Genomic DNA, 57,671 nt, shown 5'->3' with positions numbered 1-57,671 from the left:
GACGGATGCGTGGGTGGAGAAGCGCCAGGAGCGTGGCCACCAGGACGAGCGCCCCCGCGATGACGAGCAGCGCCGCGCTGCCTCTCCCGGTGCCCACGCCAATCCAGGCGCCCAGGCTCGTGCTCCAACCTCCGTCCGGCGCCATGCGTGGTTCGAAGACACGGTCGACCAGCGGCCCCGCTACTGCGTAGGCCAGCGGCGTCGGGCTTGTCGCGAGCAGGAGCCGGATGGCGAAGACGCGTCCCTGCACGGCGGGCTCGACCTTGGCCTGCCAGAGCGCCTGGCTGGAGGCGTTCGCCACCGCCGCCCAGAACATGAACGAGAAGGCGGCGAGCTGGATGAAGACGAGCGACGGCCGCGCTCCCGCGAAAACGAGACTCACACCGAGCATCGCTCCAGAACCCAGCACCACGTGCATCCGGCCACGTCGCGGGCCGCCCCAGACACTCATCAGGAGGCTTCCACCCAGCATTCCGGACCCGGCGATGGTCAACGTGACTCCCAGCGCCGCGGGCGAGGCCAGACTCAACACGATGGGCTGGGCCAACACCTCCGTGAAGGCGGCGCACAGGTTGATGAGCGCGAAATAAACCAGCATCCCCATCAGTCCCGGGCGCGCCGCGACGTAGTGCCAGCCCTCGAACGCGTCTCGCCACAGGGAGCCTCGCGCGGCGGAGGTGCTCGGCATGCGACCCGGTGGCGGAATCCTCGCGCTCAACAGCGTGACCAGCGCGATGAGGAAGGTCGCGAAGTCCACCAACATCACGCCCTCGACACCCACGGCCACGAGCAACAGCCCCGCTACGGGGGGCGCAGCGAGCCTCCCGAGCGACTGAGAGAGCTGGACCATGCCGCTGGCGCGTCCCAGTTGCTCCCTTGGCACCAACTGCGTCGTGGCCGCCGTATACGCGGGCACCTGGAAGGTGCTGGCGATGGAACCCACCATGACGGAGACGTGGATGTGCCAGATCTCCAGCCTGCCCGCGAACATCAGCAGCGCGAGGCACGCGGTGGCCGCCGCGGCCAGCGTGTCGCTCAGAAGCATCACCCGACGCCGGTCCACCCGATCCGCCAGCACTCCCGCCAGCGGCGAGAGCACGAGCGAGGGCAGCGCCGTGTAGAGGGATATCAACGCGAACTGCGTCACCGACCCCGTGCGCTGGTAGACCCAGACCCCCAACGCGAACGCCGTCAGCCTGGAGCCGAGGATCGAGACGAGCTGCCCTGCCCAGATGCGCAGGAAGACGGCGAAGGCCGGGGCAGGGGGCTCCTCGGGCTGGACCACGAAGCCTCCTGCCACTGGCGTTCCAGCGGCCAGGGCAGGTCCCTCCGGTTGCTCCTGTCGAGAAGCCATCGGGCGGCGCTCCTCGACGTCACTGTTGCTGCTGGCTCAGCTTCCGACACAGGTCCGCGACGATCCGAAGTGAATCGCGTTGCGTCTGCCCCAGGCTCTGCGCGTCGGTGAACTGTCCACACACGTTCGGTCCCATGGCGTACATGGCCGTCCGGCTCGACCCACTGGACTCCAGCTCGTACGTGCCTCGCGGGATGACCTCTCCGGTCTTCGGGTTCACGTAAATTCCCCCGGTGACGAGGTAGGCCTGTTCTCCTCGGGTGATGACCGACCGCTTCTTGTCCGGAGGCACCGAGAGCCCCTCCGTCGAGCGGAAGGCCCGGAGCCCGGGTTGAATGAGCCCGTTGCCCAGCATGAACTGAATCAGCGGCGACGGATGCGCCTCGATGCTCGAGTACTGGCCCGTGGCGTCGACCACGTCGGTGAACCGCCGTGTCTGCGAGCGCCCCAGCGCATCGCCATGCGTGACGCTCACTCGCCAGACCGGGTCCGTCACGGGATGGAGCTCATAACCGCGTCCCAGCGCGATGACCTCCAGATGACCCGAGCGCATCATGGCTTCAATCTGGAGCGCGTTCCCCAGCGTCATGGGCAACATCGTGTTGAAGAACGTCGTCCGGAGCTCGCGGTCGAAGTACAGGTGGTCCTCCGCGGAGAACCACGGGGAGTTCTCACTCCACAACTGGATGGCTGCGTCGATGCACGTCTGCCACTCCACCACTCGCATGTGCTCGTAGCCGCCAAACGGCTTCCCCGTGGTGAGCACGGCGGCGATGTCCCGACGCAGCGTCTCGGCCTTGTCTGTGCGCGACAGGCGCCGCTGCCAGGCTCGGATGCGACGGCGCACGGGGGCTCCATGTCGACGGGCGCGCTGACGCCCAGCCGCCTCCGCCAACTCGTCACCCAGCATCTCCAGGGTGGTGTCGATAGAGAGGAGTCGGCCGCTCCCTCTTGTCTGGAAGGTCTCCTGCAACCGCTCCGCCGTGAACCACCGTGGTTGATAGGGCGAGGACGCCTCACGCCCCCAGACCTTCGGTAGCTGCCCGGTTCGTGAGCCCAGGGTGACCTTGAAGCCTTCAGGTGCCTCGTACCGCAGGCGACCGTCCGCATCCGCTACGAACCATCCCACTTTGACCGCGAGCGACAGGGCCGCGTCGATCCCGTTCAAATACGAGCCGAGAATCAGGACATGCTTGGGATGATTCGTGGAGAGCGCCTCTCCGCCATCCAGCACTGCGTCCTGGAGCCTCTTGGCGGGCCACGGTGAGCCGTGAACTCCGGGACGACCATCGAGCAGGGACTCCGGCAGCGCCCGGCTCCTCCAGGCGCGCTGGCCATAGCCCGTCGCGAGGATGACGTAATCGGCGCTGACCGAAGGCGCCGAGGCGAGGCCAATCTCCAGGTGGTCTCCTCGCTGTTCGAGCGTCAGGGCTTCCTGGCCCGTGAGCAGCTCGACCGAGAGCCCCAGCTCGCGCAGCAGCCCCAGGGTGCGTTGGAACTGCACCTGCTGCCGCTCACCGAAGCTCCACCGGCTCATCCTCGCTGGCAGGCTGGCGAGGTGCTCCTCGAGTGCGTTGCGACGGCTCCACGCGAGGCCCGTCCCCACCTCCGTCTGCGCTTCGATGATGGTGAGACGACAGCCTTGCAGCGCTCGCTCTCCTCGCGCGAGTCGCTCCGTCAGCGCGAAGAGGAACCACCGTGCGGACTGTCCGCCTCCCACGACGGCGATGTGGGGCGTTCGCTTCATGGCGCTTCCCATGCCGTCGTGCGCGTCTCGGCGGGCCGTGCGATTCGATGGACGTTCATGTGTTTCCCCGTTCAGCCATTCATCGAGCGCCGCGCGGGCTGCTCCAGGAGAGAGGTGAGGACACGTGCGAGCGCCTCGACCTGCGGTGGATGCAGCAGGGAATAGTGGTCGCCCGGGAGCTCGATGAGCTCGGTGGACTGGGGCGCCAACGCCGACCAACCCCGTGCGGGCTGAGGCGTCTCTTCGGCATCGGTGGTGTTCTCGCCGAGTACGACCGTGAGCCGCCCTGGATACGGATGCAGTGAGTGCTGATGAAGCGCTCGCGCGTTGGACGTGAAGACCTTCATCAGCGGACGAAGCGGACCCATGCCGGTGTCGGTCTGCACCAGAGCGGCTCGCTGAGCCTCAGCCTGCATCGCTTCGGGGGGCTCGGAGCCCTCGACAGGAACACCCGCCGTTCGCGCCAGGTCCGTGGCGAAGGCGGCCCACGGGGCGTCGTCTCCTGTCGGCGCTCCTCTCGCATAGGACGTGGGGCTGGGCTCGATGAGCACGAGCACCTCCACGGTCTCTCCTTGTTGCTTCAGCTGCTGTGCCATCTCGTACGCGATGATGGCCCCGAGAGACCAGCCTCCGAGACGATAGGGGCCCCGTGGCTGCACGGTACGGACATGCTGGATGTAGAGGGCCGCCATCTCCGGAACGGACTCGAGGGGCGGGAGGCTGCCATCAATCCCTTGCGCCTGGAGTCCGTAGCACGGCTGTTTCGGACCCATGCGTCGGGCCAGTTCCGCGTAGCAGAGGACATTGCCCCCAACGGGGTGGACGCAGAAGAAGGGCGGACGGGTTCCCTGCGGCTGGATGGGGACGAGGGGAGACCAGGGGGCCTCATCACCTCGGAGCTTGGTGGCGAGCTGTTCGACGGTGGAGGCCTGGAACAGCGCGGAGACGGGGATTGTCCTGCCCGTGCGCTGCTGGAGATGAGCCACCAGTCGAACGGCCAGAAGCGAATGACCGCCAAGCTCGAAGAAGTCACCCTGGATTCCAACGGGCCGTACTCCGAGCAGTTCCTCGAAGAGGCTCGCCAGGACGCGCTCGGGTTCATTCCTCGGAGGAACGTACTCACGACGACTCACGTGCGATGCGTCCGGGACGGGCAGGGCCTTCTTGTCCACCTTGCCATTCCCGGTGAGCGGGAGCGTCTCCAACGGAATGAAGACCGCCGGCACCATGTACTCGGGGAGCCGCTCCCTGAGGAACCCACGGAGCGAATCCACCTCCAGGTCCTGTCCGGGGGCGAGCACGCAATACGCGACCAGGCGCTTGTCTCCAAGCGTGTCCTCACATGCGAGCACCACGGCGGCGCGCACGGCGGGATGTTGGAGCAGTGTGGACTCGATCTCCCCCAGTTCGATTCGGAAACCACGCAGCTTCACCTGCGTGTCGATGCGTCCGATGAAGTCCAGGTTGCCATTCGGTAGATAGCGGACCAGGTCTCCGGTCCGATACATGCGCGCTCCCGCCACTGGATTGAAGGGGTCCGGCAGGAAGCGATCCGCAGTCAGCTCGGGGCGTCCCAGGTAACCTCTCGCCACTCCGACGCCTCCGAGGAACAGCTCTCCCTTCACTCCCACCGGCACCGGCTGCAACGCCGCGCCGAGCACGTACGCGCGGACATTGGCGAGCGGGCGGCCGATGGGCGGTGTTCCCCCATGGGTCTCGCACTCGGCGAAGGTCGCCAGCACGGTGGCCTCGGTGGGACCGTAGGAGTTGAGGAACCGGCGCCCAGGCGCCCAACGCGCGACGAGCTCAGGACCGCAGGCCTCGCCCCCTGAGATGACTGTCCGCAGTGCTGGAAGTCCCTCGGAGGGCGTGAGTGCCAGCGTGGCGGGCGTGACGCTGAGGGTCGTGATGGCCGCGTCCTGTAGGAGTTGGTGCAAGGCTGGCCCCGGCATCGCCTTCTCCACCGGCGCGAGCCACAGCGTGGCTCCCGCGCACAGCGTGGTGAGGATCTCCTCGACAGACAGGTCGAAGCCCAGGTTCGCGAGCTGGAGCAGCCGGCCGCCCGGCCCGAGTCTGAAGACCTCCGCCTCCTGCACCACCAGATTGCACACACTCTGGTGTTCGACGAGCGTCCCCTTGGGCCGTCCCGTGGAGCCCGAGGTGTAGATGACGTACGCCAACGAGCGGCTCGGCAATGCGAGTCCGAGGTCTCCTCCTTGTTCACTCGAACGAGTCTCTTCCAGGTGCACCACGTGTTCGAAGGCCCCCGGGACTCGTTCACGCAAGGCCTTCTGCGTGAGCAGCACACTCGCTCCACTGTCCTGCACCATGAAGGCAAGGCGCTCACGTGGCAGCGTCGGGTCGAGCGGTAGCCATGCCCCTCCTGACTTCAGGATGCCCAGCAGACCCACAACCATGGCTGGGGAACGCTCGACGCACAGGCCCACCAGCACCTCGGGCCCCACTCCGAGTCCACGCAGGTGTCGTGCGAGCCGATTGGCGCGCTCGTTCAGCTCCCGATAGGTCAGCCTCTCGTCCTCGAAGCCCAATGCGAGGGCTTCGGGGGCTCGACGGACCTGGGCTTCGAACAGGTGGTGGATGCACGCGTCCGACGGATACTCAGCCCGCGTGTCGTTCCACTCGACGAGCAGCTGTTGCTGCTCCCGCGCCGTCAACAGTGGCAGCGCGTACAGGGCCGTCTCAGGACGAGCGACCGCTCCCTCCAGCAGGACGCGAAGGTGCTCCGCCATGCGCGCCACGGTGGCCGGGTCGAACAGGTCGACGCTGTACTCCAGCTCTCCCTCGAAGCCTGCTGGGGTCTCGAGGAAGCTCAAGGTGAGGTCGAACTTCGCCGTGTCGAGCGGGGCGGGCAGGGGCTCGAACGTGAGGCCCGGCAGCCGCAGGGGCTCCAGGGGAGCGTTCTGGAGCGCGAAGAACACCTGGAACAACGGACTGCGGCTGAGGTCCCGGGCGGGCTGAATCGCTTCAACCAGCTTCTCGAAGGGAACCTCCTGATGCTGGAAGGCCGCGAGAGTGGAGGTCCGTACCTTGGACAACAACTCCCGGAACGACGCGTGTCGCCTCAGTTGGGTGCGCAACACCAGCGTGTTGACGAAGAAGCCGATCAACCCCTCGGTCTCCGCGCGCGTACGCCCCGCGATGGGCGAGCCGACGGAGATGTCCTCCTGACCGGAGTAGCGCGCGAGCAGGACCTGGAACGCGGCCAGCAACGTCATGAAGGGCGTGGTCCCTTCGCGCTGCGCGAGAGCGAGGACGCCATCGGAGACCTCGCGGGACAGGTGAACTGGGACGACCGCACCGCGCGCCGAGAGGACCGCGGGGCGAGGCCTGTCGGTCGGAAGTTCGAGAACCGCGGCTCCCTCAAGGTGTTGCTTCCACCACGCGAGCTGACCCTCCAGCACCTCTCCTTGCAACCAGTCCCGCTGCCACAGCGCGAAGTCCGCGTACTGCACCGGCAGCGCTGGCAACGTGACCCCGTGGCCCGACGCGAAGCCCTCGTACAGGGCTCCCAGCTCCCGCACCAATACCCCCATGGACCAGCCGTCCGAGACGATGTGATGCATCGTCAGCAGGAGCACGTGCTCCTGTTCGCCCAATTGGAGCAGGGTGGTCCGCAACAACGGACCCTTGGCGAGGTCGAACGGACGCAGGGCTTCCTCGCGCGCGAGTCGGGTCGCCTCTGCCTCCCGCGTGGGCAGGGCCCGCAGGTCGACGGCGCTCAAGGGGAGGGTGACCTGGGACGCGATGAGCTGGAGGGGCTGGCCTTGTTCCGTCAGGAAGGTCGTTCGCAGGGACTCGTGCCGAGCCACGAGTGCCTCGAAGGTGCGCCGGAGGACTTCCACAGCCAGCGGGCCTCTCAGCCTCACCGCGACGGGGATGTTGTACGTCGCGCTCCCGGGCTCCAGCTGGTCGATGAACCAGAGGCGCTGCTGTGCGAATGAGAGAGGCACGGGCCCTGTTCGCGGTCGAGGCACGAGCGGCGGTGCTTCGACACGGGGCGCGGACTCCATGCGCTCGGCGAACGACGCCAGGGTCGGTGCCTCGAAGAGGGCCCGTAGCGGCAGCTCCACCCCGAGTCGCGCGCGGATGCGCGAGATGAGCTGCGTCGCCAACAGGGAGTGCCCACCGAGCGCGAAGAAGTCATCCCACACTCCGACACGCGGGACGCGGAGGACCTCGGCCCAGAGGTCGGCCAGGCGCTCTTCAGTGGGGTTCCGGGGGGCGACATACGCCGTGCTCGGAGGCAGTCCCTCCGGCGCCGGGAGCGCCTTGCGGTCCACCTTGCCATTGGCCGTGAGCGGGAAGGACTCCAGCGTGATGAGCGCCGAGGGCACCATGTACTCGGGCAGGTGCTCTCGCAGCGACTCTCGCGTGGGTGGTGTCCCGTGGGGATGCACCGTGACGTAGGCCACCAGCCGCTTGTCTCCGGGACCGTGCTCCCGGACCAGGACCAGCGCATCACGGACGCCCGGGTGACGACGCAGAACGGATTCGATTTCGCCTGGCTCGATGCGGAAGCCGCGCAACTTCACCTGGAAGTCGATGCGGCCCAGGAACTCGAGCGTCCCATCCGCGCGCCAGCGGACCCTGTCGCCCGTGCGATACACGCGACCAGGACCCCAACGGTTCTCCACGAACCTCGTCGCCGTCAGCTCGGGTTGATTCCAGTAGCCGCGTCCCACGCCCTCGCCGCCGATCCACAGTTCACCCGCGACGCCCACCGGGACGAGCTCGCCTCGCGTGTCCACGACATAGGCCGTCGTGTTGGAGATGGGACGGCCGATGGGCACGGACTCGGCTACCTGCTCGGGATGCTCCACCGCGTGACAACACGCGAACGTCGTCGTCTCCGTTGGCCCGTAGCCGTTGATGAGGCGGCGTCCTCCGACCTCCAGGAAGCGCCGGACGTGTCCCGGTGAGAGCGCATCTCCACCCGCGAGGACCTGTCGGACCTGCGCAAGGCTCCGCGCGTCCTCGTCCACGAACTGGTGGAACAGGCCCGCGGTCAGCCACAGCGTCGTCACTCCGCGCTGCTTCACCAGCGTCGCGAGCTGGCTCAGCGTCGGGTCATGCGGCGGATGAACCACGAGCCTTCCGCCATTCAGCAGGCTGCCCCAGAGCTCGAAGGTCGACGCGTCGAAGGCGAGCGGCGCGAGCTGGAGGAACACCTCCTCCGGTCCGAAGTCGGCGTAGCTGGCGCCGCGTACGAGGCGAACCACGTTCCGGTGCTCAATCGCGACGCCCTTGGGCTCGCCCGTCGAACCGGAGGTGTACATCACGTACAGCAGGTTGCTGGCGGTGGCGCCACTCCGGGGATTCTCGACCACGTGAGAAGAGGACTCCACCCACGTCCCGAGCTCCAGCACTTCACCCAGCTTCTCCGCCACGTCACGGTGTGCTCGCGACGCCACGACAAGCTGCAGCCCCACGTCCCGGGCCATGAAGGCGAGTCGCTCCAGTGGATGGCGCGGGTCCAGCGGCACATAGGCACCGCCCGCCTTCAAGATGCCCAGCACCGCGGCCACCATCCCGGAGGAACGCTCGACACACAGCCCCACGCGCGTCTCGGGCCTCACTCCACGCTCGCTCAGGGCGTGGGCCACCCGGTTCGCTCGGGCGTTCAGCTCCCGGTAGGTGAGGCGCTCCTCCTCGAACTCCACCGCGATGGCGTCGGGACGTCGCGCGACCTGGTCCTCGAACAGCTCGTGGACACAGCGATCGCGTGGAAGCCCGGTGGTCGTCGCGTTCCACTCCTCCACGATGCGGCGTCGCGACTCCTCGTCCAGCAGGCTCAACGTCGAGCAGCGTGCCTCGGTGGGCGCGGCACACAGGCGCTCCAGGAGCGTCGTGTACTGGCGTCCGATGCGCTCGATGGTCGCCGCATCGAACAGATCGACGTTGTACGTGAACGCCGCCTCCAGGGTCCCGTGCTTCTCTCCCATCTGGAGCGTGAGGTCGAACTTCGACCTGCCGTTGTAGACCTCCATGGGCGTCGCCGTCAGACCCTCGAGTCGCAAGGTCCTTGCCCAGGAGTTCTGGAAGGTGAACAGCACCTGGATGAGGGGAGGGCGTCCCGGCTCTCGCGGCGGCGCGAGCTTCTCCACCAGCATCTCGAAGGGCACGTCCTGGTTCGCGAAGGCCCCGAGTGTCGTCTCCATCACCCGACCGATGAGCTGCTCCACCGTCGGGTCGCCGCTCAGGTCCGCGCGCAGGACCAGCGTGTTCACGAAGAATCCGAGCAATCCCTCCAGCTCACGGTGAGTCCGGCCCGCGATGAGCGCGCCCACCACCAAGTCGTCCTGCCCCGACAGCCGGGACATCAACACCTGGAACCCGGCGAGCAACACCATGAACGGAGTCGCGCCCTCGCGCATCGCGAAGGACTTCACCGCCTCCGCGACCTTCGGAGGCAGCCTGACCACGACCTCTGCCCCCCGGTCCGTCGCCACCACGGGCCTCGGACGGTCCGTGGGAAGTCTCAGCGAAGAGGGCACGTCGGCGAGCTGCTTGCTCCAGTACGCGAGCTGCTTCTCCAGCGTCCCGCCCGTGAAGCGCTCCCGCTGCCAGGCCGCGTAGTCGCCGTACTGCACCGGCAGCTCGGGCAGTGACGCCGTGCGCCCCTGTCGCAGCGCCTCGTACTGCGCCGCGAACTCCCGCATCATCAGCCCCGTCGACCACCCGTCGCTGATGATGTGGTGCATGTTCACGAGCAACACGTGTTCGGCTGCTTCGAGCTTCAGGAGCGTGGTCCGGAAGAGCGGCCCTTGCTCCAGGTCGAACGGTCGCCGTGCCTCCTCGTCCGCCAGTCTCCGCGCGTCCGCGGTGCGTGTCTCGGCAACGCTCCCGGACAGGTCGACCACCGGCATGGGCCACGAGGAGGGCGGATGGACGCGGAGGAATGCCTCGCCCCCTCGCTCCTCGAAGGTGGTGCGCAGGATTTCGTGCCGGTGCGTGAGCAGCTCGAACGCCCGACGCAGCGCCTCCACGTCCAACGGGCCCGCGAGGTGCAACGTGAAGGGCATGTTGTACGTCGGGCTGTTCGGCGCGAGCCGGTCCAGGAACCACAGGCGCCGCTGGGCGTAGGACACCGGCGTCGGTCCGTCTCCCTGACGGCGCGGGATGGTCTGGGCTCGCGCCTCCGGTTTCATGGCGCCGTCCTCTCGCGCACCAGCTCGGTGGTCACGAGCGCCGGGTCCGCGAGGATGTCCTCCTGCTCGAAGAGGACGGGGCGGAGCTGCTTCCGCGAGAAGAGCCGGGTCTGATCGGCGAAGAAGGGCGAGGCCGGGTCCGTGGCCCCGGAGTAGGCCAGCACCGCGCTCGCGCGGGGGCCCTCCCGGGTGAACTCCATCACCATCAGGAAGGAGGCGCCGTGATTGACCACGTAGCCCTCCGACGTGAGGCCCGTGGTCTCCGACAGCACCTGCTTCCGCTCGGTGCGCGGCAACAGCGTCGAGTTCGCCAGCGAGAAGCCCGCGATGTTCGCCGCGCCCTCGATTCCATCCACGCCTCCGTGAATCGGAATCACCTGCGACCCCTTCCGGGCGAACTGCACGTCACCCAGTCGGGCATCGAGTGGAAGGCCCGCCTCGCGCAGCACCCAGACGGCCTCGCCCAGCTTCTGGAGGATGGGGTCCGGGCCCGACGCCGGGGCTGGCGCCAGTCCCGAGGGCGTCTGCACCGGCCGGCTCGGGTCGAACGGCTCCGCGAAGAGCGGTCCCCGGTCATTCAGCTCCGGGCGCGTGAACCGCCCCAGGAACTCTCGCCAGACCAAGGCTCCCTTGCGGTCGAGCTCCAATCGCCCATCCCATTCCGCGAGCAGTCGACAGGCCTCGCGCAAGTCGACCTGCGCCTCCTTGACCGACACCGTCGTCGCGCCCTGGCAGCGCTGCGCGACGGGGGCCCGGAGTTGCTCCGCGAGCCAGTTGCGGTTGTTCAGGATGGCCTGCTCGAGCTCTTCACGCGTGAAGGCTCCATCCGGTCCCGAGGCCGAGTCCGGCCCCTTCTCCGACAGGATGGCGAGGTTCGTCCGCGAGCGGTTGGAGAGCCGGCCTCCCGGGCTCGCGTAGTTCTCGTAAGGGAAGGGGACCGAGGCGAGCAGCTCCGCGGGGTTCGTGTACCGCGCCGAGTCGTTCGCGTTCATCACGAAGTCCATGCGCGTGAGGCGAGGCGCCTGGTCGACGGGGAACAGTCCTCTGCCCGGACCCGACAGGTCGACCCACTCGTCACGCGACGTGCTGCCATCGAGGAGGATGACGCGCAGGCTCGCGAACCCCTTCACGTCCGGGACCGTCTCCCGAGCGGTGCGATACGCGGCGATGGCCTCGTCGCTCAACCGGGGCACCCGCGAGGCGTCCACGTAGCGGGTGTCTCCCCGCGCGCTCGTCATGATGGTGTTGACCCAGGGGATGCCGCGCACGGTGCGGTCCACCTCGGCGAGGTCGTCGAGGCTCTCCGCCCGGTTCATCCGGAGCCACTGCTCCGCGAACTGGTGGTTGTCCTCGTTCGCGTCTCGCAGCGTGTAGGCCACCGTGTCCGTCCAGGGGACCAGGCCGGGCCGCTCGACCATGGGCCCGTAATGCGAGCGCCAGAACGTGCGCGTCACCTGGCTCACCCGCCCGTCCGCCTCGAGCACGTCCACCGTGTGCTCCTCGTGCGTCATCCGACGGACCTGCCCGTCGTACAGGTACGCCGTGGGATCTCCAGGGACCAGGCGGAGCCGGTACGCAGTGAAGTGGCTCGACGCCGTCACCGTATGGGTCCACGCCACATGGCGGTTGAAGCCGATGTTGATGACCGGGATGCCCACCAGCGAGGCGCCGTACACATCCAGCCGTCCCGGGATGGTGAGGTGGCTCTCGTAGAAGCGCAGCGCCCCTTCCCACGGGAAGTGGGGATTGGCGACGAGCATTCCTCCAGCACTCCGCGAGCGCTCACGCCCGACCGCCCAGCCATTGCTCCCCAGGCTCGACTCACGAACTCCCGGAGGCCACCCGAAGGGCAACGAGGCTTCCCTCGTCGACGCGCTCCCCATGCCAGGAGGCTGCGCGTTGCCGACATCCCCGAGGAGCGGCTGCAACGTGTCCAACAGCGAGACGTCCAGGTGGTACGCGAGCAGGTCCACGCTGGTGATGGGCTTCACCCAGCTCGCGCTCGTGCACGGCGCTGGAAGTCGCTCCGGTGGAGTCTGCGCCAGGTAGTGGTTGTAGCCCTGCGCGAAGCCCTCCATCAGGTCGCGGACCTCCTGGGACTGACGCCCATACGCGGCCTGGGCCCGGGGCCGCAGCGCGAGGCCCCGATAGACGAGGTCGCTCTCGACGTGGGCGTCCTTCTCGCCTCGACCGAAGTAGCGCGCCCGCTCACCCCGGACCTTCAGGAACTGGTCCGCGAGGATGCAGACCAGGTCCTGCGCCTGCGCGTAGCCGTAGCCCGCGCCGAGGCCCCGGTAGTCCGAGGCCGTGATGTGCGGAACCCCATGGGCGGTCCGATGAATCGTGGCCTTCAGCGGCGCGGGCGGCGGCTCCGCCCTCCCGCACTTGGAGAAGGCGGCCATCCCGAGGACGAGCAGGTAGAGGCGCATGGCGGAGTCGGTCGAGTGGGTGGGCGCGACGGCTACGGCTCGATGAACGCGGAGAGGGCGCGGATGGTCGGGTGCTTGAAGAGGTGGGTGATGGACAGCTCCTTGTCCACGGACTCCCTCAGCCGGTTGAACACGCGCACCACGGAGAGCGAGTCCCCACCAATCTGGAAGAAGTTGTCGTCCAGGCTCACCGACTCCACGTTGATGGCCTCCTTCCACAGCGCGGCGATGGTCCGCTGGAGCTCGGTCCACTGCGCCTGTGAAGGGGTCTGCGTCACCACGCGCAGCGTCTCCGGCGCGGGCAGGGACCTCCGGTCGACCTTGCCGTTCGGCAGCCGCGGCAGGCTGTCTACCTGGACGAACTCGGACGGGACGGCATGGCTTGGGAGCTGCTGGAGCGCCGTCTCCCTCAGCGCGGTGAGTGACACCCCCGCGTCCGCGACCACGTAGCCCACGAGCCGCTTGTTCTCGCGCTCATCGTCACGAACGGCGACCACGGCCTCACGGACCGAGGGCAGGCGACTCAGCACGGCCTCCACCTCGCCCAGCTCCACGCGGAAGCCGCGGACCTTGACCTGGTCATCGACGCGCCCCAGGAACTCGAGACTCCCATCCGGCAGGTACCGCGCCAGGTCTCCCGTCTTGTAGAGCCGGGCCTCGGTGTCCTGATTCGAAGGGTCTCGGATGAACCGCGCCGCCGTCAGCTCGGGGTGGTTGAGGTACCCGCGAGTCACCCCTGGGCCTCCGACGTGCAACTCACCGGGGACACCGATGGGGACGGGGTGCAGGTGCGCATCGAGCAGGTAGATGCGCGTGTCCGGGATGGGGCGACCGATGGGAACACTCGCGCGCCGCGGGGCCTCTTCGAGCTTGTGCACCGTGCACCAGACCGTCGCCTCGGTGGGGCCGTACTCGTTGTAGAGGGCCGCGCTCGGGATGACCCCGCGATGCTGCTCGAAGAGCCGGGGCGGGCAGGTCTCTCCCGCGACCATGACGGTCTTTAGGGACGCGAGGTCCTCGGGACGGGCCTGCTCCAACAGGAGCGAGTACACCGACGGGATGCACAGCAGGTGCGACACCCGATGCGCGGAGATCAACCCGCCGAGCACGCCGAGGTCGGGCAGGCCCTCGCCCTCGGGGAGCACGAGCGTGCCTCCCTGGCTCAGCGTCCAGAAGATGCCGGCCACGGAGCTGTCGAACGCGTAGGACGACAGCAGCAGGAAGCTGCTCACGGGCTCGCGGTAGTACGTCCACCTCGCGATGGTGGAGTGCACCACGTTCCGGTGCGTCACCTGCACGCCCTTGGGCATGCCCGTGGAGCCGGACGTGTAGATGACGTACGCCAGGTCGTTCTCGCCGGTCAGCGGCGTGGGTCGTTCCTTGCCCTGTCTCGCGAGGTCGCTCCCGTCCACGCAGACCACTTGCGCTCCGTGCGTGGCGAACCGCGTGCGCAGCGAGTCCTGGGTCACCAGGACCGCGGCCTTCGAGTCCTCGAGCATGAAGCCCAGGCGCAGCGGGGGATATGACGGGTCCAACGGCACGTAGGCGCCGCCCGCCTTCAGCACACCGAGCAGCGCCACGAGCAGCTCCGGAGCGCGCTGCAGGCAGACGCCGACGAGCTTCCCCGGTCCGACGCCCAAGCCACGCAGGTGGTGCGCGAGCTGGTTGGCCCGCTCATCCAGCTCGAGGTAGCTCAGGCGTTGACCGGCATGGGCCACGGCGACGGCCTCGGGTGTCCGGGTGGCCTGGTCCTCGAAGAGCCGGTGCAGTGAAGGCGACAGGGGGAACGCGGCGGGCTGGGTCTGGTTCCACTCGATGAGCAGCCGCCGCTCCTCGGCCTCGGGCAGCAGGGGCAGCTCAGCGAGGGGCCGCGTCGCATTCTCGACCACCGCGCGCAGCAGCACCTCCAGGTGCCCGCTCATGCGCCGGATGGTGTCCGCGTCGAACAGGTCGCTGTTGTACTCCCAGTGTCCGTGCAGCCCGAGGGGCGTCTCGTCCATCACCAGCGTCAGGTCGTACTTCGCGGTGACGCTCCCAATCTCCAGGGGCGAGAGCGTCAGCCCCGGCAGCGTCAGGTCCGACGCCGGCATGTTCTGCAGGATGAACATGACCTGGAACAACGGGTTGTAGCCGAGGGAGCGCTCGGGCTTGAGCGCGTCCACCAGCTTCTCGAAGGGCAGCGACTGGTGCTCGAACGCGGCGAGCGCCGTGGCGCGCGTGCGCTCCACCAGCTCCTCGAAGCGAGGGTTGCCACCCAGGTCCCCGCGCAGGACGAGGGTGTTCACGAAGAAGCCGATGAGCTGCTCCAGCTCCGGCTGCTCGCGGTTGGCCACCACCGTGCCCACGGGGATGTCCGTCTGACCCGTGTACCGGTGCAACAGCGTCTGGAAGGTCGCGAGCAACGTCATGAAGAGGCTCGCGTTCAGGCGGCGGCTCAGCGCGGACAGGCCCTTGCTGACCTGCGCATCCAGCGTGAAGTACTCCCGCGCGCCCGCGAAGCGCTCCGTCTCCGGGCGTGGATTCGCGAAGGGCAGCGTCAGCAAAGGCGGCGCGTCCTTCAGCTGCCGCGTCCAGTACTCGAGCTGCCGCTGGAGCACGTCGTCCTTCATCCACTGGCGCTGCCACACCGCGTAGTCCGCGTACTGGATGGGCAGCTCGCGCAGCGGAGACGGCCGGCCCGCGCTCAGCTCCCGGTACAGCTCCGCGAGCTCTCGCTGGAAGACGCCGATGGACCAGCCGTCGAGGACGATGTGGTGCACCACTGTGAGCAGCACGCTCTTGCGCGCTCCCAACTGGAACAGCGTGGTCCGCAGCAGCGCGCCCTTCGTGAGGTCGAAGGGACGGCGGGACTCGGCGTCGATCAACCGTTGGAGCTCTCGGGACTGCTCCGCCTCCGCGAGCCCACCCACGTCGACGACGTGCAGCCGCGTCGCCACCGTGGGCGTGATGAGCTGGACGGGGCCCTCGGCGCCCTCGGCGAAGGAGGTGCGCAGGACCTCGTGGCGGCGGACGATCTCCTGGAGGCTCTGCTCGAGGACCGCGACGTCGAGCGTCCCTTCGAGGCGCAGCGCGGACACCTCGTTGTAGGCGTGGCCACCGGGGCGGAGCTGCTCGAACAACCACAGCCGGTTCTGCGCGAGCGAGACGGGGACCGGCGCATGCGGGTCCGCGCGCCGGGTGATGCGCGGCGACTGTGTCTGAAGTGCCTCCTGCTTCAGGGACTTGAGAACCTGCGCTCGCTTCTCCGGCGAAAGGCTGTTGAGCAGCTCGAGGGTGTCCTTGGTCGCGGTCATGGGAAGGTTCGCTTCGTGAGGGTGTGAGGGGCGAGCTACGACCGGTCCTTCTTCCGGCGGTTCAGGTCGAGCGCTCGCTTCTGCTTCCGGATGCGGTCCTGGATGCGCTGCAGGTCGGTGTTGTCTTTGGCGCTCTCGTCGCCTCGGCTCAGGTAGGCCGCGAGGGAGCGGATGGTCGGGTGCTGGAAGAGCTGCACGAGCGGCAGCTCGCGCTTCAGCGTCGCCTGGAGCTGGTGATGCATCTGGGTCGCGAGGAGGGAGTGGCCTCCCAGCTCGAAGAAGTTGTCGTCCACGCCCACGCGGTCGACCCGGAGCAGGGACTTCCAGAGCGCCGCGAGCGTCTGCTCCAGCTCCGTTCCTGGGAGGACGTAGGCGGCGGCCAGCTCCGGGCGCGAGGTGTCCGGAGCGGGCAGGGCGCGCCGGTCGACCTTCCCATGCGACGTCAGCGGCAGCGCCGCGAGCGTCACGAACGCGGAGGGCACCATGTAGGGCGGCAGGGAGTCAGCGAGGAAGCGCCGCAGCTCCACGACCCCGGGCCGCGCGGTGGGCGTCTTCCAGACGAGATACGCGACCAGCCGCTGGTCACCCTGGGCCTCGGCGCGCACGGCGACGGCGGCATCGAGGACCTCGGGGTGCTGGCGCAGGGCCGCTTCAATCTCCCCGAGCTCAATTCGGAAGCCGCGCAGCTTCACCTGGTCGTCGATGCGTCCCAGGAACTCCAGCGTGCCGTCGGGCAGATACCGCGCGAGGTCGCCCGTCTTGTACATCCGCTCGCCGGGCTCGGGATGGAAGGGGTCCGGCAGGAAGCGCTCCGCGGTCAGCTCGGGGCGGCGCAGGTAGCCGCGTGCCACTCCAGCTCCGGCGATGTGGAGCTCTCCGGGCACCCCGATGGCGACGGGGCGCAGGTGGCCATCCAGCACGTAGAGCCGCGTGTTCGCGATGGGCCGGCCGATGGGCACGGTGCCAGCGGCAAAGTCGAGGTCGGTGACTTCGTGGACGCAGCAGCCGACCACCGTCTCCGTCGGGCCGTACTCGTTGATGAGCCTCGTCGAGGGCGCGTGCGTCCGCCAGAAGCCCAGGCTCTCGCGGGAGAGGGCCTCGCCGCCGATGACGAAGGTGCGCGTTGCTCCCTCGGCGCCCTTCGCCGGCAGGGAGCCTCGCAGCACGTCGAGGTGCGCGGGCGTCAGCTTGACGAGGCTGAAGTCGCGCTGCTCCCGGAGCAGCTCCACGAGCGCGGCGAGCTCCTCCTGCTCCCGCACGAGGATGACCTTGCGGCCCACCCAGAGCGGAGCGAAGAGCCCGGTGATGGTTGCGTCGAAGCCGATGGAGGTGATGACGGGCGCACCGTCGCCGTTCGCGACCTCGTAGGCTCGGGTGCACCAGGCGAGATAGTTCGTCAGCCCGCGGTGCTCGATGAGCGCGCCCTTGGGGCGCCCGGTCGAACCCGAGGTGTAGATGATGTACGCCAGATTCGCAGGCGTGGCCTGGCGCCCCAGGTTCTCGCGTCCGTTCCTCGCCAGTTCATCCCAATCCGAGTCCAGGCGGACGACCTTCGCGCGGGTCTCCGGCAGTCGCGACAGGAGCGCGTGGTGGGTGAGCAACACCGTGACCTGCGCGTCCTCCAGCATGTACGCCAGTCGCTGCGAGGGGTACGACGGGTCCAGCGGGACGTAGGCTCCGCCGGCCTTGAGCACTCCGAGCAGCCCGACCACCAGGTCGATGGAGCGCGGGAGGCAGAGGCCGACGAGCTTCTCCGGTCCCACGCCGAGCCGCACCAGGTGCCGGGCGACCTGGTTGGCGCTCTCGTTCAACTGGCGATAGGTGACCTCCGCGTCTCCCTGAACGAGCGCGATGGCGTCCGGGGTCCGCGCGGCCTGGGCCTCGAAGCGCTCGTGGAAGCACGGCTCCTCGGAGATGGGGATGCGGGTGTCGTTCCACTCCACGAGGATGCGCCGTCGCTCGACGTTGCTCAGCAGCGCGAGGTCCTCCACACGCTGACGCGGGTCCTCGAGGATGGCCACGAGCAGGGCCCGCAGGTGGTCGTCCATGCGCCGCACCGTCGCCGCGTCGAACAGGTCGCTGCTGTACTCCCAGGCCGCCGTCATCGTCTCGCTGCCGTCGGTCAGCTTGAGTGTCAGGTCGAACTGCGCCGTGCGCTGCTCCAGCACCACGGATGCGAGGGTGAGGTCTCCCAGGACGGCGGACGCCCCCGGAGTGCCCGTCACCAGGGCCGCGATGGCTTGCTGGCGGTGGGGCTTCTCCAGTACGAACATCGTCTGGAAGAGCGGCGAGCGGCTCGTGTCGCGCTCGGGCTGCAGCCGCTCCACGAGCAGGGCCCACGGGTATTCCTGATGGGCCAGTGCGCCCAGCACTGTCTGTCGGACCTGCCGCAGGAAGTCCTCGAAGGTGGGGTTGCCCGTGAGCCGTGCGCGGAGCGCGAGCTGATTCACGAGATAGCCCACCGTACCCGCCAGCTCGGAGCGGGTCCGCCCCGTCACCGAGGTCCCCACGAGCAAGTCGTCCTGCCCCGAGTAGCGGTGGAGCAGGAGCTGATAGGCCGCGAGCAGCAGCATGTACGGCGTCGCGCCGTGCGAGGCCGCGAGCTTCCTCACACCCGCGACGAGATCGCCTTCCCATCGGGAGAGGTGCACCGCGCCCCGGAAGCTCTGCACCGGCGGCCGGGGCCTGTCCGTCGGAAGCGCGAGGACCTGCCGCGCTCCGGCCAACTGCTCCCGCCAGTATTGCCAGAGGTCATCGCCGGCAGGGCCTGACAACTGCTCCGTCTGCCACTTCGCGTGATGCGAAGGCTGCGCGAGGACTGGGGGGAGGGAGACCGGGCGTCGGGCCCTGAGGTCCGAGTACACGACAGCCAGCTCGTCCAGCAGCACCACGAGCGACCAGAAGTCGGTCACCAAGTGATGCGCGGTCAGCACCAGGACGTGGTCTCCAGGCGCCCTGTGGAACAGTCGGGTTCGCAGGAGCGGAGCGACCCGTGTGTCGAAGGGACGATGGGTGTGCTCCATCACCGCCTTGTCGAGCGTGTCCTGGCTCCAGCCCCTGGCGTCGAGGTTCGCGAAGTCCAGGGCGGGTGCCTCGTGCACGCGCGCCACGGGCTGACCCGAGACCGCCTCGAACGACGTGCGGAGCGCGGGGTGTCTCGTGGTCAGGAGGCCGAGCGCCTCCTTCAGCAGCTCCACATCCAGCTCGGAGACGATGCGCACCGCGAACGACACGTTGTAGGCCGCGCTCTCCGGGGCGAGCTGGTGGAGGAACCACAGCGCCTGCTGTCCGCGCGAGAGCGGATGGGTGGGCGGAGCCGACGATTCGCTCGTGATGGACGGCGCGGTGACGTGTGTCGACGCGTTGCCCAGGAGCTCCAGGAGGTGCGCGGCGAGCTGCTCCAGCGTGCTGTCCTGGAGGAAGAGGACCAGCGAGACGCTCACGCCGAGCTCCGTCTCGAGCCGGTGTTGGAGCTCCGTCGCGGCGAGGGAGTCTGTTCCGAGGTGAAGGAGCGTTCGCGTGGGCTCGACCTGGGAGACGGGCAGGCGCAGGACCTGTGCGACGACCTGCTGGAGCCACCCGGTCAGCCTGGGGAGGGTGAGCAGTTCCTCCCGGGCGACGACGGTCCCCGGTGTCTCGACGGAGTCCGAGGCGAGGACGCTGTCGCCGATGGACTCGAAGGTCCCTTCGAGGAAGCGCGCTCGACATGCGCTTCGTTGAATCTTGCCGCTCGAGGTCTTCGGGAGCTGCCCGGGCTTGAGCAGGATGACGGCGTGCGCCTGCAACTCGTGGTGCTCGGCGATGGCGTGACGGATGGCCGCGATGACCTCCTCGAGGTTCGCCTTGCGCAGCGCGACGCGCTCGACCTCCTGCGCGATGACCAACCGCTCGGTGCCGTCCACGACGACGGAGAACGCCGCGCCTCCATCGGGCCGCAGCGCGGGATGACTCCGGGCGACGGTCAGCTCCAGGTCCTGGGGATAGTGGTTGCGCCCCCGGATGATGAGCAGGTCCTTGAGGCGGCCCGTGACGAAGAGCTCCTCGCTTCGGAAGAACCCCAGGTCTCCGGTTCGCAGGAACGGTCCTTCTCCCGTGTCGGCGAGATGGGCGTGGAAGGTCTCCTCCGTCTTCGCCGGGTTCCGCCAGTAGCCCATGGCGACGCTTCCACCCGAGACCCAGAGCTCGCCAATCTCGTCCGCGCCGCGGCGGGTCCGGGACTCGGGGTCGACGATGACCACCGTCGTGCCGGGGTGGACCCGCCCCGAGCCGACCAGCGCCGTCGCCGTGTCTCCCTCGGACGCGAGCGCGACCTCGTGTCGCTCCAGGCGCTCGGTGTCCACGTCACAGTAGACAGGGGGCGCCTCGACCAGCCCTCCGGTGACCATCAACGTGACTTCGGCCAGGCCGTAGCAGGGATAGAAGCTCCGAGGGCTGAATCCCTGCGGCGCGAAGGTCGCGGCGAACGCGTCCAGCGTGGCGCGGCGGATGGGCTCCGCGCCGTTGTAGGCCATGGTCCAGCAGCGCAGGTCCAACCCCGCTCGTTGCTCGGGTGTCGTCCTGCGCACGCAGTGCTCGTAGGCGAAGTTCGGACCTCCGCAGTGTGTCGCGCGCAGGTCGGAGATGGCCTTCAGCCAGCGGATGGGCTGCTGCAGGAACGACGCGGGGGACATGAGGTGCGCGGGGAACCCCGCGTAGAGCGGCTGGAGGATCCCGTCGATGAGCCCCATGTCGTGGAAGCTCGGCAGCCACGTCACCGACACGTCCTGGGGCCCGAGCCCGAAGGCCCGGCGGATCTGCCCGGAGTTGTGGAGCAGGTTCGTGTGGCTGACCATCACGCCCTTGGGCGTCGACGTGGACCCGGACGTGTACTGGAGGAAGGCGAGCGTGCCTCCCTCGATGGCGGGCCTGCGCCAGGCGGAGGCGCGCGAGTCCTCGACCTCGTCGGTCGATAGCAGCCTCGTGCGCGCGAGCTCGGGCTGCTCCGCGAAGTGCGCGCGGATGCCGTCGGCGAGGGGGGACAGCGTGAGGATGGCGGTGGGCTCCGAATCCAGGAGGATGGACCGGAGGCGCTGGACCTTCTGGTTGCGCCGGGGCGGATAGGCGGGTACGGGCACGACGCCCGCGTACAGGCAGCCGAAGAACGCGGCGATGAAGTCCAGGCCGGAGGGGTAGAGCAGGAGCGCGCGGTCTCCGACGTGACTCGACTCCCGGAGCGTGGCCGCGATGGCCTTCGCCTTCCTGGCGAGGAGCGCGTAGGTCAGCGACGCGCCCTGGGTCGTGTCGTCCCCCAGGAAGGTGAACGCGAGCCGGCCGGGCTGGTTCTCCGCCCGATGCTCCAGCAGGTCGACGAAGGTCGGGTGCTCGCGGCCAGCCCCGGGCTCACTTGTCGCCATCGAGCTTCCTCAGGATTTCAGCGAGCTTGTCCGCGCTCACCGTGCCGATGAGCGCCTCGTCGATGGCCGTCGACATGCCTCGGAGGGTGGGGTGCGTGTAGATGCTCTTCGTGGACAGCTTGACGCCGAAGCTCCTGTTCACTCGGGAGATGAGCTGCGTGCCGATGAGCGAGTCCCCGCCCAGCTCGAAGAAGTCGTCGGTCGCGCCGATGCCGTCGATGCCGAGCAGCTCCTGCCACAGTGGGGCGAGCGACTCCTCGGTCTCGCCGTGTGGACGCTCGTAGGTGTTGCCCAGCTTCGGTCGCGCGTGCAGGGACGTTCCGCCCAGGGACTCCATGTAGAGCTCGGAGAGGTCGCGGCCGCGCGTCTTCAAGACCTGGAGGTAGTCGGACGTGGAGACCAGCACGTGGGGGAGCCTGGACCCCAGGACCCGGCGGAAGACCTCGACTCCCTCGTGGCGCAGGATGCCGCGCTGGTCGAAGTCCTCCTCCTTGAGCTTCTGGAGCACCCGCGGCGTGCGCGCGTCGTAGGCCATGCCCTCGCCCCGCCACACGTCCCAACTGATGCACGCCACGCGGCGATGGGCGCGCGCCATCCGGCCGTGGACGAACGCGTCGAGGAAGTTGTTCGCCGCTGAGTACGCGACCTGCCCGAACCCTGGCTCGATGGCCGAGAGCGAGGAGAAGAGGAGGAAGAAGTCGAGCGGCGCGTCCGCGAAGAGCTCGTGCAGGACCCGTGTCCCCAGCACCTTCGGCGCGAGCACGCGTGACAGCTCCTCGGGCGACTTCTGCTGGATGGCGCCGTCACCGAGCACACCGGCCGAGTGGATGACACCCTGGATGGGACCGAAGCGCTCGGTGGCGCGTGCGCGCGCCGTCCGCATCTGCTCGGCGTCGGCGACGTCCGCGCGGAGGACCAGGACCTCGGAGCCCAGCTTCTCCAGCTCGCGCAGCGCGAGGATGTGACGGTGGGTCGGGTCGTCCTCGGAATGCGCGGACAGCCACGCGTCCCACTCCCTCGGGTCCGGGAACGGGGACCGCTGCGTCAGCACGAGCTTTGCCTGGACGGCACGCGCCAGGTACTCGGCCAGCGTGAGGCCCACCTTCCCCAGGCCGCCTGTGAGTAGATAGACGCCGTGCTTTCGCAGCACCGGCGGAGGATCGGACGGCGCCTCCAATCGGACCGGCTCGAGTGTCCGTACCCAACGATGAGGGCCGCGATACGCGACGATGGCCTCCGATGACGTGGCCTGGAGCTCCTCCAGGAGCTGCGTCACCGGGTCCTCGCGCCCCGCTCGGGGCGGCACCACGAGGTCCACGCTGGTGCACTGGATGTTCGGATACTCCAGCGGGATGACCTTGCACGGCGCGAGCAGCAGGGCCTTCTCCGGGGCCACCTCGTCGCCGTGGACCTCATGCAGGTCGTTGGACACGACCCAGAGCCGGAGCGCGTCCGTGACGCCTCGCGTGCCCAGGGTCTTCGCCAGCAGGAGCAGGCTGTCGAGTCCGAGCACTCGCGCCCGCTCGACCGCCGCGAGGCCCACCGTGGCGGTCCCGGAGGCGGTGACACTCCACAGGTGCACCATCCTGCTCGGGGTGATTCCCTGTCCCTGGAGCGCGCCGAGGAGCGCGTCGTAGTCGGCGGGCGTCTTCGGGTCGATGGTGAACCGATTCGACCCGTCCTGGTGGAAGCCCGTACCGGCCCGAACCGTGATGACGGTGATTCCCAGTCGCTCCGCCAGCGCGTCGCCCACGCCCAGCTCGTCGACGAAGAGCAGCCAGTGCCCGGCATCACCCAGGGCCGACGGCTCATGACGCGGCACCCGCTTCCACGAGGGCACGTAGAACCAGTCGCCCACGTCGGCCTTCTTCGTGAGCCCCGAGGCCGCGCGAGGCTCCGCGCCGCCCGCGAGCCGTGTCGACTCGGTGAAGGCCGGCGCCACCGACTGTCCCGAGAGCGGTGACGCTGTGGCCTGCGCCAGCAGCGCGTGTTGTCCGAGGACCTCCACGTCAGGCGCGGCCGCGGTCCTGCTGAACCCGCTGGCCCCGAGGACCGAGCTCCACTGCGCGGGCGTGAAGAAGGGGTTGCCCTGGTCTCGCTCCGGGTCCTCGACCGGGTTCATCATCAGGCTGTAGGTGATGGCGAAGTCCGGCGTGGGCTCGGTCAGCTCGCCCAGGAGCAGCAGGCCCCCGGGCGCGAGGAGGGAGCGCACGTGCGCGAGCGTGGTGCGCAGGTTGCGCGTCGCGTGGAGCACGTTGACGGCGACGATGACGTCGAACGACTCCTGGGGGAGGCCCTGCGTCTCGGGCGCGCGCTCGATGTCCAGCGGGACGTACTTCATGAAAGGCCAGGCGCTGAACTTCCGCTTCGCCTGGGACAGGAACAGCGGCGCCACGTCGGTGAACGTGTACTCGGTGCGCTCGCGCGGCAGGATGGGGAGCAGCTCCGTCGTCGCGATGCCCGTGCCGCCGCCAATCTCCAGCACCCGGAGCTTCGTGGTGGGCCCGAGTTGCCGCACCAGTCGCTCCACACCGGCGCGCAGGATGCCTCGGTAGTACGTCTTCAGCCCGAACTCCGTCTGCGCCTTCTCGGCCGAGCCCTCCAGGATGGATGCGAACAGCTCCGTCGGCGACTGCTCCCCGCGCAGCACGTCCTTCAGTGCGTCACCACACCGGCGGATGAGGTCCACCACCTGCGGCGTCCTCGCCCAACGCGCCTCCGCGTCCCGCACCAGCGACCGCACTGTTTCAGCGGAACACGGGCGCAGCGACCGAAAGCGCCCCGTCGTGTCCTGGTCGAGCTGCCCTGCCTCCACGAGCAGCCGCAGCCACCGGGAGAAGAGCTGTTCGTACCGGGCGATGACCCGGCACTGTCCGAGGAGCTCCTCGCGCGAATACGCCGCGCTCGAATCGGGGAAGGCCCCGAGGGCGCGCAGCGTCAGGTTCATGTACGCGGTGCAGGCCGCGTCCAGGCTGTGCTTGTCGAGCCGATGCGAGGAGGCATCGAAGCCCGAGAGATCTTCCTGCGCCTGGGCACGTGCCGCCTCCAGCACGGGCTGCCAGAGCGCGTCGGTGAGCGAGGGCGCCTCGGTGGCCTCCGCGCGAGCCGGGTCGATCCAATAGCGCTGACGCTCGAAGGGGTACGTCGGCAGGGGGACACGGCGGGGACGTGCGTCCCGCTGCGCCCTGGGCCAGTCCACCGAGAGCCCCTCCATCCAGAGCTGCCCGAGCGTGTCGAGCACGAACGAGAGGTCCGACGTCTGCTCTCGCGGATGCGGCAGGGAGGAGAACACCGCCTGCGCGGGCGCGCGTCCGGGATGCTTCCGGACGAGCTGGGTCAACGTCCTGCCCGGGCCGACCTCGAGGAGCGCTCGCTGCCGGTCCTCGAACAACATGCCGACGCCCGCCGAGAAGCGCACCGTGCGCCGCAGGTGCTGGACCCAGTAGTCCGGGTCCGTCGCCTGAGAGGCCGTCAGCCACGTGCCCGTGAGGTTCGAGACGATGGGGGTCCGGGGCGCGTCGAGCCGCAGGCGTCGGAGCTGCTCCGCGAACGGCGCCAGCACCGGCTCCATCATCTCCGAGTGGAACGCGTGCGAGGTCTCCAGGAGACTGCCGCCGAGCCCCCTTGAGTCGAGCTGCTGTCGCAGCGCCGCGATGGCCTCGGTCGCCCCCGAGACGACGCAGGATGAGGGCGCGTTGACGGCGGCCAGGCTGAGACCTGTGCCTCCCAGCAGCGGTGTCAGCTCCTGCTCCGACAGTGGAACGGCGAGCATGGCGCCGGGCGGGAGCGCCTGCATCAGTCGGCCCCGAGCGACGACCAGCGCCAGCGCGTCCTCCAACTGGAATACGCCCGCCAGCGTCGCGGCGACGTACTCCCCCAGGCTGTGGCCGATGGCCGCGTCCATCCGCAGGCCCCAGGCCATCCACATCCGCGCGAGGGCGTACTCGATGACGAAGAGCGCGGGCTGGGCGTTCTCCGTGCGCTTCAGCTTCTCGGCCGCGAGCTCGCGCTGCGAGTCCGGCGGGTAGAGCAGTGCCTGGAGGTCCACCCCGTGGCGACTCCGGAGCAGCTCGAAGCACCGGTCCGCGTGCTCCCGGAACGTCGGCTCCGTCCGGTGGAGCTCGCGCGCCATGCCGACGTGCTGGCTGCCTTGTCCGCTGAAGAGGAACGCGACGCCCCGGGCCGGGGACTCCGTGTGGCGGGTGCGCACGCGCTGTGGATCTCGCGTGCCCAGCGTGGAGGCCGCGTCCGCGAGGCCGTGGCACACCAGCACGCGGCGGTGCGCGAAGGGCTTGCGTCCGACCTGGAGCGTGTAGGCCACGTCCGCGAGCTCCAGCTCCGGGTGCGTGTCCAGGTGTTGGGCCAGGTTCGTCGTCGCCTGCTCCAGCGCCTCGCTCGTCTTCGCCGAGAGCACGAGCAGGCGCGGTCCCGCGGCGGGCTTCGTGCGCGCGGTGACGGGCGGCTCCTCCAGGATGGCGTGCGCATTCGTGCCACCCAGGCCGAAGGAGCTGACGCCGGCGCGCCGGGGGAACCCCTGGGGCTTCCACTCGGTGAGCGCGGTGTTGACGAAGAAGGGCGTGCTGGCGAAGTCGATGCGTGGGTTGGGCGTCTCGAAGTGCAGGCTCGGCGGAAGCTGCCCGTGCTGGAGCGCGAGGGTGGTCTTGATGAGTCCGGTGACACCCGCCGCCGCGTCCAGGTGCCCGACGTTCGTCTTCACCGAGCCGAGCGCGCAGAACGACGTGGCCTCCGTGCTGGCGCGGAACGCCTGCGTCAACGCCGCGACCTCGATGGGGTCTCCGACGGTGGTGCCCGTGCCGTGGGCCTCAACGTAGGTGATGCTCCGGGCGTCGACCCCCGCGGAGGCGTGGGCCTCCATGATGGCGGCCGCCTGCCCGTCGATGCTCGGCGCCGTGTAGCCCGCCTTCGTCGCGCCATCGTTGTTGATGACCGCGGACTTGATGACCGCGTAGATGCTGTCCCCATCCGCGAGCGCGTCCTCCAGTCGCTTGAGGACGACGACCGCCGCGCCGTTCCCGATGACGGTGCCCTGGGCCCGCGCGTCGAACGCGCGACAGTGACCGTCCGGCGAGAAGATGCTGCCGGGCTGGTGCAGATACCCCGTCTGCGGAACGGTGATGGAGACGCCACCCGCCAGCGCCAGGTCACACTGGTACGTGAGCAGCGCCTGGTTCGCCACCGCCGTGGCCACCAGCGACGTCGAGCAGCCCGTCTGCAGCGTGAGGCTGGGCCCCTTGAGGTTCAGCTTGAAGGAGACCCGCGTCGCCAGGTTGTCCTTGTCGTTGCCCAGCAGGACCTGGTGCCCCGTCTCCGGGCCGAGCAGGTGAGGATGCGTCGCGAGGTTGAACAGCAGGTAGCTGGGCCAGCCCGCGCCCGCGTACACGCCCACGGTGCCCGCGTGGGTGTCCGAGGTGTAGCCCGCGTGCTCCAGCGCCGACCACGCGACCTCCAGGAACACCCGCTGCTGCGGGTCCGTCAGCTCGGCCTCGCGCGGACTGAAGCCGAAGAACGCCGCGTCGAACAGCTCCGCGCCGGCGAGCACCCCCTTCGCCCGCACATAGTGCGGCGAGGCCAGCGATGCGGGCGGGACGCCGCGGGCGCGCAGCTCCTCGTCGGAGAAGAACGTGAGCGTCTCCGTGCCCGCCTTCAGTGCGCGCCAGAACGAAGCGATGTCCGCGCAACCCGGGAACCGCCCCGCCATTCCGATGATGGCGACCGCGGCCCCGGCGTCGCTGGTGGGCTCGAGTGACTCCACGGGCTGCGACTCCTTGGGAAGAACGCCAGGGGTGGACGTGCCTAGAAGTTGAGGAAGCTGAGGCTGGAGAAGATCTTCCGCCGCGTGTCCGTGTAGGCGTTGCGACCGTGCAGGTAGCGGGAGTTGTCGATGAACGCCAGGTCCCCCGGATGCCAGGCGATGGCGTCCTCCAGCTCCTTCATCGCCTCCTGGACCTCGGAGACGAGGTCGTCCGAGATGGCCGAGCCGTCATCGAAAGACATCAGGTCCCCCAGTGTATTCTTGCGCTCCGACAACAGGCTGTTCGCGAACGCGTCCTGCCCTCCGTAACGGGTCTTCACCACCGCGGGACAGACATATTCGAGGTAGATGGAATCGTCTGGGCTGACGTAATAGGAGACACCCTCAATTCCATCCAAGGTGGTCTGAACGTCGGCCAGGGTGGCGCCATTCCCCATGAAGCGCTGCCATTTGTCGTTGGAGTATCGCTGGAAGAATCGCAGCTTCTTGTTCCGGAAGAGCTGCTTGAGCTCCGGGCGGAGCTTCTCCCAGAGGCGGACCCCGTCCCAGGCGAGCGTCTCGCCGCCCTCCGCGGCGGGGACGCTGCAGCAGAACCAGAGCGCGTCCGGACGGAAGGGGGAGTTGGCCTGCTCGGCGTGGGGCTCCACGTAGCCCATGCCCTCGGTCACCATCTGCACGTAGCCGTCGCTCCCGGCGACGACGGGGCGCAGGCGGTCCCGGTTGAAGCGCGTGCTGAAGCGACCCGCAAAGTCATGCATCACCTGCGGGCTGGTGGTGAAGCCCCGGAAGATGACCAGACCCGCGGACTTGAAGAGCGCGATGAGCTCCTCCGCGGGCAGCTGGAGGATGTCGTCCGGACCCTCCCGGTGGACGAGCCGGCCACTGCCGCTTCCAAACGGTTCGATTCTGAGCGTCATGGACGCCTCCCCTCGATGCGGGTGATGGCTGTAATTTTATGGATAGACAGTCTTGGTCAGGCTATCCGGGTATATGCCGGAATATGCGCTAGGCTTGATGATTTGATTGAATGGGATGGAAGTCAATACGAAGTCAATGCAGAGGCCCCTCATGCGAATCGGTCTCGTTGCACTCCCCTGGTCGCTCCATCGGCATCCCTCCTCGGCGATGGGGGCGCTGTCCGCGTACCTGCGTCAGCAGGAGCCGACGGTGGAGGTGGAGTGCCGCTCCGCCTATCTCGAGGTGGCGAACGAGATCGGGCTGGCGTTCTATGACCTCATCTCCCAGAACTCGTATGAGGTCGGAGAGATGTTGTACACGCCGTGCCTCTTCCCGCAGCAGAAGCAACGGGTGCGTGACTTCTTCGTCAAGCGGATGGAGGCGACCGGAGAGGCATTGACGGGGCCCGGCGCCATCGTGTCCCCGGCCCACTTCGGGGAGGCGTCGACGTGGGAAGAAGTCTTCGACACGCTCACCGCCCGGCTGGAGGCGCACCTGGACCGGCTGGCGGACGCGCTGGCGGGGCGCTTCGACGTGGTGGGCCTCACGACCTGCTTCGGTCAGCTCTTCGCGAACCTCTCGCTCTGTCAGCGCATCAAGCAGCGCTCGCCCGCCACGAAGACGTTGCTGGGCGGGTCGACCATCTCCAACCAGGTGGGGCCGTCGCTGCTGAAGGAGTTCGACTTCCTGGACTACATCATCCAGGGAGAAGGGGAGCAGCCGCTGCTCGCGCTGGTGCGTCAGCTGCGCGAGGGGCAGACGGAGATGCGGGGCATCAAGGGCGTCATCTCGCGGGCCACGGCGGGGGAGCTCGCGGGCGGCGCGCAGCTCTGGGAGGTGCCCAACATCAATGCGCTCCCGCTGCCGGATTACGACGAGTATGCGCGCAAGGCGGAGGAGGGGAACCTCCTGTGGTTCCTCACCATCGAGGGCTCGCGCGGGTGTTGGTGGGACCGGGCCAAGCGCACGGGGAACCCGAAGGCCACGTGCTTCTTCTGCAACCTGAACGTGCAGTGGAATGGCTACCGCGAGAAGAGCGCCGAGCGCGTGGTGACGGACATCCTGGCGCTGAACGGGCGCTACCAGACGAACGTGCTCTTCTTCCTGGACAACATCATCCGCGCCAAGGGCATCGAGGAGTTCGCGGACCGGGTCATCGACACCGGGAAGGACTTCGTCATCTTCTATGAGATGCGCGCCAGCGTCCGGCCCTACGAGCTCTTGCGGCTCTGGGAGGCGGGCGTGCGCTACGTGCAGTTCGGCATCGAGGGGCTGTCCAATTCGTACCTGAAGCGGATTGGCAAGGGGACGTCGGTCATCGCCAACCTGCAGGCGATGAAGGTCTGCCACGAGCTGGGCATCCTCAACAGCGCGAACCTGTTGACGGACTTCCCGGGCGCGCGGCAGGAGGAGGTGGAGGAGACGACGCAGACCATCCTGGACTACGCGCTGCTCTACACCCCGCTGAACCCGAACCGCTTCTGGCTGGGGCGGGGCGCGACCATCGACACGCTGAGCCAGGAGTACGGCCTGTCGAACATCCGCAACGCGGACTTCTACAAGGTGGGGTTGCCGGAGGAGGTCTATCAGCGCATCTCGCTGCTCGACCTCTCGTATGACAGCCCGAGCACGCCCACGGACTGGAGCAGCGTCTACGACGCGTGCCGGAAGTGGGGGCGGGCCTACGCGGCGGCGAAGGAGACGCAGTACCGGCACCTGCTGACGTACCTGGACAGCGGCGACTCGATGCGGCTCTACGACACGCGCAGCGGGATGCTGAACAACATCGTGCTGCGGGGACTGGAGCGGGACGTCTACATGGCCTGCATGGAGATCCAACGCTGGGAGGACCTCCGCGAGGAGTTCATCGAGACCGGGCGCGCGACCCAGGACGAGGTCGCGGCGATGCTCGGACGCTTCGTCGAGCAGCGCATCGTGTACCAGGAGGGGAGTCGGCTGGAGGGCAGTCGCTTCCTGTCGCTCGCGCCCGCGTACACCGCGGAGATGGCGACCCGCCGCATCCGCCGCGCCCACGAGGCCGCGCAGCTGCGTCGCAAGAAGGGGACGGCCGTGCCTCGACAGGAGCAGCCCGTCGCCCTCGCCGAGAGCGCTTGAGCGGACGCCCCGGCGTGGACCCTGCTGGGGGTGTGTAACCATCGGGGGCGATATCGCGTATGGTGGGAGTCTGGCCCCCTGCGCCCATGGTGCGGGGGGCATCCGTTCAGCCGGAGGCTTCCCGTGGTCAGCCCCATCTCCCCTCGGACCGTTTCCATCCCCACCCAGGCCCGTACGACGGAGCCCGTCGCGTCCCCGGCGACGCCGCTCCCCGCCGTGAGCCCTTTCTCCCAGGACGCCCTGGAGCGCGCGAAGCCCGAGCTCGTGAACCTCACGGGGCACAGCCCGGCGCGCACCGCCGCGCCCGAGGGGGCGAGCGCCGTGGCGACGGACGCGGGGGCCGCGCAGTCGGTCGGCCCGAAGCTGCTGCACCTGGACGCCGGTTGGACGCCGCAGGGGCAGGGCTACGACGCGAAGCGCGACCAGGTGCTCACGACCTACTACGCCGATGGCCGTGGCGTGCTGCTCTCGCTCCAGGACAAGGACTCGGGCGTGGAGGCGCAGCAGGTCCGCCTGGGGGGCTCCAGCTCCAACCCCGAGGCCGGGGCGCCCTCTCATGGTGGCGGTGTCTCCACGGACGGTGAGTTCGTCTACGTCTCCGACACCCATCACCTCTACGTCTACCGGCGCGAGGACATCGAGAACGCGAAGCCGGGCGCCGAGGTGCCGGCCTTCCAGGTGACGGAGGTCCCCAGCGGCGACGGGCTGACGGACCCGGCGACGGGCATCGGTCTGGTGTCCGCCGGCAGCTACATGACGGTGAGCGATGGCTACGCGTACGTCGGCTCGTACAGCAAGGACGGCGATGGCAAGGCGGGCGCCGTGTGGCGCTACGAGCTCGACGAGAAGACCGGGGAGATCATCGAGGGCTCGCGCCAGGGCCCCATCCGCGCGCCGGACCGCGCGCAGGGCATGACGGTGGTCGACGGGGCGCTGCTGTTCACCACCGGCGACCAGAAGCTGGTCTACCAGCCGTTCGAGGGCACCCCGGACTCCTTCACCGCGGACATCTCCGAGCGCAAGGACATCAGCAACGGGCTCATCGACCCGTATGCCCAGGGCTTCAACATCATCGATGGCCAGCTGTGGGTGACGTACGAGAGCGGCTCGGAGAAGTACCGCGACAAGCTCAATCCCAAGTATGAGCCCCGGGAGCACATCCAGCGGATTCCGCTGGAGGACCTGGACCTCGAGGCCGTCGGCGTCACGCCCGAAGACCTCGAGGGCTGAGGCTCGCGCTACGGCGCGCCTCGCCGGTGAGGCGCTGCATGCCGCGTCGGGTGTCCGCTCACCCCGCGGCGCGTGTGAGGCAGTAGAGGGTGGTGATCTCGCGAGAGCGCGCCATGTGCAGCGGGTCCGAGGTGTCCTTGGACTTGGAGTGTCGGGCCGCGGTCGAGCGGCTCCACTTCACCGTCAGGCCGCAGCGGGCGAACTGCTCCTGGAGCCATCCCTGGGGGCGCAGGCCGAGCAGGACCGCGAGGTCGGAGAGGATGAGCAGCCCCTCGCCGCCGGGCGTGAGCGCGTCTGGGAGCCCTTCGAGGAAGCGCCGCAGGAACTGGTTGTCCTCGTCGAACACCGCGCGGTCCACGCGGTTCTTCGGGGGCTCCGGAATCCACGGCGGGTTGCACACCACGAGGTCCGCCTTGCCCTCCGGGAAGAGGTCCCCCTCGGTGACCTGGAAGGACTTGCGCAGCCCCAGCCGCTCCGCGTTCTCCCGGGCACAGGCCACCGCGCGGGAGTCGATGTCCGTCGCCTGCACGGACGAGGCGCCTCGCTGGAGGAGGAGGAACGAGAGCACACCCGTGCCCGTGCCGATGTCGAACACGCGCGGGCCCTTCAGCGTGGGGAGCGAGAGGAGCAGCTCCACGTAGTCGGTGCGCGTGGGCAGGTACACGCCGTAGTGCGGATGGATGAGGCCGGTGAGGCCGGGCACCGACAATCCCTTGCGCCGCCACTCCGCGGCTCCGAGCATGCCGAGCAGTTGCTTGAGGGGGACGACGGTGAACTCCGTCTCGGGCTCGCCCCAGACCTGTCGGCAGGCCAGGGCGACGTCGGGTGCGCGTGAGAGTGCGAGCCGGTAGTCGCGGTCGAGTGACACGACGATGCGCGACAGCGTCTCGTGCTCCAGTTGCCGCGCGCGGCGCTCGGCGCGGAACGCCTCCAGGGGAGTGCGGGCGTTCGACGCGCGCTCCAGTCGGCGGCCCAGCGCGCCCAGCAACTGCTTCGCGTTGTGGAAGTCGCCGGAGTACAGCAGGAACTCGCCTCGGCGGACCCGCTTGAGCGCCGTGTCCGCGCTGAGCCGGTCGTCCACCGGGTGCAGTCGGGCAGGAGAGGGCTCATCGCTCTCCGAGCGCCAGGTGAACGGGGCGCCAGCAGGCAGCGGTGCGGCGGGGGCGACGGTGGGCGCCGGTCCCTTGGGCGGGGGAGCGGTTCGAGGGGGGCGTGGCATGGACCCGGTGGGTAGCACGTCCACGCGCGGGTGTGGAGACAGCGTGCGGAGAGGGGCATGAGGCCCCCCTCCGCGTCGCCTTCGTCACGGAATCTCGGGCGGGCAGTAGATCGCGCAGTTGCCAGGACCCTGCGGGAAGCAATCCTCCGGGCACGTCGCCCGGGTCTCCGAGCCATTGCAGATACCGTCACCGCAAACCATGCAGTCCGCCGGGCAGAGCTCACCTGACTCACAGACGTTGTCCCCGCACGTCATCTTCCGGAGCCGGAAGGTCTGGTAGCAACCGCCATAACGGTTGTCCATGTCGAGCGTGAGGGAGACGGGGTTGATCGACGTCACCGTGTGCAGCCCCGCGTTCTGGCACTGGCCATTGTGGCGGTCGGCGTCGAAGCGCACATCGAGTGCGATGTCATCGCGGCCGGAGATGCTGAACGTCTGCACGCATCCGCCATAGGCATCGGTGGTGTCGATTCCCCAGGGACCGGTCCAGTCGAGCGTCGGGCCGATGGGAACGACGTAAGTCCCGGGGTTGTCGCACTGCCCGCTGGCAGTCGGGCTTCCCTGTCCATAGAAGCTGACCGTCAGCATCAGCCCGCTCAGCTCACCATACGGGTCCTGGATGCCGAACTTCTGCCAGCACCCCTGCGGCCGGGAGTCGGTGTCGAGGCGAATCTGGCTCGTCCACTGGCCCAGGCCTCGACCTTCGGAGACATTGAAGCCATTACACTCGGGGGAAGCTCCGCTGTATGCGCGAAAGTCATGCCAGAACTCGGCGCCGCCGAGCGCATCGCCACGGGTGCTGGTCGCGTCAGACTCCAGGCTTTCTTCGGGAGCCGCCACGCCGCAGCTGGTCGAGAGGAGGGTCGCTGCCGCGAGCATGGTCGAACGGATGATGTGGGTCTTGAACATGAAGTTTTTTCCTGGGGTGTGGCGGACTCATCGGGTTGGAGTGCGCTGCAACGCTTTGCGGCAGGATTGCCCAGGCGTCACGGGCGCATCCTGCGTCGCAAGGGATTGCATCGCCAGGACATCCTATGATTGGGCAAATCATGAAGTCGAGAGAGTCGCCTGTTCCCCAGGGGAGTCCATGGTGACATCTGTCGTGGGTGTGTGGCTTTGGCGCTCGTTGAATCGCAGACAGGGTGTCTGGATGTGTCGGCGAGCGGCGGGGTGCGCGATTCCCTCGCCAGGTCAGGGGCACCTCCGAGCTCGATGGCGGAACGCCCCGCGAGCGGCACCCGTCAGGCAGCCAATCGCCCGCCCCGGCGAGCGAGCGATTTCAGTTGCGTCGCTGAAATTGCGAGTCAATATTGAAATGGAAAATGAAGGAGAGCACGTGACGACGAGCGTGACCGAGAAGGTGTACCGACGGGGCCCGTTCCCCGTGAAGTTCCGCTGCCTGGAGGTGCTGCGGGTGACGCCCGTCACCCCGCATGTGGTGCGCATCACCCTGGGCGGCCAGGACATCGAGGGCTTCCACAGCGAAGGGGCCGATGACCATGTGAAGGTCCTGTTCCCGGAGCAGGGCAAGCGCAAGCCCGTGATTCCGACCATGGGCCCCACCGGCCCCCAGCTCCAGCCCGGTGAGAAGAAGCCCGACTCGCGCGACTACACGCCGCGCCGCTACGACTCCACCACCGGCGAGCTGGACCTGGACTTCGTCCTCCACGGCTCCGGCCCCGCATCTTCGTGGGCCGCCCAGGCGAAGCCCGGCGACATGCTCGGCGTCGGCGGCCCGCGCGGCTCGCTCTTCGTCTCCAATGACTTCGACTGGTACCTGCTCGCCGGCGATGAGACCGCCATCCCCGCCATCGCCCGCAGGCTGGAGGAGCTGCCCGAGGGCGCCCGCGCCATCGTCTTCGTCGAGGTGGCCGACGCCAGCGAGGAGCAGCCGCTCACCACCCGCGCCAACGTGACGCTCACCTGGCTGCACCGCAACGGCGCCGAGGCGGGCTCCACCGGCCTGCTCCACAAGGCCATCCGCGAACTCGACTTCCCGCCCGGCGACTACTTCGCCTGGGTGTCGGGAGAGTCATCGGAGATGCGCACCATCCGCGAGCACCTGCTCAACGAGCGCGGCACGCAGAAGAGCTGGGTCCGCGTCACCGGATACTGGAAGCGCGGCCACGCGGACCACATCCACGATTCCAAGTGAGACACCCCTCGGGGAGGCCAGGTACTCCGGCCTCCCCGAAGGCGAGCCTTACGCGGGCTTCGCGAGCGAGCGCAGCACCTCGCCCGCCATCTCCACCGTGTAGTCGATCTGCTCCTCGGTGTGCGCCGCGCCGATGAAGTTCACGTCCCGGCGCAGCAGGATGCCGCGACGGGCCATGCCACCCTGGAACGGCGTCATCCGCTTCGCGTGCTCGGCCATGTCGGGCGAGTAGCGGAAGAAGGGGATGGCGTCGTAGCCCAGCACGCGCAGCGACGAGCCCGCCGCCTCCGCCTTCTGGTTGATGCCCTCGCGCAGCCTGCGGCCCAGGTGCGAGACGTGCTTCGCCGGGTCGTTCTGCTTGTAGTGCTTGAGCACCGCCTCGCACACGGCCAGCGTCAACAGCTCACCGCCGAAGGTGGTGGAGACCTGGAGGTCCGCGAGCTTGGAGAGGTACTTCTCCGGGCCGGAGATGGCCGACAGCGGCATGCCCGCGGCGATGCTCTTGGACATGCAGCAGATGTCCGCCCTCACGCCGAAGAACTCCTGCGCGCCGCCCAGCGCCAGACGGAAGCCCGTCACCACCTCGTCCATCACGAACATCACGTTGTGCGCCGTGCACGCCGCGCGCACCTGCTTCATGAAGTCCGCGGACAGCACGCGGTTGTACGGGATGGAGAGGATCACCGCCGCCAGCTGGCCGGCCTGCTTCTCGATGGTGGACAGCAGCACCGCCTCGTCCGGCGGTGTGAAGAGCGGCAGGCGCGTCGTCAGGCCCGCGATGGCGGCCGGCACTCCCGGCGTGTCGAACATGAAGTGGTCGTGCCAGCCGTTGTAGCCGACCGTGATGATGCGCTCCTTGCCCGTCACGTAGCGCGACAGGCGCACCGCCGCGGACGTGGCGTCCGCGCCCGTCTTGAAGAAGCGCGCCTGCTCCGCGCCCGGCACCAGGTCCAGCAGGGCCTGGATGGACGTCACCTCGACGGGCGTGGGCAGTGAGTGAAGGACCCCTTCCTCCAGGTGCTTGCGAATCGTGTCCACCACCGCGGGGTGGTTGTGGCCCAGCATGTTGGCGCCGAGGCCGCTGATGAAGTCGATGTACTCCTGGCCGTCCACGTCCTCCACCAGCGCGCCCCGGCCCTTGGCGAGGAACACGGGGAAGGAGCCGGGGGCGAAGTGCTCCGGCTTCTTCATCATCGACTGGGTGACGCCGGGGACCGTCTTGCGCGCCTCGGCGAGGAGCTGGTTCGAGCGCTCCAGCTTCATCTCACCCTGGATGGGGCGAGGGAGGGACGGGTGCTTCTGGGTGGGCATGTCCATGGGGCTTCCTTTGAATCGAGGTGCTTCGGGTGCTGCGTTCCAGGGAGAAGGTTCGAGGCTCACGTCGTCGCCGTCTTCAGGGCCACCGCGCTCCGGCCGAACGTCCACAGCAGGCCGAGCGACAGGAGCGTCACGGCCACGGCCATCCACCCCACCTGCCCGAAGCCGACGAGCGCGCCGTCCGGAGCGGTGGAGATGAGGAGGCCGCTCACCCACGCGGCGAGCCCCGAGGCGCCGTCGCTCGCGGCCATGTTGACGGCGAGGAACCGGCCGCGCAGCGAGGGCGGCACGCGCGATGACACCAGCGCGATGGTCGGGATGGCGCGCGTGGACGTCACCGCCATGAAGAGCACGAAGGCCGCCGTCACCACCGGCAGCGAGGACGAGGACAGGTGGGTGAACAAGAGGTGCGGGCCTACGGTGCCCACCAGGAGCCACCCGAGCATCCGCCCCGCGCCCAGGCGGTCCGTGAAGCGGCCCACCAGCTTCGCCGCCACCAGCGTGCCCGCGCCGCCGCCCAGGTACACCCACGGCAGGTCCGTCTGCGCGAGGCCCAGGTTGCCCACCATGAAGGTGCCCAGGTACGGAATCAGCAGGAAGCTGGCGAACACCACGAAGAAGGTCAGCACCCAGCCCAGCGCCACGCCCGGAGACGCCAGCGTCGCCAGTGGATTGCCCCGGGGCTCGTGGGCGCCGCGCGTCAGGTGCTGCACGACGGGCGGGAGCACGCGCCACAAGCCCAGCCACATCACGAGCGCCAGCGCGCAGATGGCGAAGAACGGCGAGCGCCAGCCGAACAGGTTCGCGATTCCCAGGCCCAGCGGCACCCCGGCCACGGCGGACAGGCCAAGCGCGGACATCACCGTGCCGATGGCCCGACCCCGGCGCTCACCCGGCACGACGTCCGCGATGATGGCCATGATGACCGCGCCCATCAGCCCCGCGCAGGCCCCCGCCAGCGAGCGCGCCACCAGCAGCGACACGAACCCCGACGCGAAGCCGCAGGCCGCGGTGGCGACGATGAACCCCGCGTAGATGGCCAGCAGCGTGCGCTTGCGGTCGAACCTGTCCAACCAGAACAGCCCCAGCACGCCCATGGCCGCGGAGGCCAGGGTGTACGAGGAGACCATCGCGCCGAACTGCGCCGTGGTCAGGCCGAAGCGCCGGATGAACTCCGGCCCCAGCGGCATGATGATCATGAAGTCCAGCAGGTGGCTGAACTGGACCCCCGCGAGCAGCAGGGCCAGCACTCGCTCCTGACGGGGTGGAGAAGCGGCGTTCACGAAACACTCCATCGTCACGGGCCCGCGGCGGTCGCGCGGGCGAGCGTCTAGGGGCGCACGAAGCGCACCCGAATTGGGGGAGAGACAGCCGCGTGGGGACGACCCTCGCGGTCCAATGCGGTGTCGAAGCGCGCCTTGCGAGCGCACGCGAGCGCGGCCTGGCCGAAGCCGTGGCCCGGGTCCGAGACGAGCTCGGCGGACGTCACCTCGCCGTACGCGTCCACGGAGACGCGCAGCACCACCGTCTGGTCATCGATGCGCAGCGTGTCGGCTTCCTTGGGCCAGGGGCAGCTCCAGCTGCGCGCCGAGAGCTGGATGGAGCGCGCCCGGCTTCCACCGGTGCCCGTGCCCTCGCTGTCACCCGCGGGCACCGTGTTGACGGCCGTGGTGGAGCGGCCCGTGGAGGCCGTCACACCGCCCGCGTAGCGCGGGGCATCGCCGGTCGTCATGTCGAAGTCGGTGAAGTCGAGCGGCGCGGCGGGCTCCTTCGCCGTCACCACGGCGCCCGCCCGAGCGGGCTCGGCGCGAGCGGGGCGGGCGGCGTCTCGCGGAGCGGGGCTCGGCGTCTTCACGCGCGGCGCCGGCGGGTCCGCGCGGGCGACGCGTTGGGGAGGCGGGGGCGGCGGGGGATTCAGGTCCACCTCGTGGTCCACCTGGATCACCTGCTTGCGCGGGGCGGCCACGGGCGGTGGTCGCTCGGAGGAGGACCTCCAGCCGTGCCACGCTACGACTCCAACGGTGGCGTGCACGAGGCCGGAGATGAGCAGCGTCCACGCGAGGCCATGGCGGCTGCGTCGCGGGGGCGGCGGTCCCAGGATGATGCTCGCGATGTCGTCGTCGCGACGAGGCGCGGGCTCAGGGAGTGACACGCCCGTCCTCCGCCGTGAGGGGGGCCTCGGTGGGCTCCGGACGCACGGTGCCGAAGGCGACCTTGGTGAGCCCCGCCTCCTTGAGCTGGTCCAGCACGAAGATGACCCGGCGATGGGGGACGGCGCCGTCCGCCTGGATGACCGCGCGCAGCTCCGCGTCCTTCGCCAGCGCCTGGCGCGCGCCGTCCCGCAGCGCGACGTCGGAGACCTCCTCGCCGTTCACCAGCACCTGGCCCGTGGAGGTGAGCGCCACCGCGTAGACCGTCTGCACGTGCTCGCTCTGGGCCGCCTTGGGAAGGTCCAGGGGCACGGCGGGGCTGTCCACCAGGCGCGCGGTGACCATGAAGATGATGAGCAGCACCAGCATGATGTCCACGAGGGGCGTGACGTTGATGCCCTCGATCAACCCACCGCGAGGCTGCGTTCCGCCGGCCATGCTCAGGCGCCTCCGTTCCGCTCACGGGCGGAGACGTAGGCCAGCACCAGGTTGGTCAGCGCCTCCGCGTCCGCGAGGATGCTGGCGATGCGGCGCTGGAAGTAGTTGTAGGCGGCGACGGCGGGCAGGGCCACGCCGATGCCGACGGCGGTGGCCACCAGCGCCTCGGCGATGCTGCCCATCACCGCGTTGGAGGCGACCTGGCTGGTGCCGGAGGGCGCGCCCTGCGTCTTGCTCAGCGCCTCGAAGGCCAGCAGCACGCCGATGACGGTGCCGAACAGGCCGATGAACGGCGCGTTGTTGCCCAGCGTGCCCAGGAAGGCCAGCCGGTTCTCCAGCGTGGAGCGCTCGATGGCGAGCGCGCTCTGCATGCCCTTCTCCGCGGCCGTCATGCCCTGCGGCGCCAGCCTCAAGCCCGCGCGCGCCACGGTGGCGCCCACCGACGTGCGCTTCTCCAGCTTGGAGATGGCGGCGGGGAAGTCGCCCGTGGACAGCGTCGCCTCCAGCGCGCCGGACAGCTCGCGGACCCGGTCCTGCTTGGTGCGGAACAACCACCAGCGCTCGAGGATGATGCCCAGGCTCACCAGCGACAGCGCGAACAGGAGCCAGAGCACCCAGTTGGCGCCCCAGTGGATGAAGACATCCTTGACGATTTCGACGATGTGCATGGGTCGGGTCCTCGAGGTCGTCGGTGGGGCGCGGTGCAGCCCCGGAGGCAGCCTGTGTGAAGCCGGTGCCTCCGGGGTCAGCCCGCCAGGACTTCAGCGCAGTTGCAGGAACGAGAAGATGAGGCCGTCGGAGCTGAAGACCAGCTTGCCGCTCTGGTCCGTGAGCTCACGGAAGTGGGTGAGCGAGGAGTTGTTGGTGAACTCGGTGAAGAGCAGGCGGTTGTCGTCCGCCTCGTAGAGGAACGTGCTGCCGGAGGAGGCGGGGAGTGTGTTCACCGCGGTGGCGGTGAAGGTGCTCAGGTTGAGCTGCCAGAACTTCCAGGCCGGGGCGCTGGCGACCAGGCGCGGGTGGGCCTCCGGGTCCACCGTGTAGCCCTGCTCGTCCAGCACGCGCAGGTAGGCGGTGCCGTTGGGGCCGCGCAGCAGCGAGCCCGTGGTGGTGCCGTTGGTCAGCCCCGACAGCTCGCGGTAGAAGTTCGCGTCGAACGCGCCGCTCTCCGGGTTGAAGCGGATGAGGCAGGGCGTCGCGGCCTTGTCCGCGCCCTTCAGGCGGTTGACGGCGGAGCCGTACGCCTCGGTGGCCAGGTACACCTGGTTGTCCGGGCCGACGACGCTGTCACGCACCCAGCCGCAGCGGTTGTCCGTGACGACCTTGACCGAGTCGTTCGTGGTGTCGATGACCACCACGCCGGCCTGGTTGATGACGGCGATGTCCGCGCTGGGGCGCCAGGCGATGGGGATGATGAGGCGGGTGCCCACGCGCACCGGCATGGTGGAGAAGGACGTGAGCGCGCCCTCGATGGCCAGGCCCGGCAGGGGGATGGCGCTCGTCACGGACATCGCGGTGGGGTTCCACACGATGATCTGCGCCGTGTGGGCGTCCACGAAGTACGCCTTGGTGTCGGAGATGAACTGGAACTGGTGCTGGTACTCCTCGATGTTGTCGATGCCGCGGCCCTTGAAGCTGACCTCGCCGTCGGACTCGAGCTTGCCCTTGGCGGTGATCTTGAACCGCTCGACCTTGGCCTCCTCGCTGTGGCTGACGAACAGCACGCCCGCCTTGCGGACGCCGGAGCCGAGCGCGCGGCCGGGAATCTCCACGGCGTCCTTGAGGGAGATCTTCTCGGTCTGGTCGACCGAGCGCAGCAGCGCCACGTAGCTGATGGCCTCGCCGTCGACGCTCGACTGGGTGATGGCGGCGTAGAGCGGGCCGTCGTAGTCGGCCTCGTCGGAGTCCTCGTCGTCACCGCAGCCCGTGAAGAGCGACAGCGCGAGCGCCGCGGCGGTGATGCGCGGCAGGGGGAAGAACGAACGGACCTTCATGGGGGGATTTCCTTTCACGACGTTGCGAGATGAAGCGTGGGGACTGAGTCAGAGCTCGGCGACCAGCTTGGCGGACACGCCGCGGCCAGGGCGTTGCACGCCGAAGAAGTCCATGGCGGTGGCATCGGTGAGGTTGCGCACGTCGACCGTCCAGCTCAGCGTCGCGCGAGCGGTCCGCGTGACGTACGTGACGGCGAGCGAGTGCAGCAGCTGCGAGGGGATGCGCGACTTCGAGTCCTTGCTGCCCAGCCCCTCCCAGCCCCGGTAGAAGGTGTTGACGAAGCGGGTGTGCCAGGACAGCGACAGCTCGTCGCGCGCGGAGGCCAGGCCGCTGAGCTGGAAGCGGGCGCTGCCGTTGGCCAGGAGCGAGGGCCGGCCGGGCAGGCGCTGTCCGTCGAACGCGCCGAAGTTGCCCTCGGAGGAGGCGTTGCGGATGTCCTGGAAGGTCGCGTTGCCATCCAGCGAGAGGTACTGGCCTGGCGAGGTCCACCCCGCCGCGCCCGTGGCGCCCAGGATGCGGGCCGCGAAGACGTTCTGGTAGGTGAAGTAGCCCTCGCGGCCGATGGGCATGATGAACTGGTCGGTGAGGCGGGCGAAGCCCAGCGCGCCGCCGCGGAACGTGCCCCGGGGCGTCTCGCCGCTGTCGAACGCGAGCTCCAGGTTGACGTTGTGGCTGGTCTCCGGCTCCAGGGTGAGGTTGGAGTCGATGAGCATGCCGTCGCCGAAGATCTCATCGGGGCCGGGCAGGCGCGTGGCCCACTCGTACGCGGCCTTGGCGGTGAGCCGGGGCGTGACGTGGTAGCGCAGCGAGTCGCCCACGCCGAAGTTGAAGGTGTCCCGGTCGACGGGTGCGAAGGCGCCGCTGGCGCTGATGCGCTCCGCGCGCGCCAGCTGCACGTAGCTCTTGGCGAAGGCGATGTTCTCCAGCCGCTCGTCGAATGCATCGAGCTCGTGCTCGAGCCCCGTCACCAGGTTGAACAGGCCGCGGTCCCCCGTGAGCGGATCCTGCTGTCCCAGCCGCGCCAGCGCGCGGTCCTCTCCGGCGCGCGTCACGTACGTGGGCGCCACGGCCAGGCGCAGCATCTGGTCCGGAGCGAAGGTCCACCCGGCGTTGGCGCGGACGAACGCCGTGTGCTGTCCCACCCGCCGGTCGATGGCGCGGGACTGCAGCTCCCCGGGCTGGGGCAGGGTGAGGATGCAGCGGCCGAACCAGTCGTAGGCGCAGGAGCCCAGGTCCGTCAGCGAGGCGCGGCGGTAGACGTAACCCCCCACGGCGTCCAGCACGAGGTCGCGCGCGGCGAGCTGCTCGAAGCGGAGCGTGGCGCCACCGGAGCGGTTGCTCGTGTCGATGTCGCCATACGCGTTGCTCATGGTGGCGTCGTGCTGGACCTCCTTGGTGGAGGCGGAGCCGAAGACGCGCAGGCTGAGCCTGCGGGCCCAGGGCCGGTTCAGCACGCCGACCTCCACGCCGCCGCCGCCCGCGCGGAAGGCGTCATGGAAGCGCGGCAGGCGCGCGTCGTGGATGCGGCCCTCGGCGTCGTCCACCTTCACGTCCACCCGGTAGTCGTTGGGGCTGGAGTCGAAGAAGCCGCTGGCGCGGACGAACATCCCGGAGCCGGTGCCGTGCTGCGCGCTCGCCGTCACCCGGTGCGTCTCGAACGAGCCCAGCTCATACGAGGCCGAGGCGCCCGTGCGCTGGAGGTTCTCCGAGGTGACGATGTGCACCGCGCCACCCAGCGCGTCCGCGCCGAAGCGCGCCGGCACCACGCCCTGGTACAGCTCCATGCGCTGGACCAGGTTGACGGGCACGTTCGCGAAGTCCGGGCCGAAGCCGGCGAGCTCCAGCGGGACGCCGTCGATGAAGAAGCGCACCTGGTCCTCGGACAGGCCCGCCAGCGAGAAGCGCGCGCGGCTGCCCAGGCCCCCTCCACGCCGCACGTCGACGCCCTCGGTGCGCGCCAGCGCCTGGGCCATGTCCACGGCCTCGCGCTGGAGGTTCTCCGTCTCGATGGCCTTCACCGACTCGGCGGATCGCCGCCGACGGTTCGCCACGGACTCGCCCTCCACCGTGACTTCGATGGCCTCCTGGGTGACGTCCACGGGCGCGGTGGTGATGACCGGCGGTGGCTCGGTGGTCTCGCCCGGAGAGGAAGGCCCCTGCGGCGCGGGCTCCTCCGATGCGGTCGGCTCGGAAGCGACGTCGCGCGCGTGGCCGGGAGCCTCCGTCACCACGGTGGGCTCGGGGGTGACGCGGAGCCGGAACTCGTAGCTGTAGGCGATGCGCGAGGGGACGGCGACCCCGTCACGTCGCGCGGGCTCGAAGCGGAAGCGCAGCGCGGCATCCTTCGCCGCCTCGTCGAAGCCGTGGCCCTGGGGTTCCAGGACCTGCGCCTCGATGACGCCGCCCTGGTCATCCAGCGTCAGCTTCAGCCGGACGGTGGCCTCCAGCCCGGCCTGCTCCGCCTCGGCTGGGTAGGGCGCCTCGATGAAGGTCACCAGCCTCGGCGGCACCACTGACGGCGGCGGTGCCTCCGCGCCAGGAGGGGGCCCAGCGTCGACCTGCGCCCACACGGGCAGCGGCGCGGCCAGGCACGCCAGCAACGCCGCGCCCTGGAACACGCGCCCCGCTCCACGCCGGGTGTGGATTATGAAAATGGTTCGCATTTTCATTTTCGAGGCCGTTTATTCCCGGGGTGCCAGTGATGTCAAGGGTTGGGGGTTGAGTCAGGCTGCACGGGCATGGGGAGACTTCATGTCCCGGAGCTTTTCCGCGACCATGAAGGAGAGCTGGAGCGCCTGGTCTCCGTTCAGGCGAGGGTCGCAGTGCGTGTGGTAGCGGCTGTGGAGGTCGTCCTCGGTAACGGCGAGCGGGCCGCCCAGGCACTCGGTGACGTTCTGGCCGGTCATCTCCAGGTGCATGCCGCCGGCGTGGACGCTCTCGGCGGCGGCGACCTCCAGGAAGGTCTTCACCTCGGAGAGGATGCGGTCGAAGGAGCGCGTCTTGTAGCCGTTGCTGGCCTTGTGGGTGTTGCCGTGCATCGGGTCGATGGACCAGATGACGGGGCGGCCGTCGCGGCGGGTGGCGGTCATGAGGCGCGGCAGACAGTCGGCGACCTTGTCGGAGCCGAAGCGGCCGATGAGCGTGAGGCGGCCTGGGAGGGCGTCCGGGTTGAGGGCGTCCATCAGGCGCAGCAGGTCATCGGGCTCCATCGTGGGGCCGCACTTGACGCCAATGGGGTTACGGATGCCGCGCATGAACTCGACGTGGCCGCCGTCGAGCTGGCGGGTGCGCTCGCCAATCCAGAGCATGTGGGCGGAGCCGTCGTACCAGTGGCCGCTGGAGGACTCCTGGCGGGTCATCGTCTCCTCGAAGTTGAGGAGCAGGGCCTCGTGGCTGGTGAACAGGTCCACGGGGATGGGGGACGGCGTGTTGTGCTCGGCGGTGGGGCTGAGCGCGTTGATGAAGCACAGCGACTCGAAGATGGAGTCGGCGAGCTTGCGGTAGCTGTCGGCGCCGGGCGTGCCGGCGACGGAGTCGAGCGACCACTGGTGCAGGTTGCACAGGTCCGCGTAACCGCTCTGGGCATAGGCCCGGAGCAGGTTCAGCGTGGCGGAGGACTGGTGGTAGGCCTTGAGCAGGCGCTTGGGGTCGGGCGTGCGCTCCGCGGCGTCGAAGTCCATGCCGTTGATGATGTCGCCGCGATACGCGGGGAGGGTGACGCCGTCGAGCGTCTCCACGGGGCTGGAGCGCGGCTTGGCGAACTGGCCGGCGATGCGGCCCACCTTCACCACGGGCCTGCCGCCGGCGAACGTGAGCACCAGCGCCATCTGGAGGATGAGGCGGAAGGTGTCGCGGATGTTGTCGGAGGTGAACTCCTTGAAGCTCTCCGCGCAGTCGCCGCCCTGGAGCAGGAAGGCCTTGCCCTGGGCGACCTGGGCCAGGGCGGAGGTGAGCCGGCGCGTCTCCGCGGGGTTCACCAGCAGGGGCAGCCGGGACAGCTCGTCCTCGACCTGCGTGAGGGCGCGCGCGTCCGGATAGTCCTCCGGCATGTACTTCACGGGCTTCTGCCGCCAGGTGCGGGGGTTCCAGGTTCGGTTCATCGGGAGGGGGCCGTTTCCAGAGGGGTGCCGGACGTCGCCGGCAGCAGGCCGTTCGCGACGCAGTAGGCGAGGTATCGGAAGAAGAGGGGGCGGTCCGCGGGGGGGCAGGTGATGGCCGTGCCCTCCAGGGCGTGATGGAGGCGCTGACAGCGGATGGGCCCCAGGCCGAACGCGGGTTGGGAGTCACCGGAGCGCAGGTCGAAGAAGGCCAGCGTGGTGGTGTTGTCGGCGGTGCCCGCGCGCTCGGCGACCTGGGCGCGCCACTGGGGGACGGGGAGCAGGTCCACGGGGTAGCCGTACTCGCGCACCCAGCGGAACAGGTCCGGCAGGCGCACGTCGGGGACGGGCGTGACGTTGAACACCGTGCCGGGCGTGGCCGTGCGCGACAGCTTGACGATGGCGCGCGCCACGTAGTCGACGGGCGTCCACGTCTCGCCCACCTCGAGCATCGGCAGCGTGCGGGCGGGGATGCCCGCCAGGAGGATCCGCCAGACCAGGTCCTGCGGGTTGACGATGGCGGTGTCGGTGGCGCCGACGACGCGGCCCAGCCGGTACACGGCGACGGGCAGGCCCCGCTCGGACGCCTGTTGCACGAGCCGCTCCGCGACCCACTTGCTCTGCTGGTAGCCGTCGCGCAGGCCGGGGTGCGCGGGCACGAAGTCCTCGGGCACCTCGGGGCTGACATCGGCCTGGGGCGCCACGGCCAGCGTGGACACGTAGTGGAAGGGCTTGGGCCGCACGGCGGCGGCCAGCCGCAGCAGCTCGCGCGTGCCCCGGACGTTGACGGCCTGGAGGCTGCCGTACTCTCGCACCACGCTCACCACGGCGGCGTTGTGCAGGATGACGTCGCACTCGGCCGCGAGCCCATGGAAGCGCGCGCTATTGAGACCGAGCGAGGGCTGGGTGAGGTCCGACGGGAGCGCGAGGACGCGCTCGCCGAGGCCCTCGGTCGACAGCCGCTGTGACGTCATCGCCGCGCGGATGCGCTCCAGGGCCTGGGCTTCGTCCTTGGCGCGCACCAGGCACACCACGCGCGCCTGGGTCTGGCGCAGGAGCTGGTCGAGCAGGTGCGCGCCGACGAAGCCGGTGGCACCGGTGAGCAGCACCTGGCGGGGCTCGGGGAACAGCGCCTCGAAGGTGCGCGCGGCTCCCGTCGTCGCGGGAGCCGCGAGGCGGGGGACGATGTCCTCGGACAGCTCGGCGTCCGCGAGCATCGTCGTGCTCGGGCCGGAGGTGTCGTGGCCGCTGGACTCGCCGTGCTCCAGTGCCTGGGCGAGTGCGGCGGCCGTGGGGTAGCGGAACACCGTGGCGACGGGGACCTCGCGGCCCAGGGCGATGCCCAGGCGGTTGGCCACCTGGATGCTCTGGAGGGACTGGCCGCCGCGGTCGAAGAAGTCATCCTGCGCGGTGAGGCCCGTGGCGCCCAGGACCTCCTCCCAGATGCCCAGCACCACGCGCTCAAGCTCCGTGGTGGCCTGCGCCGTCCGGGTGGCGGGGTCGACCACGGCTGCCTTGCGCAGCTCGGCGCGGTCGATCTTCCCGGTGCTGGTGCGAGGCAGTCGCTCCACGAACACGATGGCGCCGGGCACCATGGGGGCCGGCAGGTTCGCGAGCAGGTGCTTGCGCAGGTCCGCGGCGGACGGTGCCGGTGACTCCGCGACGATGTGCGCGCACAGCCGGCGAGCGCCACCCGGGAGCGTCTGGCCCACCACGGCGGCCTCGCGCACGCCGGGGTGGCCGAGCAGCACCGTCTCCACCTCGGCGGGGTCGATGCGGTGGCCGCTGATCTTCAGCTCGTCGTCCACGCGGCCGACGAAGACCAGCTGTCCGTCCTCGCGCATCCGAGCCTTGTCGCCGGTGCGGTAGGCTCGGGGCTGGCCGGGCAGCGCGGCCAGCGAGATGAAGCGGGCCTTGTCCAGCTCCGGGCGTCCCAGGTAGCCGCGCGCGAGCGCGCCACCCAACAGGCACAGCTCGCCCTCGGAGCCCCGGTCGACGATGCGACCGTGCGCGTCCACCAGCGCCGCGCGCACGCCGGGCAGCGGCACGCCGATGGGGACCTCGTCACGCTCGGACGTGAGGCCGTTCGCGTCAGCGAGCGAGGTCGTTGTGTCCGAGCGCATGCCGGGCGGCGGCACGCCGATGGGGACCTCGTCACGGTCGGACGCGGAGCCATTCGCGTCAGCGCGCAAGGTCGTCGTGTCCGAGCGCATGCCGGGCGGCGGCACGCTGATGGCGACCTCGTCACGCTCGGACGCGGGGGCGTTCGCTTCACCGCGCGAGGTCGTCGTGTCCGCGCGCACGTCGGCCATCGGCAGCTCGGACGTGGGGGCCTTCGCATCGCTGAGCGAGGCCACCGTCGCCACCACCGTGGCCTCGGTGGGGCCGTAGGTGTTGAGCAACTCCACGCTCGGGCCCACCGTGGCGCGCCAGCGGGCGACCCGCTCCGGGAGCGCGGCCTCGCCGCCGATGATGACCGTGCGCAGGGAGGAGGGCAGCTTCGCCGCGCCCGTGGACACGGCATAGGCCAGCTCGTGCCAGAAGGCGGTGGGCAGGTCGAGCACGGTGATGCCGTGGGCCGCGCAGGCCTCGAGCAGGCGCGGCACCGACTGGAGCATCTCGTCGGTGCGCAGCACCAGGCGTCCACCCACACACAACGTCAGGAAGACCTCCTCCACGCTGGCGTCGAAGTGCAGCGGCGCGAACTGGAGGACCCGGTCCTCGCGGGTGAAGCGGTAACGGTGCGTGGCACCCGCGACGAAGTGCGCCAGCGCGTCGTGGGAAATCTGCACGCCGTTGGGCTGGCCCGTGGAGCCGGACGTGTAGATGACGTACGCCAGGTGCTCACCGGCGGCGCGCGTGGGCTGCTCGGCGACGGCGACGTCGCGCCGCTGGATGTCCAGGTGCCCCGAGGCGCGAGGGCTCGCATCGGTGGCCTCGACGGCATCGGAGGGGAGCACGAGCAGCGAGGGCGTGGCGTCCTCGAGGATGGCCGAGGCGCGGGACGCGGGGCCGTTCGGGTCGAGCGGCAGGTAGCCCGCGCCAGCGCGGAGGATGCCCAAGGACGCGATGATGGCGTCGAGCCCGCGAGGCACCTTCACCGCCACGGGGGTGTCGGCGCGCGCGCCCTGCTCGATGAGCCGGGCCGCGAGCGCTCCGGAGGACTCCCACAGCTCGCGGTATGTGAGCCGGAACCCGCCGTGCTCCACGGCGATGGCGTCCGGCTGCTCGCGGACCTGCTGCTCCATCAGCTCGAGGACGGGCCGGGGCGCCGTGGGGAGCGGGCCGCCGTCGAGCAGCGAGGCCTCGGCGGAGGAGACCCCCGCGCCCTGGCCACGCACGGGCGCATCCGGCGCGCCCAGCCAGGTGTCGAGCGCCTGGAGGAACTCGCGCTGGTGGCTGTCCACCGTGCGCGCGTCGTAGCAGGAGGGGTTCGCGTCGAAGTCGACGCGCAGGCCGCCGCCGTCGGAGCGGGCGTACATGCCGATGGAGAGGTCCTCCACCGGGCCCGCGGAGACGTTGTGCGCGATGCCGGGCAGCCCCGCGAAGCGCAGGCCGTAGTCGAACGGCATGATGTTGACCACGGGCCCGAACAGCTTGCGCTGACCACCCACGCGGCGCAGGTCGCGGCGCAGCTGCTCGTAGCGGTAGCGCAGGTGCGGCCGGGACGCCTTCAGCTCCGCGGCGATGTCGCGCGCCAGCGACGCGAGCGAGGCGTCCGCCGCCACGGGCACGCGCAGGGGCACGATGTTCATCGCCATGCACGGCACGCGGATCGCCGCCGAGCCCAGCCGCGTCATCACCGGCAGCCCCAGCACCACCTCGGGCGCGCCCGTGCGCTGGTGGATCCACGCGGCGGCCGCGGCGAGCACCAGGTCCGGCCACGTCAGGCCCACCTGCTTCGCCACGGTCTGCATCCGCTCCACGTCGACCTTCTCGAGCTGCCGCGTGGCGCGGACGAAGGTGGCGGACATGGGCGCGGGCGGGGCCAGCGTCACCGGCAAGGGCGCGTCCGTGAGCCGGCCGACCCAGAACTCACGGTCCTTCTCGAGCTGCGGCCCCGCGCGGTACGCGGCGTCCTCGTCCAGCACGGGACGCAGGGGGCCGAAGCCCGCGGGCGCGGCCTTTCCCGTGACGCGCGAGGTGTAGAGGTCCGCCACGCGGCGGGCGAGCAGCGAGAAGCCGAACCCGTCCATCGCGATGTGGTGGACGCGCTGGAACCAGAACCAGCGCTCGGGACCGGCCTTGAACAGGACCTGCGCGAAGAGGGGACCACGGGTGAGGTCCACGGTGCGCGTCAGGTCCTCGCGCATCCACGCCTGGGCGGCGGCCCACGGGTCCTCGGCGGACGTCAGGTCGACGTGCTGGAGCGCCCAGTCCACCCGCGGCGTGACCTGCTGCGAGGGGCCCGCCTCGGTGGTCTCGAAGCGCGCGTGGAGGGCCTCGGCCTCGGAGACGGTCTGCCGGACGGCGGCCTCGAAGTGCGCGGGGTCGATGGCGCCGCGCAGCTCGATGCACTCGCCGGCGTTGTAGATGGGGCTGGCGAGGTCGAGCTGCTGACCGACCCAGATTCCGTGCTGCGCCGCGGAGAGCGGCCAGGGTGCGGCGTGTGATTCGGGCATCGCCAGATCCTTCTGGGGGGACGTCGAGCGGGAGCGAGGTGGAGGAGGCCTCGCTCCGTCAGCGGTGCACTACGAGCGGGCGGACACCTGGACGCTGCTGGCGTCCGGGAGCGGGAGCGTCATGGCGCCGAGCATCGAGTACCACTCGGTCAGCGTGGGGCGTTCGGCCAGCTCCACGAAGGAGGACTCGAAGCCGTAGCTCCTCCAGCGCTCCACCAGGCTCATCAGGCGGATGGAGTCCAGGCCGAGCTCGAGCAGGTTCGCGTCCTCATCCACCTCCTGCACCGACTGCTGGAGCATCTCCGCGACCTCCGCGCGAATCTGCTGCCGGGTCAGGCGCGGGAGCGTCGTCGGCCCGGGCGCGCCCAGCATCTCCAGGACCTGCTGCGTGGTGGTGGTGACCGCGCACAGCTTCGCGGCGTAGTTGAGCGCGAGGTGGTGGTGGTCGAGCGAGAAGTCACCCAGCGCGTCCGCGACGAGGAAGGGCTGGATGTGGCTCATGAAGCCGTCGCTGGCCGTCTGCAGGCAGCCGATGTGCGCGTAGATGCCGCAGATGATGAGCTGATCCCGCCCGAGCGCGCGCATCGTGTTCAGCAGGTCCGTGCGGCGGAACGCGCTGTAGGTCCACTTGGTGAGCTGGAGGTCGACGTGGGTGGGCGTCAGCTCGTCGATGATCTTCTTCTGCTCCGGGGCGTCGGGGATGCCGCCCCCCCAGAAGTCCAGCAGGAGCCCGCGCTGCTCCGGCGTCTGGCCTCCCGGCTGCGCGGAGTACGCCACGGGGATGCCCATCGAGTGGGCGTGCTGGCGCAGCCGCTGGATGTTGGGGACCAGCTCCTTCACGGGCGACTGGCCCGGCGTGAAGGCGTTCACGAAGTAGTGCTGCATGTCGTGGATGAGCAGCACCGCGCGCTTCGGCTCGAGCTTCCAGGCGACCTTGTTCTTGGGCAGGTCGGCGGCGCCGGGCATCGGATAGGGGGAGATGGCGGGGAGCGCCATGGGGGAAGAGCCTTTCTGGTGCGGACGTGGGGGGAGTGGGCTTCAGCGGGGCGCGTTGGGCTGACTGAGCTTCTCGCGCAGCGCCTTCTTGCTGACCTTGCCGACACCCGTCTTGGGGAACGCGTCGAGGAACTCGACCCGGTCCGGAATCTTGAAGGCCGCCAGGCCCCGCTCCCGCAGGAACGCGGTGAGCGACGTGGCCGGAGGCGGCGTGCCGCGCGGGATGACGAACGCGCAGGTGCGCTCGCCCAGGAACGCATCCGGCATGGACACGACGGCGGCGTCGTGAACCGCGGGGTGCGCCAGCAGGTGGTTCTCCACCTCTTCGGCCGCCACCTTGTCACCGCCGCGGTTGATCTGATCCTTCGCGCGGCCCTCGACCACCAGGTAGCCGTCCGGCGTCATGCGCACCAGGTCTCCGGTGCAGTAGAAGCCGTCGGGGGTGAAGGCGCGCGCGTTATGCGTCTCCGCCTTGTAGTAGCCGCGGATGGTGTACGGCCCGCGCGTGAGCAACTGGCCCGTCTCGCCCACCGCGACGTCCTGCCCGTCCTCGTCGACGATGCGAAGCTCGTCGTCCACGCAGATGGGGCGGCCCTGGGTGTTGACGATGCGCTCCTCGGAGTCGTCCAGGCGCGTGTAGTTGACCAGGCCCTCGGCCATGCCGAAGACCTGCTGCACGGTGCAGCCCAGCGTGGGCTTCACGCGCGCGGCGGCCTCGGCGCTGAACCTGGCGCCGCCCACCTGGAGCACGCGCAGGCTGGACAGGTCATGCCGGCGCGCCTTGGCCGAGTCCATCCACACCATGGCCAGGGGCGGCACCAGGGCGGTGATGGTGACCTTCTCCTTCTCGATGAGGGGGAAGGCCACGTCGGGGCTGGGGTGCAGGGCCAGCACCGCGGTGCCACCCGCGTAGAACGTGCCGAACACGCCCGGCGAGCTCATGGGGAAGTTGTGCGCCGCCGGCAGCGCGCACAGGTACACGCTGGAGGTGTCGAGCTGGCAGATCTCCGCGCTGGCCCGGAGGCTGTAGATGTAGTCGTCGTGCGTGCGCGGGATGAGCTTGGGCACGCCCGTGCTGCCGCCGGACAGCTGGAAGAAGGCGACGTCGTCGGGGCGGGGCTCGGTCAGCGCCACGGGTTGAGCGGCGTACAGGCTCTCCAGCGAGGTGAAGGGGCCCGCGTCGCCCACGACGAGGACGTGCTTGAGTGTGGGCGTCTTCGCCTGCACGGAGGAGGCGAGGTTGCGGTAGTCGAAGCCGCCGTGGCGGTCCGCGATGACGTAGGCGACCGCCTCGGTGAACTCGCAGAAGTAGCCGATCTCCGAGCCGCGGTGCGCGGGCAGGGCGAAGACGGGCAGGGCGCCCAGCCGGAACAGCGCGAAGCACACCTCGTAGAACGCGGCGATGTTGGGCAACTGCACCACCACCCGGTCCTGCGCGCGGATGCCCAGGCCGTGCAGGCCCGCGGCGAGCTGGTCCACGCGCGCGTCGAGCTGCCGGTACGTGAGCCGCTCGGCGCCGGAGACCAGCGCGGTGAGGTCGCCGTGGCGCTCGGCGCGCTCGCGCAGGAGCTTGCCGAAGGTCTCCCCGCGCCAGTAGCCCGCGGCGCGGTAGCGCGCGGCATATTCCTCCGGCCAGGTGGGGCAGCCGGGGAGCCGGGACGCGGTCGTGCTCATGGCTTCACCTCGGCGCCCTGGCCCAGGCCCATGGCCTGGAGCATGGTGCGGAACTTGGCCTCGGTCTCCGCCAGCTCCGACTCCGGCTTGGAGCCCGCGACGATGCCCGCGCCCGCGAACAGCCGCAGCGAGCTCTCGTCCGCCTCCGCGCACCGGATGGTCACCGCCCACTGGCCGTCGCCGTTGGCGTCGCACCAGCCCACGGTGCCCGTGAAGTAGCCCCGGTCGAACGGCTCGATGTGGCCGATGGCCTCGTGCGCCAGCTCCGTGGGGAAGCCGCACACGGCCGGCGTGGGGTGCAGCGCCATCGCCAGCGTCAGCGAGGAGATGGACGGGTCGGCGATCTCCCCGACGATGCGGCTGGACAGGTGCCACATCGTCTGCGTGCTGACGAGCGACGGCAGGGCCGGCACCTCCAGCGTCTTGCAGAACGGACGCATCGCCTCCGCCACCGCGTCGATGACCACCGCGTGCTCGTGCAGATCCTTGGGGGACTCGAGGAGGCGGGCCGCCCGGGCCTGGTCCTCGACGGGGTCCGGGCTGCGCGCGGCGGAGCCCGCCAGCGGGTTGGCCACCACCTGCATCCCGTTGCGAGACACGAGCAGCTCGGGGCTCGCGCCGATGAGCGTGCGCCGGCCCTCGCCCGCGCTGGCGCCGGGCAGGTCCACGGCGAAGGTGAAGCCGGACGGGTTGCGGCGGGCCAGGTTGTGCAGCAGCCGCTGCAGGTCGATGGGCGTGGTGGCGCTCAGGTGCAGCGAGCGCGACAGCACCACCTTGCGCAGGGGGCCGCTCTGCATGAGCTTGAGCGCCTGGGCCACGCCGTCCAGGTACGCGGCGGGCTCCGGCACCGGGCGCACCGTGTAGCTCTGCGGGAGGACGGGGTGCGGCATGGCCACGTCGTCGAACACGAGCGGGCCGGCGCGCTGGAGCGTCATCGGCACCACGAGCTGCGCGGGCGCGCGGCCGACGAAGGGCACCGCGCCCACCGCCACCGGGATGTCATGGTCCGCCTGGCGCGCGTCGCTCAGCACCTTGGCCACGCGCTCGCCCAGCCGCTCCAGCGAGCTCTGGCCGCCCACGTGCGGCACCGTGGCGAAGGTGCCCCGCGCCAACAACGTCCGGCGTGGCGAGGCGAAGAAGAAGGAGGAGCCGGCCTCGTAGCTCTCGAGCAACTGCGCCGCCAGCTTCTGGGGTGCCACTTCGGTCGTCTTCACAGCCAACCTCCAGTCGCGGAGGACCCGGAGCACGCATCGGACGCGACTCCCGTGGCCTTCCACTGTTTCAATCGTGAAACAAAGGTAACAAGTCGAACAGAGAACCACGGGTGCCCGGCGGGGGCGGGCACGTGCTCAGGTGCCCAGGGTGGCGCCGCCGTCGACACACAGGTCGTGCAGGGTGATGTGGCGCGCGCGGTCCGACACCAGGAACTGCACCGCGTGGGCGATGTCTCGCGGGTCGGCGATGCGCTTGAGCGGGATGCCGACGCGGAAGGTCTCGGAGGAGCCGGCGATGACGGCCTGGGCGCCGTTGGCGTCCTTCCACATGCCCCGCTGCATGTCGGTGTCCGTGGAGCCCGGAGACACCACGTTGCAGCGGATGCCGTATTGCGCCAGCTCCAGGCCCAGGCACTTGGTGAACATGGTGGAGGCGGCCTTGGACGCGGCGTAGGCGCCCATCCGCAGCCGGGGCGTGCTGGAGGCGTTGGAGGCCACGGTGACGATGACCCCCTCGCGCCGGGGGACCATGCGACGCGCCACCGCGCGCGAGACATGGAACACGCCGTTCGTGTTCACCCCGAAGGTCGTCGCCCAGTCCTCGTCGCTCAGGTCCACGATGGAGGACATGCGCAGCACGCCCGCCACGTTCACCAGGATGTGGATGGGGCCCAGCTCCTTCTCGATGCGCTCGACCGCCGTCTCCACCGCCGCGGCGTCACTGACGCTGACCGGCCATGCGCTGGCCTTCTGTCCCCGCGCTCGCAGCTCCGCCACCAGCGCCAGCAGCCCCTCGGCGTTCGTGTCGAGGGCGGCGATGGTCGCCTCGGGGGCCAGCACCCGCGCGACCTCGGCGCCGATGCCCCGCGCCGCGCCCGTCACCAGTGCCACCCGCGGTGTGTCTCCCATCGAGTCCGTCTCCTTCGTCCTGGGCCCGAGGGTCCGTCCAGAGAGTGGGATAATGAGAATGGTTCTCATTATCGTTATTGGACGTCTAAGTGCCATGCGCAATCGAAGGTGTCAAGGGTGGTGACACGGTGCGCGAAGGTTGCGGAGTATTTCGGGGCGCCTTCCGGTGTGAGGTTGTCTTCCATCACCGGGACGTGGGGCGGTGGTGTCTGTCATCCCCGCGTTGTTTCGTTTGACGCCCGAGGACCCGGCGGCAACCGCCAACAAGGCCTCGGCCGGGCCGTCCTCCCGAGGGAAGGGATGGGGGTTGGCGTCCCGCGGCGGGCGGGAAATGCATGTGGGAATCCCGTAGTACCGGCGGGCTGCTGGGAGGAAGTTTTCTTCCCAACGACAATTCCGGACGGTGGAGACGTCTGTCATACGTATCCACTCTGTGTCCGAGGGGGGCATGACGATGAGCCGGTCCACCGCATTGCCAGTCGTGTCTCCGGATTCTCGGAACCCCGAGAATGACGGAGAGGGGCCTCCGGCGGTGCCGACCATCCCTTCAAGAGACCGGGAGCCGGTGGGGCGGGCTCCACTCCCCGTGTGGACGCGGTTCCTGCCGGCGGGGCGGGTGGTGGTGCGCGAGGGAGACCCGGGCTCGTCGATGTTCGTCATCCTGGAGGGGCGGGTGGGGGTGTACCGGGAGCCCGCCGGCGCCGAGGCGCGCATGGTGGGGCAGCTGTCGGGGGGGCACTTCTTCGGCGAACTGGCGCTGATGACGAAGTGTCCGCGGACCGCGAGCGTGGTGACGATGGAGCGCACCGTGCTACGCGAGCTGACCCGGACGGGGCTGGTGCTGATGGGCGCGCGTCACGGGCTGGAGGCGCCGGTGGTCGAGATGCGATGCCGCGAGCGGTTGCTGGAAGATGCGTTGCGGAGCAGCCCGCTGCTGCGCGGGTTGTCACCGGAGCTGTGGGCGCAATTGGGCAGCGCGCTGGTGCCCTGTTCCATCGGCGCGGGGGAGACGCTGCTCACGCGCGGCGTCCCCGGCGAGGCGCTCTACATCCTGCTGCGCGGCAGGTGCGCTGTCTTCCACACGCACCCGGATGGTCGTGTCACCCCGTATCCGGACATGGGGGAGGGCGCCATCTTCGGCGAGGTGTCGTTGCTGCGAGGACGGCTCGCGACGGCGACGGTGAAGACGCTGACGCCGTGCACGTTGCTGCGCCTGGACCGTGACGTGTTCCGCAAGTTCTTCTGGGGACAGGCGGAGATTCGTCGTGCGCTGGTGAGCCTGGGGCTGGAGCGCATGCACCGGACGATGGACGTCATCGTCAACCCGTCGGAGTGAAGCGCGCCTCCGTTCAGCGCTGAGCCTGGTTGATCGCTCGAGTCATGTGCGGGCGCGTCACACGCATCGCGTCGGACGTGCCCGCACGGGTCGCGTATCCAGGTGTGGGGCAATTTTCCGAGTGCCCTGACGCGAACGCTTCAGCCCGGGTCCCGCGCACACCACGCTCGGAAGTGTGAACCGCACGTCCTTGTGGGGAGGCTGCGTGCAATTACACCGGTTTTGTATGTAAGACATGTTTTACCTGGACTCCCCTCCCAGGCCCCTCTCTCATGACCCAGCCACGCTCCCAGGACCTTCGCGTTGAGCGCAGCGTCACCCGTGCGATGGAGCCCCGCACCGAGACCGAACGCGCGGTGGCGCTCATCTGGAGTGAGGTATTGAACATTCAGCAAGTGGGCGCGCTCGATGGCTTCTTCGAGCTGGGGGGCCACTCGTTGCTGGCGACGCAGGTGTTGTCACGCATCCGGACGGTGATGCGCGTGGAGGTGTCGCTCCAGGAGATGTTCGACCTGGGGACGGTGGAGGCGCTGGCGGGGCGCATCGACGCGTTGGTGGCGCTGCGGCCCGGAGAGGTGCTGGAGCCGGTGCGCGCGTCGCGGGAGCGGCCGTCGTCGCTGGTGCCGTGCGAGCGGCAGGCGGAGTTGTCCTTCGCGCAGCAGCGGCTGTGGTTCCTGGACCAGTACGCGCCGGGCAGCGCGCTCTACAACCTGCCGGCGGCCATCCGGTTGGAGGGCACGCTCGATGTGGCCGCGTTGGAGCGGGCCTTCACGGAGCTGGTGTGTCGGCACCAGTCGCTGCGCACGGTATTCCCGGCGCGGGATGGGCGGCCGTTGCAGGTGGTGGCGCACGCGGGCAACGCGCCGATGGCGCTGGAGGTGGAGGACCTGCGCTACCTGCCCGCGTCGGAGCGCGAGGCGCTGGGGCTGCGCGCGGTGCGCGAGGAGGCGCGCAAGCCGTTCGACCTGGTGCGAGGGCCGCTGTTGCGCGCGCGCTTGCTGCGGCTCCAGGAGAGCGAGCACCTGGTGGTGGTGACGATGCATCACATCGTCTCGGACGCGTGGTCCATCGCGGTGCTCATCCGGGAGATGGTGGCGCTCTACGAGGCCTTCAGCGCGGGCCGCGCGTCCCCGTTGCCCGAGCTCCCCATCCAGTACGTGGACCACGCGGTGCGGCAGCGCGACCGGCTGCGTGGCGAGGCGCTGGAGCGTCAGGTCGAGTGGTGGCGCAAGCAGCTGGACGGAGCTCCTCCTTCGCTGGAGCTGCCGACGGACCACCCTCGCGGCGAGGACACGTCGAACCCGGGCGCGGTCATCAAGGTGACGCTGCCGGTGGGGCTGGTGCGGATGCTGCGCGGCTTCTGCCGACAGGAGGGCGCGACGCTGTTCATGGGCCTGCTCGCGGGGCTGCAGGCGCTGCTGGCGCGCTACTCGGGGCAGGACGACATCTGCGTGGGGGCTCCCGTGGCGGGGAGGACCTCCGCGGACACGGAGGGGTTGATCGGCTTCTTCGTGAACACGCTGGTGCTGCGCACGAAGCTGGAGGGGGAGCCGACGTTCCGTGAGCTCCTGAAGCGGGTTCGGGAGACGACGCTGGGTGCGTACTCGCACCAGGACGTGCCCTTCGAGAAGCTGGTCGAGGTGCTCCAGCCGGAGCGACAGCCGAAGCGGACGCCCTTCTTCGAGGTCGCGCTGGTGCTGGTCAACACGCCCATGGCGGCGCTCGAGAGCCCGGGGCTGCGCTTCCGTCCGCTCGATGTCGACAGTGGCACGTCGAAGTTCGACTTCACGCTGACGTTGAGTGAGTCCCCCGCGGGGCTCACGGGCACGCTGGAGTACCGCACGGACTTGTACGAGCCCGCGTCGGCCGAGCGCCTCGTCGCGCACCTGGAGCGGTTGCTGGAGCGCGCGGTGCTCGCGCCCGATGTCCGGCTGTCCGAACTGTCGCTCCTCACGGAGTCGGACCGGCGGCTCGCGCTGGAGAGCTGGAACCCCGCGCCGTCGGAGACTCGCGTCGAGGTCTGCGCGCACGAGCTGGTGGAGGCGCAGGCGAGGCGGACGCCGGAGGCGGTGGCGGTGGTGTGGGGAGGGGA

General features: G+C 69.6%; 28 protein-coding genes (1 of these 28 running past the window's edge). 5 read left to right on the top strand and 23 right to left on the bottom strand.

The features are described 5' to 3' along the window. From K8625_RS42315 to K8625_RS42280, 8 genes are all read right to left on the bottom strand, one after another. On the bottom strand, positions 1 to 1,354 hold the 5' portion of the coding sequence (locus tag K8625_RS42315) for an MFS transporter (RefSeq protein WP_223785925.1). It extends 41 nt beyond the left edge of the window; 1,354 of the gene's 1,395 nt are visible here — the first part of the coding sequence; it begins with the start codon at positions 1,352 to 1,354; its stop codon lies off the left edge, out of view. A 19-nt stretch (positions 1,355 to 1,373) separates the two neighbouring features. Next, positions 1,374 to 3,101, bottom strand: coding sequence for a hypothetical protein (locus K8625_RS42310; protein WP_223785924.1), 1,728 nt, complete (start codon positions 3,099 to 3,101; stop codon positions 1,374 to 1,376). 71 nt (positions 3,102 to 3,172) lie between these two features. Beyond that, positions 3,173 to 10,270: a non-ribosomal peptide synthetase gene (locus tag K8625_RS42305; RefSeq protein WP_223785923.1), complete on the bottom strand. Its 7,098-nt coding sequence runs from the start codon at positions 10,268 to 10,270 to the stop codon at positions 3,173 to 3,175. Then, positions 10,267 to 12,699, bottom strand: a complete 2,433-nt coding sequence (locus K8625_RS42300; protein WP_223785922.1) for a penicillin acylase family protein — start codon at positions 12,697 to 12,699, stop codon at positions 10,267 to 10,269. The genes K8625_RS42305 and K8625_RS42300 overlap by 4 nt, the downstream gene beginning before the upstream one ends. 32 nt (positions 12,700 to 12,731) lie before the next feature. Next, positions 12,732 to 15,992, bottom strand: a complete 3,261-nt coding sequence (locus tag K8625_RS42295) for a non-ribosomal peptide synthetase (RefSeq protein WP_223785921.1) — start codon at positions 15,990 to 15,992, stop codon at positions 12,732 to 12,734. 35 nt (positions 15,993 to 16,027) lie between these two features. Next, entirely contained in the window at positions 16,028 to 21,385 is a 5,358-nt protein-coding gene (locus tag K8625_RS42290) for a non-ribosomal peptide synthetase (RefSeq protein ID WP_223785920.1), read from the bottom strand. Further along, the gene (locus tag K8625_RS42285; RefSeq protein WP_223785919.1) at positions 21,372 to 27,158 is read right to left on the bottom strand and encodes a type I polyketide synthase; all 5,787 of its coding nucleotides are present in this window, start codon (positions 27,156 to 27,158) and stop codon (positions 21,372 to 21,374) included. The genes K8625_RS42290 and K8625_RS42285 overlap by 14 nt, the downstream gene beginning before the upstream one ends. A gap of 41 nt (positions 27,159 to 27,199) precedes the next feature. Beyond that, positions 27,200 to 28,075 (bottom strand): TauD/TfdA family dioxygenase, encoded by an 876-nt coding sequence (locus tag K8625_RS42280; protein WP_223749113.1) that lies wholly within the window; start codon positions 28,073 to 28,075, stop codon positions 27,200 to 27,202. Between the two features lie 151 nt (positions 28,076 to 28,226). On the opposite strand from K8625_RS42280, the gene K8625_RS42275 reads away from it, so the two are divergent. After that, on the top strand, positions 28,227 to 30,230 hold the full coding sequence (locus K8625_RS42275; protein WP_223785918.1) for a RiPP maturation radical SAM C-methyltransferase: 2,004 nt from the start codon (positions 28,227 to 28,229) through the stop codon (positions 30,228 to 30,230). 216 nt (positions 30,231 to 30,446) lie between these two features. Next, positions 30,447 to 31,460: a hypothetical protein gene (locus tag K8625_RS42270; RefSeq protein WP_223785917.1), complete on the top strand. Its 1,014-nt coding sequence runs from the start codon at positions 30,447 to 30,449 to the stop codon at positions 31,458 to 31,460. A 58-nt stretch (positions 31,461 to 31,518) separates the two neighbouring features. Here the strand turns inward: K8625_RS42270 and K8625_RS42265 are convergent, their stop codons facing one another. After that, on the bottom strand, positions 31,519 to 32,679 hold the full coding sequence (locus K8625_RS42265) for a class I SAM-dependent methyltransferase (protein WP_255653384.1): 1,161 nt from the start codon (positions 32,677 to 32,679) through the stop codon (positions 31,519 to 31,521). Positions 32,680 to 32,763: 84 nt separating this feature from the next. Beyond that, complete coding sequence (locus K8625_RS42260; RefSeq protein WP_141332466.1) at positions 32,764 to 33,588, bottom strand: hypothetical protein; 825 nt, start codon at positions 33,586 to 33,588, stop codon at positions 32,764 to 32,766. Positions 33,589 to 33,994: 406 nt separating this feature from the next. Between K8625_RS42260 and K8625_RS42255 the strand changes: the two genes are divergently transcribed. Next, positions 33,995 to 34,834 carry a siderophore-interacting protein gene (locus K8625_RS42255; protein WP_223785916.1) on the top strand — a complete coding sequence of 280 codons (840 nt, stop codon included), beginning with the start codon at positions 33,995 to 33,997 and terminating at the stop codon, positions 34,832 to 34,834. Positions 34,835 to 34,882: 48 nt separating this feature from the next. Here K8625_RS42255 and mxcL read toward each other — a convergent pair whose 3' ends face one another. From mxcL to K8625_RS42190, 13 genes are all read right to left on the bottom strand, one after another. Then, the gene (mxcL, locus tag K8625_RS42250; protein WP_223785915.1) at positions 34,883 to 36,151 is read right to left on the bottom strand and encodes a myxochelin B biosynthesis transaminase MxcL; all 1,269 of its coding nucleotides are present in this window, start codon (positions 36,149 to 36,151) and stop codon (positions 34,883 to 34,885) included. A 59-nt stretch (positions 36,152 to 36,210) separates the two neighbouring features. After that, entirely contained in the window at positions 36,211 to 37,434 is a 1,224-nt protein-coding gene (gene mxcK, locus K8625_RS42245; protein ID WP_223785914.1) for a myxochelin export MFS transporter MxcK, read from the bottom strand. A 47-nt stretch (positions 37,435 to 37,481) separates the two neighbouring features. Next, a complete protein-coding gene (locus tag K8625_RS42240; RefSeq protein WP_223785913.1) occupies positions 37,482 to 38,303 on the bottom strand; it encodes a TonB family protein in 822 nt (273 codons plus the stop codon). Further along, positions 38,290 to 38,739 (bottom strand): biopolymer transporter ExbD, encoded by a 450-nt coding sequence (locus K8625_RS42235; protein WP_223785912.1) that lies wholly within the window; start codon positions 38,737 to 38,739, stop codon positions 38,290 to 38,292. Before K8625_RS42235 ends, K8625_RS42240 begins: the two co-directional genes overlap by 14 nt. 2 nt (positions 38,740 to 38,741) lie before the next feature. Beyond that, a complete protein-coding gene (locus tag K8625_RS42230) occupies positions 38,742 to 39,407 on the bottom strand; it encodes a MotA/TolQ/ExbB proton channel family protein (protein ID WP_223749103.1) in 666 nt (221 codons plus the stop codon). Positions 39,408 to 39,500: 93 nt separating this feature from the next. Next, complete coding sequence (locus tag K8625_RS42225) at positions 39,501 to 40,730, bottom strand: hypothetical protein (RefSeq protein ID WP_223785911.1); 1,230 nt, start codon at positions 40,728 to 40,730, stop codon at positions 39,501 to 39,503. 48 nt (positions 40,731 to 40,778) lie between these two features. Continuing rightward, entirely contained in the window at positions 40,779 to 43,394 is a 2,616-nt protein-coding gene (gene mxcH, locus K8625_RS42220; RefSeq protein ID WP_223785910.1) for a TonB-dependent siderophore myxochelin receptor MxcH, read from the bottom strand. Between the two features lie 60 nt (positions 43,395 to 43,454). Then, the gene (locus K8625_RS42215) at positions 43,455 to 44,831 is read right to left on the bottom strand and encodes a class II 3-deoxy-7-phosphoheptulonate synthase (RefSeq protein WP_223785909.1); all 1,377 of its coding nucleotides are present in this window, start codon (positions 44,829 to 44,831) and stop codon (positions 43,455 to 43,457) included. Continuing rightward, positions 44,828 to 49,450 (bottom strand): thioester reductase domain-containing protein, encoded by a 4,623-nt coding sequence (locus tag K8625_RS42210; protein ID WP_223785908.1) that lies wholly within the window; start codon positions 49,448 to 49,450, stop codon positions 44,828 to 44,830. Before K8625_RS42210 ends, K8625_RS42215 begins: the two co-directional genes overlap by 4 nt. Positions 49,451 to 49,519: 69 nt before the next feature. Beyond that, a complete protein-coding gene (locus K8625_RS42205; protein WP_223749098.1) occupies positions 49,520 to 50,446 on the bottom strand; it encodes an isochorismatase family protein in 927 nt (308 codons plus the stop codon). A gap of 42 nt (positions 50,447 to 50,488) precedes the next feature. Further along, positions 50,489 to 52,120 carry a (2,3-dihydroxybenzoyl)adenylate synthase gene (locus tag K8625_RS42200; RefSeq protein ID WP_223785907.1) on the bottom strand — a complete coding sequence of 544 codons (1,632 nt, stop codon included), beginning with the start codon at positions 52,118 to 52,120 and terminating at the stop codon, positions 50,489 to 50,491. Continuing rightward, positions 52,117 to 53,334 carry an isochorismate synthase DhbC gene (dhbC, locus tag K8625_RS42195; RefSeq protein WP_223785906.1) on the bottom strand — a complete coding sequence of 406 codons (1,218 nt, stop codon included), beginning with the start codon at positions 53,332 to 53,334 and terminating at the stop codon, positions 52,117 to 52,119. The genes K8625_RS42200 and dhbC overlap by 4 nt, the downstream gene beginning before the upstream one ends. 135 nt (positions 53,335 to 53,469) lie before the next feature. Then, positions 53,470 to 54,243, bottom strand: a complete 774-nt coding sequence (locus K8625_RS42190; RefSeq protein WP_223785905.1) for a 2,3-dihydro-2,3-dihydroxybenzoate dehydrogenase — start codon at positions 54,241 to 54,243, stop codon at positions 53,470 to 53,472. A 586-nt stretch (positions 54,244 to 54,829) separates the two neighbouring features. Here K8625_RS42190 and K8625_RS42185 point away from each other — a divergent pair. After that, positions 54,830 to 55,579 carry a cyclic nucleotide-binding domain-containing protein gene (locus tag K8625_RS42185; protein WP_223785904.1) on the top strand — a complete coding sequence of 250 codons (750 nt, stop codon included), beginning with the start codon at positions 54,830 to 54,832 and terminating at the stop codon, positions 55,577 to 55,579. Between the two features lie 380 nt (positions 55,580 to 55,959). Continuing rightward, positions 55,960 to 57,671 (top strand): condensation domain-containing protein (locus K8625_RS42180; RefSeq protein WP_255666424.1); only part of this gene is annotated, 1,712 nt, incomplete at its 3' end.

The sequence above is a fragment of the Myxococcus sp. AS-1-15 genome (genome assembly GCF_020037055.1).
Classification (GTDB): Bacteria; Myxococcota; Myxococcia; order Myxococcales; family Myxococcaceae; genus Myxococcus; species Myxococcus fulvus.
The sequence above is the reverse complement of the archived record's forward strand: the minus strand, read 5'-3'. Positions and strand labels throughout refer to the sequence as shown.

Bases quoted from the DNA above. Each gene is read 5' to 3' on its own strand.
- K8625_RS42310 (WP_223785924.1), bottom strand. From the start codon at position 3,101: ATGAAGCGAACGCCCCACATCGCCGTCGTGGGAGGCGGACAGTCCGCA.
- K8625_RS42305 (WP_223785923.1), bottom strand. From the start codon at position 10,270: ATGAAACCGGAGGCGCGAGCCCAGACCATCCCGCGCCGTCAGGGAGAC.
- K8625_RS42300 (WP_223785922.1), bottom strand. From the start codon at position 12,699: ATGCGCCTCTACCTGCTCGTCCTCGGGATGGCCGCCTTCTCCAAGTGC.
- K8625_RS42295 (WP_223785921.1), bottom strand. From the start codon at position 15,992: ATGACCGCGACCAAGGACACCCTCGAGCTGCTCAACAGCCTTTCGCCG.
- K8625_RS42290 (WP_223785920.1), bottom strand. From the start codon at position 21,385: ATGGCGACAAGTGAGCCCGGGGCTGGCCGCGAGCACCCGACCTTCGTC.
- K8625_RS42280 (WP_223749113.1), bottom strand. From the start codon at position 28,075: ATGACGCTCAGAATCGAACCGTTTGGAAGCGGCAGTGGCCGGCTCGTC.
- K8625_RS42275 (WP_223785918.1), top strand. From the start codon at position 28,227: ATGCGAATCGGTCTCGTTGCACTCCCCTGGTCGCTCCATCGGCATCCC.
- K8625_RS42265 (WP_255653384.1), bottom strand. From the start codon at position 32,679: ATGCCACGCCCCCCTCGAACCGCTCCCCCGCCCAAGGGACCGGCGCCC.
- K8625_RS42260 (WP_141332466.1), bottom strand. From the start codon at position 33,588: ATGTTCAAGACCCACATCATCCGTTCGACCATGCTCGCGGCAGCGACC.
- K8625_RS42255 (WP_223785916.1), top strand. From the start codon at position 33,995: ATGGAAAATGAAGGAGAGCACGTGACGACGAGCGTGACCGAGAAGGTG.
- mxcL (WP_223785915.1), bottom strand. From the start codon at position 36,151: ATGGACATGCCCACCCAGAAGCACCCGTCCCTCCCTCGCCCCATCCAG.
- K8625_RS42235 (WP_223785912.1), bottom strand. From the start codon at position 38,739: ATGGCCGGCGGAACGCAGCCTCGCGGTGGGTTGATCGAGGGCATCAAC.
- K8625_RS42230 (WP_223749103.1), bottom strand. From the start codon at position 39,407: ATGCACATCGTCGAAATCGTCAAGGATGTCTTCATCCACTGGGGCGCC.
- K8625_RS42225 (WP_223785911.1), bottom strand. From the start codon at position 40,730: ATGAAGGTCCGTTCGTTCTTCCCCCTGCCGCGCATCACCGCCGCGGCG.
- mxcH (WP_223785910.1), bottom strand. From the start codon at position 43,394: ATGCGAACCATTTTCATAATCCACACCCGGCGTGGAGCGGGGCGCGTG.
- K8625_RS42215 (WP_223785909.1), bottom strand. From the start codon at position 44,831: ATGAACCGAACCTGGAACCCCCGCACCTGGCGGCAGAAGCCCGTGAAG.
- K8625_RS42210 (WP_223785908.1), bottom strand. From the start codon at position 49,450: ATGCCCGAATCACACGCCGCACCCTGGCCGCTCTCCGCGGCGCAGCAC.
- K8625_RS42205 (WP_223749098.1), bottom strand. From the start codon at position 50,446: ATGGCGCTCCCCGCCATCTCCCCCTATCCGATGCCCGGCGCCGCCGAC.
- K8625_RS42200 (WP_223785907.1), bottom strand. From the start codon at position 52,120: ATGAGCACGACCGCGTCCCGGCTCCCCGGCTGCCCCACCTGGCCGGAG.
- K8625_RS42190 (WP_223785905.1), bottom strand. From the start codon at position 54,243: ATGGGAGACACACCGCGGGTGGCACTGGTGACGGGCGCGGCGCGGGGC.